At 67.6% G+C, this 54,824-nt stretch carries 57 protein-coding genes and 1 riboswitch; of the genes, 21 read left to right on the forward strand and 36 right to left on the reverse strand.

Going from position 1 to position 54,824, the window contains the following annotated elements:
* Window positions 1-195 precede the first annotated feature (195 nt).
* The 3 genes from JHL17_RS01535 to JHL17_RS01545 all read right to left on the reverse strand — a co-directional run bounded on the left by JHL17_RS01535 (window position 196) and on the right by JHL17_RS01545 (window position 3,378).
* On the reverse strand, window positions 196-678 hold the full coding sequence (locus JHL17_RS01535) for a peroxiredoxin (RefSeq protein WP_200190295.1): 483 nt from the start codon (window positions 676-678) through the stop codon (window positions 196-198).
* Between the two features lie 158 nt (window positions 679-836).
* Window positions 837-1,187 (reverse strand): zinc ribbon domain-containing protein YjdM, encoded by a 351-nt coding sequence (locus JHL17_RS01540; RefSeq protein WP_200190296.1) that lies wholly within the window; start codon window positions 1,185-1,187, stop codon window positions 837-839.
* Between the two features lie 100 nt (window positions 1,188-1,287).
* On the reverse strand, window positions 1,288-3,378 hold the full coding sequence (locus JHL17_RS01545) for a protein-disulfide reductase DsbD family protein (protein ID WP_200190297.1): 2,091 nt from the start codon (window positions 3,376-3,378) through the stop codon (window positions 1,288-1,290).
* Window positions 3,379-3,572: 194 nt separating this feature from the next.
* Between JHL17_RS01545 and JHL17_RS01550 the strand changes: the two genes are divergently transcribed.
* On the forward strand, window positions 3,573-4,163 hold the full coding sequence (locus tag JHL17_RS01550; RefSeq protein ID WP_200190298.1) for a YqgE/AlgH family protein: 591 nt from the start codon (window positions 3,573-3,575) through the stop codon (window positions 4,161-4,163).
* A gap of 61 nt (window positions 4,164-4,224) precedes the next feature.
* Here JHL17_RS01550 and moaE read toward each other — a convergent pair whose 3' ends face one another.
* From moaE to JHL17_RS01590, 8 genes are all read right to left on the reverse strand, one after another.
* Window positions 4,225-4,683 carry a molybdopterin synthase catalytic subunit MoaE gene (gene moaE, locus JHL17_RS01555; protein WP_200190299.1) on the reverse strand — a complete coding sequence of 153 codons (459 nt, stop codon included), beginning with the start codon at window positions 4,681-4,683 and terminating at the stop codon, window positions 4,225-4,227.
* A gap of 4 nt (window positions 4,684-4,687) precedes the next feature.
* Window positions 4,688-4,939, reverse strand: coding sequence for a molybdopterin converting factor subunit 1 (gene moaD / locus JHL17_RS01560; protein WP_200190300.1), 252 nt, complete (start codon window positions 4,937-4,939; stop codon window positions 4,688-4,690).
* A 10-nt stretch (window positions 4,940-4,949) separates the two neighbouring features.
* Window positions 4,950-6,227, reverse strand: a complete 1,278-nt coding sequence (locus JHL17_RS01565) for a molybdopterin molybdotransferase MoeA (protein ID WP_200190301.1) — start codon at window positions 6,225-6,227, stop codon at window positions 4,950-4,952.
* Window positions 6,228-6,297: 70 nt separating this feature from the next.
* Window positions 6,298-6,969 carry an HAD hydrolase-like protein gene (locus JHL17_RS01570; RefSeq protein ID WP_200190302.1) on the reverse strand — a complete coding sequence of 224 codons (672 nt, stop codon included), beginning with the start codon at window positions 6,967-6,969 and terminating at the stop codon, window positions 6,298-6,300.
* Window positions 6,970-7,009: 40 nt separating this feature from the next.
* Window positions 7,010-7,510 (reverse strand): molybdopterin-guanine dinucleotide biosynthesis protein B, encoded by a 501-nt coding sequence (gene mobB / locus JHL17_RS01575; RefSeq protein WP_200190303.1) that lies wholly within the window; start codon window positions 7,508-7,510, stop codon window positions 7,010-7,012.
* An 11-nt stretch (window positions 7,511-7,521) separates the two neighbouring features.
* On the reverse strand, window positions 7,522-8,124 hold the full coding sequence (gene pgsA, locus JHL17_RS01580; RefSeq protein WP_109049932.1) for a CDP-diacylglycerol--glycerol-3-phosphate 3-phosphatidyltransferase: 603 nt from the start codon (window positions 8,122-8,124) through the stop codon (window positions 7,522-7,524).
* Between the two features lie 78 nt (window positions 8,125-8,202).
* Entirely contained in the window at window positions 8,203-10,182 is a 1,980-nt protein-coding gene (gene uvrC / locus JHL17_RS01585; RefSeq protein WP_211113276.1) for an excinuclease ABC subunit UvrC, read from the reverse strand.
* 416 nt (window positions 10,183-10,598) lie between these two features.
* On the reverse strand, window positions 10,599-11,369 hold the full coding sequence (locus tag JHL17_RS01590) for an SDR family oxidoreductase (RefSeq protein WP_200190304.1): 771 nt from the start codon (window positions 11,367-11,369) through the stop codon (window positions 10,599-10,601).
* Between the two features lie 95 nt (window positions 11,370-11,464).
* Between JHL17_RS01590 and JHL17_RS01595 the strand changes: the two genes are divergently transcribed.
* The 3 genes from JHL17_RS01595 to JHL17_RS01605 all read left to right on the forward strand — a co-directional run bounded on the left by JHL17_RS01595 (window position 11,465) and on the right by JHL17_RS01605 (window position 13,104).
* Window positions 11,465-12,280 carry a hypothetical protein gene (locus JHL17_RS01595; protein WP_200190305.1) on the forward strand — a complete coding sequence of 272 codons (816 nt, stop codon included), beginning with the start codon at window positions 11,465-11,467 and terminating at the stop codon, window positions 12,278-12,280.
* 41 nt (window positions 12,281-12,321) lie between these two features.
* Complete coding sequence (locus JHL17_RS01600) at window positions 12,322-12,720, forward strand: hypothetical protein (RefSeq protein ID WP_200190306.1); 399 nt, start codon at window positions 12,322-12,324, stop codon at window positions 12,718-12,720.
* A 216-nt stretch (window positions 12,721-12,936) separates the two neighbouring features.
* On the forward strand, window positions 12,937-13,104 hold the full coding sequence (locus JHL17_RS01605) for an RSP_7527 family protein (RefSeq protein ID WP_200190307.1): 168 nt from the start codon (window positions 12,937-12,939) through the stop codon (window positions 13,102-13,104).
* A 103-nt stretch (window positions 13,105-13,207) separates the two neighbouring features.
* Here the strand turns inward: JHL17_RS01605 and JHL17_RS01610 are convergent, their stop codons facing one another.
* Window positions 13,208-13,588, reverse strand: a complete 381-nt coding sequence (locus tag JHL17_RS01610; RefSeq protein ID WP_200190308.1) for a DUF983 domain-containing protein — start codon at window positions 13,586-13,588, stop codon at window positions 13,208-13,210.
* A 172-nt stretch (window positions 13,589-13,760) separates the two neighbouring features.
* On the opposite strand from JHL17_RS01610, the gene JHL17_RS01615 reads away from it, so the two are divergent.
* Genes JHL17_RS01615 through JHL17_RS01625 form a run of 3 tightly spaced genes read left to right on the forward strand, consistent with a single transcriptional unit; the run spans window position 13,761 to window position 16,496 of the window.
* Window positions 13,761-14,741 (forward strand): ABC transporter substrate-binding protein, encoded by a 981-nt coding sequence (locus tag JHL17_RS01615; protein ID WP_200190309.1) that lies wholly within the window; start codon window positions 13,761-13,763, stop codon window positions 14,739-14,741.
* 52 nt (window positions 14,742-14,793) lie between these two features.
* Window positions 14,794-15,702, forward strand: coding sequence for an ABC transporter permease (locus tag JHL17_RS01620; protein ID WP_200190310.1), 909 nt, complete (start codon window positions 14,794-14,796; stop codon window positions 15,700-15,702).
* The gene (locus JHL17_RS01625; protein ID WP_200190311.1) at window positions 15,699-16,496 is read left to right on the forward strand and encodes an ABC transporter ATP-binding protein; all 798 of its coding nucleotides are present in this window, start codon (window positions 15,699-15,701) and stop codon (window positions 16,494-16,496) included. The genes JHL17_RS01620 and JHL17_RS01625 overlap by 4 nt, the downstream gene beginning before the upstream one ends.
* Here JHL17_RS01625 and JHL17_RS01630 read toward each other — a convergent pair.
* The 6 genes from JHL17_RS01630 to JHL17_RS01655 all read right to left on the reverse strand — a co-directional run bounded on the left by JHL17_RS01630 (window position 16,493) and on the right by JHL17_RS01655 (window position 20,904).
* Window positions 16,493-18,292, reverse strand: a complete 1,800-nt coding sequence (locus tag JHL17_RS01630) for a monovalent cation:proton antiporter-2 (CPA2) family protein (protein WP_345773739.1) — start codon at window positions 18,290-18,292, stop codon at window positions 16,493-16,495. The genes JHL17_RS01625 and JHL17_RS01630 overlap by 4 nt on opposite strands.
* 115 nt (window positions 18,293-18,407) lie before the next feature.
* Entirely contained in the window at window positions 18,408-19,253 is an 846-nt protein-coding gene (locus JHL17_RS01635; RefSeq protein WP_200190313.1) for an FTR1 family iron permease, read from the reverse strand.
* Window positions 19,254-19,292: 39 nt separating this feature from the next.
* On the reverse strand, window positions 19,293-19,640 hold the full coding sequence (locus JHL17_RS01640; protein ID WP_200190314.1) for a cupredoxin domain-containing protein: 348 nt from the start codon (window positions 19,638-19,640) through the stop codon (window positions 19,293-19,295).
* Between the two features lie 179 nt (window positions 19,641-19,819).
* Window positions 19,820-20,233 carry a GFA family protein gene (locus JHL17_RS01645; protein ID WP_200190315.1) on the reverse strand — a complete coding sequence of 138 codons (414 nt, stop codon included), beginning with the start codon at window positions 20,231-20,233 and terminating at the stop codon, window positions 19,820-19,822.
* Window positions 20,230-20,685 carry a GFA family protein gene (locus JHL17_RS01650; RefSeq protein ID WP_200190316.1) on the reverse strand — a complete coding sequence of 152 codons (456 nt, stop codon included), beginning with the start codon at window positions 20,683-20,685 and terminating at the stop codon, window positions 20,230-20,232. Before JHL17_RS01650 ends, JHL17_RS01645 begins: the two co-directional genes overlap by 4 nt.
* Window positions 20,686-20,688: 3 nt before the next feature.
* Complete coding sequence (locus JHL17_RS01655) at window positions 20,689-20,904, reverse strand: DUF1127 domain-containing protein (RefSeq protein WP_247893255.1); 216 nt, start codon at window positions 20,902-20,904, stop codon at window positions 20,689-20,691.
* Window positions 20,905-21,099: 195 nt separating this feature from the next.
* Here JHL17_RS01655 and JHL17_RS01660 point away from each other — a divergent pair, with 195 nt between their 5' ends.
* The 6 genes from JHL17_RS01660 (at window position 21,100) to JHL17_RS01685 (ending at window position 27,573) form a co-directional block, all read left to right on the forward strand.
* Complete coding sequence (locus tag JHL17_RS01660) at window positions 21,100-21,987, forward strand: transcriptional regulator GcvA (protein ID WP_200190318.1); 888 nt, start codon at window positions 21,100-21,102, stop codon at window positions 21,985-21,987.
* Between the two features lie 57 nt (window positions 21,988-22,044).
* On the forward strand, window positions 22,045-23,022 hold the full coding sequence (locus tag JHL17_RS01665; RefSeq protein WP_200190319.1) for an aspartate carbamoyltransferase catalytic subunit: 978 nt from the start codon (window positions 22,045-22,047) through the stop codon (window positions 23,020-23,022).
* Entirely contained in the window at window positions 23,019-24,326 is a 1,308-nt protein-coding gene (locus JHL17_RS01670; protein WP_200190320.1) for a dihydroorotase, read from the forward strand. Before JHL17_RS01665 ends, JHL17_RS01670 begins: the two co-directional genes overlap by 4 nt.
* A 4-nt stretch (window positions 24,327-24,330) precedes the next feature.
* Window positions 24,331-24,930: a glycerol-3-phosphate 1-O-acyltransferase PlsY gene (gene plsY / locus JHL17_RS01675; RefSeq protein WP_200190321.1), complete on the forward strand. Its 600-nt coding sequence runs from the start codon at window positions 24,331-24,333 to the stop codon at window positions 24,928-24,930.
* Between the two features lie 230 nt (window positions 24,931-25,160).
* Window positions 25,161-27,113 (forward strand): acetoacetate--CoA ligase, encoded by a 1,953-nt coding sequence (locus tag JHL17_RS01680; RefSeq protein WP_200190322.1) that lies wholly within the window; start codon window positions 25,161-25,163, stop codon window positions 27,111-27,113.
* A gap of 1 nt (window position 27,114) precedes the next feature.
* On the forward strand, window positions 27,115-27,573 hold the full coding sequence (locus JHL17_RS01685) for a hypothetical protein (RefSeq protein WP_200190323.1): 459 nt from the start codon (window positions 27,115-27,117) through the stop codon (window positions 27,571-27,573).
* A gap of 49 nt (window positions 27,574-27,622) precedes the next feature.
* Here JHL17_RS01685 and JHL17_RS01690 read toward each other — a convergent pair whose 3' ends face one another.
* Window positions 27,623-28,624 carry a TerC family protein gene (locus JHL17_RS01690; protein WP_200190510.1) on the reverse strand — a complete coding sequence of 334 codons (1,002 nt, stop codon included), beginning with the start codon at window positions 28,622-28,624 and terminating at the stop codon, window positions 27,623-27,625.
* 435 nt (window positions 28,625-29,059) lie between these two features.
* Here JHL17_RS01690 and JHL17_RS01695 point away from each other — a divergent pair, with 435 nt between their 5' ends.
* From JHL17_RS01695 to JHL17_RS01710, 4 genes are all read left to right on the forward strand, one after another.
* Window positions 29,060-29,335: an HU family DNA-binding protein gene (locus JHL17_RS01695; RefSeq protein ID WP_200190324.1), complete on the forward strand. Its 276-nt coding sequence runs from the start codon at window positions 29,060-29,062 to the stop codon at window positions 29,333-29,335.
* A gap of 34 nt (window positions 29,336-29,369) precedes the next feature.
* Window positions 29,370-29,780 (forward strand): Ros/MucR family transcriptional regulator, encoded by a 411-nt coding sequence (locus JHL17_RS01700; RefSeq protein ID WP_200190325.1) that lies wholly within the window; start codon window positions 29,370-29,372, stop codon window positions 29,778-29,780.
* Window positions 29,781-30,534: 754 nt separating this feature from the next.
* Window positions 30,535-31,425: an RNA polymerase sigma factor RpoH gene (gene rpoH, locus JHL17_RS01705; protein ID WP_200190326.1), complete on the forward strand. Its 891-nt coding sequence runs from the start codon at window positions 30,535-30,537 to the stop codon at window positions 31,423-31,425.
* 368 nt (window positions 31,426-31,793) lie between these two features.
* Window positions 31,794-32,432, forward strand: coding sequence for a GNAT family N-acetyltransferase (locus JHL17_RS01710; RefSeq protein ID WP_200190327.1), 639 nt, complete (start codon window positions 31,794-31,796; stop codon window positions 32,430-32,432).
* A gap of 63 nt (window positions 32,433-32,495) precedes the next feature.
* On the opposite strand, the gene JHL17_RS01715 is transcribed toward JHL17_RS01710, so the two are convergent.
* Window positions 32,496-32,984 carry a hypothetical protein gene (locus JHL17_RS01715; RefSeq protein WP_200190328.1) on the reverse strand — a complete coding sequence of 163 codons (489 nt, stop codon included), beginning with the start codon at window positions 32,982-32,984 and terminating at the stop codon, window positions 32,496-32,498.
* A 262-nt stretch (window positions 32,985-33,246) separates the two neighbouring features.
* On the opposite strand from JHL17_RS01715, the gene JHL17_RS01720 reads away from it, so the two are divergent.
* Window positions 33,247-34,344 carry an alpha/beta hydrolase gene (locus tag JHL17_RS01720; protein ID WP_345773735.1) on the forward strand — a complete coding sequence of 366 codons (1,098 nt, stop codon included), beginning with the start codon at window positions 33,247-33,249 and terminating at the stop codon, window positions 34,342-34,344.
* 21 nt (window positions 34,345-34,365) lie between these two features.
* On the opposite strand, the gene JHL17_RS01725 is transcribed toward JHL17_RS01720, so the two are convergent.
* From JHL17_RS01725 to JHL17_RS01750, 6 genes are all read right to left on the reverse strand, one after another.
* Entirely contained in the window at window positions 34,366-35,229 is an 864-nt protein-coding gene (locus JHL17_RS01725; RefSeq protein WP_200190330.1) for an alpha/beta fold hydrolase, read from the reverse strand.
* Window positions 35,230-35,261: 32 nt separating this feature from the next.
* Window positions 35,262-36,149 (reverse strand): lytic transglycosylase domain-containing protein, encoded by an 888-nt coding sequence (locus JHL17_RS01730; protein WP_247893256.1) that lies wholly within the window; start codon window positions 36,147-36,149, stop codon window positions 35,262-35,264.
* A gap of 87 nt (window positions 36,150-36,236) precedes the next feature.
* The gene (gene uvrB / locus JHL17_RS01735; protein WP_200190331.1) at window positions 36,237-38,378 is read right to left on the reverse strand and encodes an excinuclease ABC subunit UvrB; all 2,142 of its coding nucleotides are present in this window, start codon (window positions 38,376-38,378) and stop codon (window positions 36,237-36,239) included.
* A gap of 135 nt (window positions 38,379-38,513) precedes the next feature.
* Window positions 38,514-38,906 carry a DUF6285 domain-containing protein gene (locus tag JHL17_RS01740; protein WP_200190332.1) on the reverse strand — a complete coding sequence of 131 codons (393 nt, stop codon included), beginning with the start codon at window positions 38,904-38,906 and terminating at the stop codon, window positions 38,514-38,516.
* Entirely contained in the window at window positions 38,906-40,003 is a 1,098-nt protein-coding gene (locus tag JHL17_RS01745; RefSeq protein WP_200190333.1) for a phosphotransferase family protein, read from the reverse strand. The genes JHL17_RS01740 and JHL17_RS01745 overlap by 1 nt, the downstream gene beginning before the upstream one ends.
* Window positions 40,004-40,201: 198 nt before the next feature.
* Entirely contained in the window at window positions 40,202-42,847 is a 2,646-nt protein-coding gene (locus JHL17_RS01750) for a glycosyltransferase (protein ID WP_200190334.1), read from the reverse strand.
* Between the two features lie 188 nt (window positions 42,848-43,035).
* Between JHL17_RS01750 and JHL17_RS01755 the strand changes: the two genes are divergently transcribed.
* Window positions 43,036-43,251, forward strand: coding sequence for a hypothetical protein (locus JHL17_RS01755; protein ID WP_200190335.1), 216 nt, complete (start codon window positions 43,036-43,038; stop codon window positions 43,249-43,251).
* A gap of 240 nt (window positions 43,252-43,491) precedes the next feature.
* On the opposite strand, the gene gcvPB is transcribed toward JHL17_RS01755, so the two are convergent.
* The 5 genes from gcvPB to JHL17_RS01780 form a co-directional block, all read right to left on the reverse strand.
* Window positions 43,492-45,063 carry an aminomethyl-transferring glycine dehydrogenase subunit GcvPB gene (gene gcvPB, locus JHL17_RS01760; protein ID WP_200190336.1) on the reverse strand — a complete coding sequence of 524 codons (1,572 nt, stop codon included), beginning with the start codon at window positions 45,061-45,063 and terminating at the stop codon, window positions 43,492-43,494.
* Complete coding sequence (gene gcvPA, locus JHL17_RS01765; protein WP_200190337.1) at window positions 45,060-46,418, reverse strand: aminomethyl-transferring glycine dehydrogenase subunit GcvPA; 1,359 nt, start codon at window positions 46,416-46,418, stop codon at window positions 45,060-45,062. Before gcvPA ends, gcvPB begins: the two co-directional genes overlap by 4 nt.
* 1 nt (window position 46,419) lies before the next feature.
* Window positions 46,420-46,794, reverse strand: coding sequence for a glycine cleavage system protein GcvH (gene gcvH, locus JHL17_RS01770; protein ID WP_200190338.1), 375 nt, complete (start codon window positions 46,792-46,794; stop codon window positions 46,420-46,422).
* 109 nt (window positions 46,795-46,903) lie between these two features.
* Complete coding sequence (gene gcvT, locus JHL17_RS01775; RefSeq protein WP_200190339.1) at window positions 46,904-48,016, reverse strand: glycine cleavage system aminomethyltransferase GcvT; 1,113 nt, start codon at window positions 48,014-48,016, stop codon at window positions 46,904-46,906.
* A gap of 169 nt (window positions 48,017-48,185) precedes the next feature.
* Window positions 48,186-48,301: riboswitch (glycine riboswitch) on the reverse strand.
* Between the two features lie 205 nt (window positions 48,302-48,506).
* Complete coding sequence (locus tag JHL17_RS01780; RefSeq protein WP_200190340.1) at window positions 48,507-49,037, reverse strand: lipoprotein; 531 nt, start codon at window positions 49,035-49,037, stop codon at window positions 48,507-48,509.
* A 220-nt stretch (window positions 49,038-49,257) separates the two neighbouring features.
* Here JHL17_RS01780 and ispH point away from each other — a divergent pair, with 220 nt between their 5' ends.
* Window positions 49,258-50,235 carry a 4-hydroxy-3-methylbut-2-enyl diphosphate reductase gene (ispH, locus tag JHL17_RS01785; RefSeq protein WP_200190341.1) on the forward strand — a complete coding sequence of 326 codons (978 nt, stop codon included), beginning with the start codon at window positions 49,258-49,260 and terminating at the stop codon, window positions 50,233-50,235.
* 159 nt (window positions 50,236-50,394) lie between these two features.
* Here the strand turns inward: ispH and JHL17_RS01790 are convergent, their stop codons facing one another.
* The 4 genes from JHL17_RS01790 to JHL17_RS01805 are packed head-to-tail and all read right to left on the reverse strand — an operon-like array spanning window position 50,395 to window position 53,498.
* Window positions 50,395-51,840, reverse strand: coding sequence for a cobyric acid synthase (locus JHL17_RS01790; RefSeq protein ID WP_247893257.1), 1,446 nt, complete (start codon window positions 51,838-51,840; stop codon window positions 50,395-50,397).
* Between the two features lie 37 nt (window positions 51,841-51,877).
* Complete coding sequence (gene cobO, locus JHL17_RS01795; RefSeq protein ID WP_200190343.1) at window positions 51,878-52,489, reverse strand: cob(I)yrinic acid a,c-diamide adenosyltransferase; 612 nt, start codon at window positions 52,487-52,489, stop codon at window positions 51,878-51,880.
* Window positions 52,486-53,025, reverse strand: coding sequence for a bifunctional adenosylcobinamide kinase/adenosylcobinamide-phosphate guanylyltransferase (gene cobU, locus JHL17_RS01800; protein WP_200190344.1), 540 nt, complete (start codon window positions 53,023-53,025; stop codon window positions 52,486-52,488). Before cobU ends, cobO begins: the two co-directional genes overlap by 4 nt.
* On the reverse strand, window positions 53,022-53,498 hold the full coding sequence (locus JHL17_RS01805; RefSeq protein WP_200190345.1) for a cupin domain-containing protein: 477 nt from the start codon (window positions 53,496-53,498) through the stop codon (window positions 53,022-53,024). Before JHL17_RS01805 ends, cobU begins: the two co-directional genes overlap by 4 nt.
* Window positions 53,499-53,677: 179 nt before the next feature.
* Here JHL17_RS01805 and JHL17_RS01810 point away from each other — a divergent pair, with 179 nt between their 5' ends.
* A complete protein-coding gene (locus tag JHL17_RS01810; protein WP_200190346.1) occupies window positions 53,678-54,499 on the forward strand; it encodes an alpha/beta hydrolase in 822 nt (273 codons plus the stop codon).
* A 16-nt stretch (window positions 54,500-54,515) separates the two neighbouring features.
* Here JHL17_RS01810 and JHL17_RS01815 read toward each other — a convergent pair whose 3' ends face one another.
* Window positions 54,516-54,752: an FmdB family zinc ribbon protein gene (locus tag JHL17_RS01815; protein WP_200190347.1), complete on the reverse strand. Its 237-nt coding sequence runs from the start codon at window positions 54,750-54,752 to the stop codon at window positions 54,516-54,518.
* Window positions 54,753-54,824: the final 72 nt, after the last annotated feature.

Raw genomic sequence — 54,824 nt, forward strand, 5'->3', positions numbered from 1 at the left:
GGATATTCGCTAGAGAAAGTTGCATCTCGTTCGCAGAAGCGAGATCTGTGCATGCCGTAGCCCGCCCCGGGAGAGGGAGGGGACCCACGAAGTGGGGAGGGTGAGGGGCAAAGCAAGGATCCCGAACTGCATGGTTCCTTGCACCACCCCTTACCCCTCCCTCTACTGGGGCGGGAGAGGGAGTTGCTTCCTACCTCAGATCTTCTCCAGCACCGCTTCGGCCGACGACACCTCGAACTTGCCGGGGGCCTCGACGGCGACGTGGGTGACCTTGCCGTCCTCCGCCACCAGGGCGAAGCGCTGGCCGCGGGTGCCCAGGCCATAGCCCGAGCCATCCATCGTCAGGCCGAGAGCGGTCGTGAAGGTGGCGTTGCCGTCCGGCAGCATCGCGACCTTGTCGCCGACCGCGCCCTTGTCACCCCAGGCGCGCATCACGAACGGGTCGTTGACCGCCAGGCAGATAATGCTGTCGACGCCCTTGGCCTTCAGCGCGTCGGCCTGCTGGACAAAGCCCGGCAGGTGCTTGGCGGAGCAGGTCGGGGTGAAGGCGCCGGGGACGGAGAACAGGACGACCTTCTTGCCCTTGAACAGCTCGTCCGTCGTCACTTCCTGCATGCCGTTGTCGGTCAGCCACTTCAGCGTGACGGACGGAATGGTATCGCCAACCTGGATGCTCATCGTCTCTAACCCTTCCCGTTTTTGGGCCCGTCCCGTATTTGGGTTTGACCCGTTTTCTGGGTTCGACCGGACCGTCGTTGCGGGTCCCGGCCCCGCATCCCTTCTATCCCCCGCGGCGAAGGGCCGCAAGGCGTGGTTGGCCCGGCAAAGCCGCGGGATCAAGCCTTCTTCACGAATTCCGACTTCAGGTTCATGGCGCCGATGCCGTCGATCTTGCAGGCGATGTCGTGTCCGTCGACCCCGTCCACCAAGCGGATGTTCTTCACCTTGGTCCCGCCCTTGACCACCAGCGACGATCCCTTGACCTTCAGGTCCTTGATCACCGTGACGCTGTCGCCGTCGCTCAAGGGATTGCCGTTGGCGTCGCGCACGCCCTGCCCGCCCCCGGCATCCGCGGCGGCAGCCGTATCCGGGTTCCATTCATGCCCGCAGTCGGGGCAGTTCCACAGGCTCCCGTCATGATAGGCATTCTCTGAATTGCACTGCGGGCAGTTGATCTGATCGTCCATCTTCGTCCTCTTGGCACGGGAGCCTCCTCCCGGAGGCGCCCTGTTACCGCAGAATAGCCGCAACAGCCATAGGCCTTTTCTGACTTGGCCGGACAGCCAATCAGGACGCGCGGCCGGCCGCCTTGCTCAGCGCTTCCAGCACCGCACCGTCACTCAGCAGTTCCGGAAGGGCGATGCCGTCCGGCGCGCCGGGTCCATAGACGATGTTGAAGGGGATGCCGTACCGGCCATGGTCGGCCAGGAACTTCGCGATCGCCGCATCCGGACGGGTCCAGTCGGCCCGCATCGCCACCACGCCCGACTCCTCCAGCCGCTGGGCGACCTCGCCGCGATTGAGAACCAGCTTCTTGTTGGCTTGGCAAGTGATGCACCAGTCGGCGGTGACATCGACGAAGACCGTGCGGCCGGCGGCGACATGCTCGCGGATCGTCGGTTCGGCGAAGGGCACCCAGCGCGCCTTGGAGTCGCCGGCCACCGGTGCCGCCCCTGCCGACGGGCCGACCACCGCCGGCATGGCGAAGGCGACGATCGCCAGCACGCCTGCCAGCATCGGCCCGGCGGCCCGGGCGGCGCCGCGCGCACTCCGCCCCACCCACAGCGCCAGCACCAGCGCCGCCATCAGCAGCCCGACCGTGGCGGCGGCGACCTCGCCGATCTGCGCGGTCAGCACCGACAGAAGCCAGAGCGCCGTCAGCATCAGCGCGAAGCCCAGCACGATCTTCAGCGTCGCCATCCAGCGCCCCGGCCGCGGCAGCCAGCCGGCCACCCGCGGCCAAGCGGCCACCGCCAGATAGGGCAGCGCCAGCCCGACGCCCAACGTGGCGAAGATCGCATAGATCTCGACCGGCCCCTTGGACAGCGCGAATCCGACCGCCGTGCCCAGGAAGGGCGCCGAACAGGGGGTCGCCAGCAGAGTCGCGAACATGCCGGTGGCGAAAGGGCCGGCCAGCCCGTCGCCGCCCAGCCGGTCAGCCAGGACGCGCGGCAGCGGCACCTCGAACAGCCCCCACAGATTGGCGGAGAACAGCGTGACCAGCACGACCATGAACACCAGGAACAATGGCTGCTGGAACTGGATGCCCCAGCCGACCGCCCCGCCCGCCGCCTTCACCCCCACCAGCACCGACGCCATCAGCAGGAACGAGGCCAGGATGCCGGCCGCACTCGCCAGGAAGCCGGCACACACCGCCGCAGGGGCGCGGCCGCCATGCTTGACCACCGACATCAGCTTCAGCGACAGCACCGGCAGGACGCAGGGCATCAGGTTCAGGACCAGCCCGCCCAGCAGCGCCACCCCCAGCATCGCCGCCAGCCCGGCCCCGCCGCCGCCGGAGGCGCCGCTGCCGGCCGATGCCGTCACCGGCGCCTCCACCGCCTTGTCGCCGTCGACCAGGGTCAGCGTCATCGCCCGACCGGACAGGTCGAGGCCCGGCGACGGATCGGTCACCGCCAGCGTCAGGCGGACATGGCGGTCATTGTCGGAAAAGACCGCCTTGGGAGCGGAGAAGGTCAGCGGCGGATCGGTTTCGACGAACAGGTCGGGTGTGACGAATCCGTCGATGGCGGTCGCTTCGACCTCCAGCGCGCCACCCTTGCCCTGCACCGACTCGATGCGCAGCAGCCCGTTCGGCCCCTTCGGCACCAGCGCCTGGGCGCGCGCGACGTCGTTGGCGACCTCGCTCGGCCCGGCCGGTCCTGCCGGCAGCGCCAATGCGAGGTCCAGGGTCTGCGGCACGCAGATTTCCGAACAGACCAGGAGCTCCGCGCTCAGCGCCAGATCGACGGGCTTGCCGGGCGTGGTCGGCGTGCCCTGGATCGGAAACAGGACCGCGGTGTCGTAACCCGCCGTCTCGAATCCCAGGACGGAGAAGCGGTGCGGCGCCGGATAGGACAGCGTCGCCCCACCCAGGTTGTTCGACCGGCTCCAATCCAGGCGCGGGGCGAATCCGGCGTCGCCGGGAGTGCGCCAATAGGTCTTCCAGCCCGGCTCCAGCCGCAGTTCGAGCCCGAGCGGCAGCGCCGTCAGGTCGCCGGTGGCGCGCACCGCCGACACGAGACGCGCCTCGACCTGTCCGGCCTTGACCCAGGCGCCAACCCCCTCTCGACCATCCACATCCTGCGCGAAGCCGGATACGCCGCCGCCGGCCAGCATGGCCGGGAGCAGCAGGAGGGCGAGGACATGTCTTTTCATCGCGCGCACTGTTCTCTTCCCTGGAAGGGGCGCATCCGCGTCCCCGACACCCTATATGATAGCCCATATAATGGTGACAAAGCTCGGCCGGTGCTGTCACACTCCGGTGAAAGCGTCGCCAGAGCGCCAACCACAACCGACCGTACGGACGGAGGCGGGCTTCCGCACCGGACCGACGACAAGGATTATCGCCCATGCCGCGCCTGACCAAGTCTCCGGACTCCAGGACCACGGAATCGCTGACCGGCCAGCTGCTGATCGCCATGCCCGGAATGGAGGACCCTCGTTTCCAGCGTACGGTCATCTATGTCTGCGCCCACAATGAAGACGGCGCAATGGGTCTGGTGGTGAACCGGCTGTTCGGGTCGATCACCTTCGAGGATTTGCTGGAACAGCTCGACATGGATATTTCGCAGCCGGTCAACAATCTGCCGGTGCATTACGGCGGTCCCGTCGAGTCGGGCCGCGGCTTCGTCCTGCACTCCACCGACTACGTCCGCGACGGCACGCTGGTGGTGAACGACGAGGTGGCGCTGACCGCCACCATCGACATCCTGCGCGCCATCTCCGAAGACCGCGGTCCGCGCCGCAACCTGCTGCTGCTCGGCTACGCCGGCTGGGGACCGGGTCAACTCGACGCGGAATTCCAGGCCAACGGCTGGCTGAACGTGCCCTGCGACGAAAAGCTGCTGTTCGAAACCGATCTGGATGCCAAGTGGGAACGCGCCATCGGCAAGCTGGGCGTCAGCGTCTCGATGCTGTCGGGCGAAGCCGGCCACGCGTGAGTGGCCGGTCCCCAGGTTGGTTGAGAATCGAAGCGCCGCCCTCTCCAGGATAGGCGGAGGCTCAGGTCTTCTCAGCCCACCGCGCTGCCGCGGCATCATCGCTGTCCTTCGCCTCGACCCAGCGCTCCCCTTCCGGCGTGGCTTCCAGCTTCCAGAAGGGGGCCTTGGTCTTCAGCCAGTCCATCAGGAAGCGGCAGGACTCGAAGGCCGCGTCGCGGTGAGCCGACGCGGTGGCGACCATCACGATGCGGTCGCCCGGCTCCAGCCGGCCATGGCGGTGGATCACCAGCACGTCGTCCAGCGGCCAGCGGCGGCGCGCTTCCTCCTCGATGGCTTCCAGCTGCTTCTCGGTCATGCCGGGGTAATGTTCCAGCGTCATGGCGCTGACCGCGGCCCCCCCGGCGATGTCGCGCACCAGCCCGACGAACATGACGACCCCGCCGATGCCGGTGCGGCCTGCCGTGAAGGCGGCATATTCGGCACCGACGTCGAAATCCCCGGCCTGGACGCGAATCGCCATGGCGTCAGCCCCCCGTCACCGGCGGGAACAAAGCGACCTCGTCGGTCGCGGATATCGGGTGGTCGTAGGGCACATGCTCCTGGTTCACCGCCACCTTGACCACCTTGCTGTTGGCCAGCGCCTCGGCGTGGCGGGGGCTGCGGGTCTTCAGCCAATCGACCAGCGCACCGGCGGTGCTGACCTCCGGCGGCAGCTCCACGATCTCGGTCGGCACGCCGATCTTGCTGCGCAGCCAGGCGAAATAGAGAATCTTCATCACGCGACCCCTACAGGAATTCTTTGAAAGGCAGGAAATCGACGGTCATGCCGGGTTCGACCCGGGCGAGGTCCTCCGGCAGTTCGATCAATCCCTCGGATTCGACGAGGGACGACAGGACGCCGGCGCCGTCGCGCGGGTATTTCGTCGCCTCCAGCGCGCCATCGTCGGCGCGGGTCAGCGATCCGCGCAGGAACTCGCGCCGGCCCGGCTTCTTCTTGTGGGCGAAGGTGGCACGAACCGGGATCGGCCGTGGCGTCTCGTCCATCGCCCCCATCAGCCGCAGCAGGATCGGACGGGCGATGCGCAGGAAGGTCACCACCACCGCCACCGGGTTGCCGGGCAGCCCGACGAAGACGGCGTCGCGCACGCGGCCCAGCGCCACCGGCCGGCCGGGCTTGATCGCCAGCCGCCAGAAATCCAGCCGGCCGTTGGCCTCGACCGCCGGCTTGACGTGATCCTCCTCCCCGGTGGACATGCCGCCGGACGTGATCAGCGCATCATGGCCCATGGCCGCCGCCGCCAGAGCGTCGCGAATGGTCTCGAACCGGTCGGGCAGGATTCCGAGGTCGGTGACGGCACAGCCCAGCCTGCTCAGCAACGCGATCAAGGCAAAGCGGTTGGCGTCATAGACGGCACCGGGCTCCAGCGCCTGCCCGGGCTGGCGCAATTCGTCGCCAGTGGAGAAGACCGCCACCCGCAGGCGGCAGCGCACCGCCAGCGCCGCGTGGCCGAGCGAGGCGGCGAGCGCGATGTCTTCCGGCCGCAGGCGGCGCCCGGCGGCCAGCACGACCGAGCCCTCGCGCACATCCTCCCCCGCCAGCCGCCGATTGACGCCGCGACGGATGCCCGCCGGCAAGGTGACGGTGGCGCCGTCGCTGCGGCAATCCTCCTGCATGAAGACGGTGTCCATGCCGGCCGGCATCGGTGCGCCGGTGAAGATGCGCACCGCCTCCCCCCGCATCGCCGGCCGGCCCAGCCACTGACCGGCGGCGACCCGCCCCGTGACCGGCAGCACGGTCGGCGCATCGGCGGCCCCAGCGGCGACCCCGGCAGCGACAAGATCGTCGAAGAACACCGCGTATCCGTCCACCGCGGCGTTGTCATGCGGCGGCACGTTGAAGGGGGCCACCAGATCGGCGGCAAGCACCCGGCCCAGCGCATCGGTCAGCGTTACGGTTTCGGTCGCCGTCACCGGCCCGATCCGTCCGGTCAGCAGCGCCAGCGCCGGATCCACCGCCATCATCGGCCCGCCGAAGGCGAAGCAATCATTGTCGAGTTGCACCATGGCCGCCACTCTAGTCCGCTGCGGCGCCGGGTGCGAAGAGGGAAAAGGCGTGGTTTCCGGGACGTGGCATTCAGCCGCCGAACAGGCCGGGGATTTCCTCCACACGGGTCAGCAGCCTGTCCGGCCGCCGTGCCGCCAGCGCATCGCCGCGCGCATACCCCCAGGTCACCGCGGCACAGCCGATTCCAACTTTTCGCGCCGCGTCGATGTCGCGAACCTCGTCGCCGATGGCGACGGCCTGGTCGGCCGGAACTCCGGTCATCCGCAGCATCTTGCGGAATTTTGCCGCCTTGCCGAACAGCGAGGCGCCGCAGCCGAAATGGGCGACCCGACCGGCCGCCTCCGCCCCCAGGATGCCGCGGATGTTCTCCACCGAGTTCGAACTGACGATGGCGACGGTCACGCCACGGCCATTCAGCACCCGCAACATCTCGGGCACACCGTCGAACAGCCCGATGCCGTCGATGTCGCGCGCCATCAACTCGCGCATATGGTTGGCGATGAAGGGAAGCTTCCAGTTCGATACGCCCAGGTGCCGCATGATCTGCCGCGCATCGTAGCCGCGCAGACGCTCGACCTCGCCGGCCTGCACACGGTTGAAGCCATAGCGGTCGGCGACTCCGTTCAGGACGCCGACGAACCAGGGGAACGAGTCGGCCAGCGTGCCGTCGAAGTCGAAGATCGCCAGCCGGTAGTCACGGCGTTCGAGCCCCTGCGGCCCGTGGGAAGGTATGGTGTCCATGCCGTGTCTCTTGCCGCGTCGAACGGGCGACGGCGCAGCCTCACCTCAGGCCGCAACGCTCCACCACGAAGGCAGCGACCGCCTCCGCGTCGTTGAGATCGAGCACCGGCACGGTGCAACCGGGGACCGGGCTGTCGCTGGCCACCGCGACGATGGTCGGATCCTCCGGCGCGATCAGCGGCTTGTCCACATCCGCCCGCCAGACTTCGATCTTCTCATGGCGGTCGCGCTTGAAGCCCTCGATCAGCAGCAGGTCGACAGGAGCCACCTTGGCAATCAGCTGATCGAGCGTCAGTTCCGGCTCGCCATCGCGCAGCTCGTGCATCAGCGCCCAGCGGCGGGGCGAACTGACCAGAACCTCGGTGGCACCGGCCAGGCGATGATTGTGGCTGTCCTTGCCGGGATGGTCGATGTCGAAGCCCTTGTGGGCATGCTTGACCGTCGAGACCCGCAAGCCCCGGCCCGTCAGCGCCGGGATCAGCCGCACCATCAGCGAGGTCTTGCCGCTGCCGCTCCAGCCGGTCAGCCCGAAGATTTTCATGTCGGAAACTCTCAGCCGGCGCTGCGGGCGGAACGGGCGGCCCCGGGCTTCGCCGGCTGCTCGGCCATCATGTGGGTCAGTCCGGCGCGCATGTAATCCCATCCGGTGTAGAAGGTCAGGGCGGCGGCGATCCACAACCCGACCGTACCGATGAAGGTCACCGGCAATTCCGCCGGACCATAATCGCCGACGATCAGGAATCCCAGCGCGATCATCTGGATGGTCGTCTTCCATTTCGCCAGCCAGGTCACCGGCACGCCGACATGCAGGCCGGCCAGATACTCGCGCAGGCCCGACACCAGCACCTCGCGCAGCAGGATCACCACTGCCGGCAGGATCGACAAGCCGGTCAGCCGATGGAAGCCCGCCAGCATGATCAGCGTCGCCGCCACCAGCAGCTTGTCGGCGATGGGGTCCAGGAACTTGCCGATCACGCTTTCCTGCGCCCAGGCCCGCGCCAGATAGCCGTCGAACCAGTCGGTGATGCAGGCCGCGGCATAGAGCGAGCAGGCGGTGTAGGCGGCCCAAGCCTCCGGCACGTAGAACAGCCCGACCACCACCGGGATCACCGCGATGCGCGACAGGGTCAGCAGGTTGGGCAGGCTGGTCAGCATGACGGAAAACTCGAACCGCTGGAGGATGTCGCCGCACGGCGCCCGTGGGAGAGCCGGCTGTTTGCAGATGCCCGCATTCTAACCATCGGGATGGAAGTGATCGTATATCTTTTTCGCAACGGTCCGATTGATCCCCTCCACCGCCTCCAAATCGGCAAGCCCGGCGCGCGCCACCGCCGCGCCGCTGCCGAAATGGTGCAGCAGGGCTTTCTTGCGGGCGGGTCCGATGCCGGCGACCTCGTCGATCGGCGACTTGCCGATGGCCTTGGTCCGCTTGGCCCGATGGGTGCCGATGGCGAAGCGATGGGCTTCGTCGCGCAGCCGCTGCAGGAAATACAGCACGGGATCGCGCTGCTCCATCTGGAAGGGCGGGCGATTCTCCATGAAGAAATGTTCGCGCCCCGCATCGCGGTCCGGTCCCTTGGCGATGCCGACCAGCGTGACGTCGTCGATGCCCAGTTCCGCGAACACCTCCAGCGCGACGTTCAACTGCCCGAGGCCGCCGTCGATCAGCACCAGATCGGGCCAGCTTCCCAGGCTACGCTCCGGGTCCTCCTTCATCGCCCGGCCGAATCGGCGGGTCAGCACCTCGCGCATCATGGCGAAATCGTCGCCGGCCGCCCCTTCGTTCCGGATGTTGAACTTGCGGTAGGCGTTCTTGATGAAGCCCTCCGGCCCGGCGACGATCATGCCGCCGATGGCGTGAGCCCCCTGGATGTGGGAGTTGTCGTAGACCTCGACCCGCTCGGGCGGTCCGTCCATGCCGAAGGCGGCGGCCACCCCCTCCAGCAGGCGTGCCTGGCTGGAGCTTTCGGCCAGCCGCCGCCCATGCGCCTCGCGCGCGTTGGTCAGGGCATGCTCGACGATCCGCCGCTTCTCCCCGCGCTTGGGCTCCGCCAGCTCGACCTTGTGCCCGGCGCGCACGGCCAGGGCCTCGGTCAGCAGGTCCAGCTCCGGCAGCGCGTGGCTGACCAGAACCAGCGGCGGGGCGGCCTTGTTCTCATAGAATTGGGCGATGAAGGCGGCCAGCACCTCGTCGGTTTCCGCCGCCTTGTCATGGCTGGGGAAATAGGCCCGGTTGCCGTAGTTGCGCCCGCCGCGGAAGAAGAAGACCTGGATGCAGGTCACCCCGCCCTCGGCATAGGCGGCGATGACGTCGGCATCCTCCACCACCCCTTCGACATTGATGTCCTGGTGGGCCTGGATGGCGGTCAGCGCGCGGATACGGTCGCGGTAGCGCGCCGCCGTCTCGAAATCCATCGCCTCGGAGGCCGCCATCATGCGGTCCGCGAATTCCGTCTGGATGTCGCGGCTCTTGCCCGACAGGAAGGCGCGCGCCTGGTCCACCTGCGCCTGGTACTCCGCCGGGCTGACGCGGCCGACGCAGGGCGCGGTGCAGCGCTTGATCTGGTACTGCAGGCAGGGGCGGGTGCGGGCGGCGAACACCGTGTCGGCGCAGTTGCGCAGAAGGAAGGCGCGCTGCAGCGCCGTGATCGTCCGGTTCACAGCGCCGGCCGAGGCGAATGGACCGAAATAGTCGGCGTCGCGCCCGCGCGCGCCGCGATGCTTGGTCAGCTGCGGATAATCATGGTCCTTGGTAATCATGATGTGCGGAAAGGTCTTGTCGTCCCGCAACAAAACGTTGTAGCGGGGCATCAGCTTCTTGATCAGGTTCGATTCGAGAAGCAGCGCCTCCACCTCGGTGTGGGTGTTGACGAACTCCATCGTCTCGGTCTCCGCGACCATGCGCTGGAGCCTGACCGGCAGCTTTCCGACCTGGGTGTAGTTGGTCACCCTGCGCTTCAGGTTGCGCGCCTTGCCGACATACAGGACCGCCCCGTCACCCGCCAGCATGCGGTAGACGCCCGGAGTCTGCGGCAGGGTCTTCAGATGCTCCCGGATGATCTCGACGCCCCGGTCGATGTCGGCCGGGCGCCGCTTCGGACGCGCGGCCACACCGGCGTCAGCCGGTGCCTCGGCGGCAGGAGCGCTCGCATCGCCTCCGGCGGCATCGGCCGAAGGGGAATCCAGGGGAGCGGAGGAATGCGTTTCGGACATGACCAGAATGTCGTCGACCGGCCGTCCCGGGTCAACCGTTGGGCACATGCCTTGCGCATGCGGAGCGACTCACCCCTCCTGAAGAATATCCACGAAACCTGTGGATAAGTTTGTCGATAACGGAGTGAGTAGCCCGTTCGGAGCCAAGCGCCGCAAGGGATCGCATGCCTCCGCCTATTTTTTGGGCATTTTACCTAACTCCTTGATTTCCTTAGGTCAGCTTCAAGTCAAGCAGGGCATTCGACGCGTAGCTACAAAATTGTCGCAGGGCTGCAGGCGCCTCTTGCGCGGGGTGGGGCACCTGTGTAAAACGCGCGGTCGCTTTCGCCGCACCGCACCAACGGGGTCTTGCCCCGCTCCCCGTCCCCGCACTCGGCGGGGTCGCCCTCTCCATGTTCAAATCGTGTAACCGGCGGCTATTCGTTGGGGACGAAGCCATGCAGCGGCTGCGCCCATCCCAGATGCTCCCCGCCGTCCAGCGCGATCATCTGGCCGGTCATCGCCGGTGCGGCGATCAGGAAACGGATGGCGGCGCAAATCTCTTCCGGCGTGGTGCCGCGCTGCAGGGGGGTCGCATCCCACTGGGCGGCGAACTCCTCCTCCGTCTGGCGATCGTTGCGCAGGGTGGGACCGGGACCGATGCCGTTGACGCGGATGCGCGGCGCAAGCGCCAATGCCATCGTGCGGGTCAGCGCCCATAGCCCCATCTTCGACAGCGTGTAGGAAACGAAATGCGGCGTCGGATTCCAGACGCGCTGGTCGATCACGTTGACGATCAGCCCGCCTTCGTCCTCCGGCAACCGTGACGCGAAATCCTGCGACAGCACGAAGGGTGCCCGCAGATTCGCTTCCATATGGGCGTCCCAGGATTCGCGGGTCACGTCGGCGACCTCGTCGCGTTCGAAGCGGGAGGCATTGTTGACGAGCAGGGTCAGCGGGCCCAGCCGCTCGGTTGCCGCCGGCACCAGCGTCTTGACCTCCGCCTCGCGGTCCAGGTCTGCGGCGAAGGCCATGGCGCGGCCCCCTGCCCGCTCGATCTCCGCGACGACGGCATCGGCCTCGGCGCGCGAGCTTCGGTAGTGGACGGCGACGTCCCAGCCCTGTTTCGCCAGATCGAGCGCGATGGCCCGCCCGATGCGTTTGCCGGCCCCGGTCACCAGGGCCGCTTTCCTCTTGATCTCGACCATGGCGCCATAGGTACCTTGCCGTCGCCGCCGGTCAAGGGGCGAGAAGGCCGAAGGGCGAGACCGGAGGAGAGGTTGTAGGGAGGGGAAAGCCGGCGATGTTGCGCGAAGCCTTCGAATATCTGACCACGCCCTGCCCACCGCTGGCCCGCCGTTTCGGTTACCTGTCGGAGATGGTTGCGCTCGGCGCCCGCTATCGCCGTCAGAGCCGGGCCTGGGCTCCGCATGTCGCCGCTTGCCACCGCTTCGTCGATCAGGCGATGCAGCGGACGGATCCGGGCGGGCGGGCGCTGGTCGCCGGATCGGGGCTGCTGATCGAAATCCCGCTCGACGCGCTGGCCGCCCGGTTCGACGAGGTGGTCCTGGTGGATATCCTGCACAGCCGTGCCGTGCGCCGGCGCGCGGCGAGCCTGGCCAACGTCCGCCTGGTGGAGACGGACGTCAGCGGCGCGCTGGCCCCGCTTGCGGTGGCGCTGGACCGCGGCGCCCCGCTGCCCACCGGATTCGAACCGCCGACGCCGCAGGACGGCCCGTTCAGGTTCGCGGTGTCGTGCAACCTGCTGTCCCAGTTGCCGCTGCTGCCGCTGGAGGCGGTGGAACGGCACGCTCCGGGCATCGGAGAGACGGAGCGGCTCGCCTTCGCCCTGCGCATGGTCCACGGCCATCTGCGCTGGCTGGCCGCCGTCGCCGAGCGCGCGGCCCTGTTCACCGACATCGATGCCTCGTGGCTCCACGGCGGCAGCGTGACGGAGGTCGAGGATTCGACCTGGGGCCTCGCCTTGCCCGCCCCGGACATGTCCTGGCTGTGGGACATCGCGCCGGCACCCGAGCAGGACCGCAGGCAGGACCTGCGCCACAGCGTCGGCGGCTGGTTCGATGTGCGGACTGTGACGAGTGTCCTCCCGTCCTGTTGAGGGAAGCTGAAACCTCAGACCTGACAGACGGGAGAGCGCCCATGTCCACCAGCGATCGCAACCGCGCCGGAGACGACCGTTCCATCGATGATCGGCGCAGGGACGACCGGAACATCGGCAACGCGACCGGCCCCAGCGACAGTGGCGGCATCGACGAACGCGAAATCCCCCTGGACATCCGCGAGACGCGCGACCACCCGGATGTGGACGAGGAAATCCAGGGCTTCCAGCGCATCATCGGGCCCGGCGCCGGTGGCCCCATCGACCAGCCGGACGAGGATTTCGGCATTCCCGGCAGCGAGGAGGCCGGCGGCCTCGGCACCGGTCCGCTGCCGCCGCGCCAGCCCGACCATCCGCCGGGACGGACGGGCGGTGACGGCGACGACCGGATCGTCTCGGATCGCAATGTCGCGGTGGACGGTGCGCGGGACCGCAAGTGATCGGGACGGCGAACTGTTGTCCGACAGGCCGCGCACAGTGTCCTGCGGCAATAGTTCGCACCTCCGTTGATTGAGTCAGCTGATACGGAAATCGTCTGGCGGCTTTGCGTGGGCTGCGCTTCTTGGGGCAGTGGCTCTGCCCTATCTTAGGATTCACAAAGCAAACGAACCCAAGGGAGTGGACGTCTCTCACCTCACGTGGAGATTCCCAAAGCCATGAACACGTTCACCAACGACCCGCGCGACCTCCGCACCCACGACGAAATCATGCTGGCCGCCCGCCAGATGCGCGCCGATTACCTGCGCGAGCTGTTCGGCAAGCTGCGCGCCAGCCTGTCCGGCGCCCGTGCCGGCCACGGCACGGCGCTGCCGAGCGCGCGCTGAGACCGGCGGCTCCGTCGGACAGCGGGGCTCATGCCAGGCAAGGAAACGGCACCGTGCACAGCTGCGCGGTGCCGTTTTCGTATCCAGCCCCGATCGAACCGCCCTACCCGCGTTCCGACCCCGGTGCCCCCGTGCTCCACAGCAGCCCGAGCACCAGTCCCTTGCAGCGCGGCAGAAGGAGCAGCGACAGCAGCACGGTCAGCAAGGGCCAGACCGCCAGGTGAACCCAGGTCGGCGGCTCGTAGGTCTGCTCGACCGACAGCAGGGATGGGATGACGATGTGCCCGACGATCAGGATCGTCATCCAGGGCGGCGCGTCATCGGCACGCAGGTGGCCGTAGGCCTCACCGCAAGCCGAACAGTGATCGACCGGCTTCAGAAAATTCCGCAGCAGCCTGCCACGGCCGCAGTTGGGGCAGTTGCCGATCAGGCCGCGGACCGAGGCGAGAAACTTCGATGGAGCCGTTCCGGTTCCTGCGATCATGACCACTCCTTCCGTGTTGCCCGCAATATAGGCTCTTTGCGGACAGACCACATCCCCGATTGCGGACAGGGCGGTCATGCCTGCGTCCTCGGTCTCCACACTTCCGCTGCCGAGTTGACGGCGGCGTCCGCGCGGTCTAGGGGAAGATCTTCGCGTTCCGGAGACTTGAGCCATGTCCTTCACCCGCCTGTTGTGCACCGCGGCGGCCCTCGCCGCTTTCGTCGGCCCGATCGCCGCGCCGGTTTCGGCGATGGCGCAGAGCAAGACCGTAACGATCACCGCCATCGTCCAGCATCCGGCGCTCGACGCGACCCGCGACGGCGTGGTCGAGGCACTGAAGGACGCCGGCTACGTCCAGGGCCAGAACCTGAAGGTCGAATACCAGAGCGCGCAGGGCAACCCGGCCACCGCCGCCCAGATCGCCCGCCAGTTCGCCGGCTCCCGCCCCGACGTGATCGTCCCGATCTCCACCCCCTCGGCCCAGGCGGTGGCGGCGGCGACCCGCGACATCCCGGTGGTCTTCACCGCGGTGACCGATCCGGTGTCGGCGCAGATGGTGAAGTCGATGGACAAGCCCGGCGCCAACATCACCGGCCTGTCCGATATGGCGCCGGTGGGGGCGCATGTGGCGCTGATCCGCGAGATCCTGCCGCGGGCCAAGCGCATCGGCGTCCTCTACAACCCCGGCGAGCCGAACTCCGTCGTGCTGGTCAAGGCGCTGAAGGACGAGGCGGCGAAGGCCGGCCTGAGCGTCGTCGAGGCCTCCGTGCCGAAATCGTCCGACGCCCAGCAGGCGGTGCGCAGCCTCGTCGGCAAGGCCGATGCCGTCTACATCCCGCTCGACAACACCGTCGTCTCGGCGCTGGAGAGCGTCATCGCCGTCGGGCAGCAGGCCAAGCTGCCGATCTTCTCCGCCGACACCGACAGCGTCGCCCGCGGCACGGTCGCCTCGATCGGCTTCGATTATTTCCAGGTCGGCAAGCAGACCGGCGCCATCGTCGCCCGGGTCCTGAAGGGCGAGAAGCCGGGCGATATCCCGGTGACGCTCGCCAAGGGCACCGATCTGTTCGTCAACCCGAAATCCGCCGCCGCCATGGGCGTCACCCTGCCCGACGCGGTGGTGAAGCGCGCGACCAAGGTGGTCGGACAGTAAGGCTCCCGCCTCCGACCATCCCTGCCGGCAAGACTTCTTCAAAAGCACCGCAATGTCAGAAATCGCCCTCTTCGGCGCCATCGAGATCGGCCTCGTCTATGCGCTGGTCGCCATCGGCGTCTATCTGTCCTTCCGCATCCTCGACTTCCCCGACCTGACGGTGGACGGAAGCTTTCCGCTGGGGGCGGCCGTCTGCGCGGTGCTGCTGATCGCCGGAGTCAACCCGTGGCTCGCCAGCCTCGCCGCGGCGCTGGCCGGGGCGGCGGCCGGGCTGGTCACGGCGACTCTGAACGTGCGCTTCAAGATCCTGCATCTGCTCGCCAGCATCCTGACGATGATCGCGCTGTTCTCCGTCAACCTGCGGGTCATGGGGCGGCCGAACGTGGCGCTGCTGATGCAGGATACGGTGCTGACGCCCTTCTACGGGCTGGGGGTGCCCGACCACATCGTCCGCCCCCTGGTGGTCGGCGCCATCGTGGCGGCGGTCGTGCTGCTGCTGGCCCGCTTCCTCTCCAGCGAATTCGGGCTGGCGATGCGTGCGACCGGGGTGAACGCGCGGATGGCTCGGGCACAGGGCGTCGATACCGACGCCCATGTCTATGCCGGCATCGCCCTGTCCAACGCCCTGACCGGTCTGGCCGGCGCCCTGTTCGCCCAGACCAACGGCTTCGCCGACGTCACCACCGGCATCGGCACCATCGTCGTCGGGCTCGCCGCCGTGATCGTCGGCGAGACGGTGCTGCCCGCCCGCGCCCTGGCCCTGGCCCTGGTCGGCTGCGTCGTCGGTTCGATCCTCTACCGCCTTGCGGTCCAGCTGGCGCTGTCGGCGGACTCCATCGGCCTGCAGGCTTCCGACCTCAATCTGGTGACCGCGGTGCTGGTCGCCGTCGCCTTGATCCTGCCGCGCCTGAAAGCCAAGGCATCCCGTAGCACCGCCCGCAATCCGGGAGCCGCCAGATGATCGCCGTCGAGGACATCCACGTCACCTTCGGGCGCGGCACGCCGCTGGAGAAGCATGCGCTGCGCGGCGTCGACCTGAGCATCCCGGAAGGCCAGTTCGTCACCGTCATCGGCTCCAACGGCGCCGGAAAATCGACCTTCCTCGGCTCGCTGGCCGGCGACGTCCTGGCGGAGCAGGGGCGCATTTCCATCGACGGCGCCGACGTCACCCGGTGGGACACGCCGCGCCGCGCCGGTCTGGTCGCCCGCGTCTTCCAGGATCCGATGGCGGGAAGCTGCGCCGCCCTGACCATCGAGGAGAACATGGCGCTGGCCGCCGCCCGCGGACGCCGCCGCGGCCTGGGGCTGGCGCTGGGCAGCGACCGCCGCAAGGGCTTCCGCGACCGCATCGCCGCGCTGGGGCTGGGGCTGGAGAACCGGCTGCACGACCGCATGGGCCTGCTGTCCGGCGGCCAGCGCCAAGCCGTCAGCCTGCTGATGGCGACGCTCGCCGGCTCCAAGATCCTGCTGCTCGACGAGCATACCGCGGCGCTCGACCCCGCCACCGCCGACTTCGTCCTCGACCTGACCCGCCGCATCGTCCGCGACAACCGCCTGACGACGCTGATGGTCACCCATTCGATGCGGCAGGCCCTGGATTACGGCGACCGTACGCTGATGCTGCACGAGGGCCGCGTCGTCCTCGACGTGGCGGGCGAGGAGCGCGCCGGACTGGACGTGCCGCACCTGCTGGCCCTGTTCGCCAAGCAGCGCGGCGGGGCGGAGATCAGCGACGACAGCCTGCTGATCGGCTAGGCCCTCACCGTCCTCGCCTCGGCCTGTCCTTCGCCCGCGTCCTCCCGGTCGGCCTCGAACAGCGACTGAAGCTCGGCGGCGGCATCGCGGGAGGTCTGGATCAGCTTGGTCTCGTCATTGTGGACGGCATGCTGGCGGATCAGCGTGCGCTCGTCATGGGCACGGAAGGTCTCGAGGGTCCGCGTCACCTCGCCTTCCGCCATGCCCATCTGCCGCAGCACGTCGCCGGTCAGGCGGATGCTGGAATCGAAGGTCTCGCGCACGATGTGGGTGACGCCGCGGTCCATCAGATGATGGACGTGCCGACGGTTTCGCGCCCGGGCGAAGATGGTCAGGTTGGGGAAATGGCGCTTCGCCATCTCCACCACGCGCAGCGACTGCTCCATGTCGTCCAACGCCACCACCAGGACTTGCGCCTTCTCCGCCCCGGCGGCGCGCAGCAGTTCCACGCGCGTGGGGTCGCCGTAATAGGCCTGGCTGCCGAACCTGCGGACGAAATCGACCTGGGCCGCGCTGCTTTCCAGCGCGGTGAAAGGGATGCCGCGCATCCGCAGCACGCGACCGACGACCTGCCCCACCCGGCCGAAACCGCAGATGATGACCGGCGGGTTTTCATCGGGCGGGGTGTCGTAGGGACGTTTGGGCTTGCCCGTCAGCAGACGCGGCGCCAGCCAGCGCTCCTCCGCCGCGAACAGGAAGGGCGTCGCCAGCATCGACAGCGTGACGACCAGCATGGCCGCCGACGCCTGCTCCCCGGCCATGGCGCCGCCGCCGACCGCCAACCCGAACAGCACGAAGCCGAATTCGCCGCCCTGGCTCAGCACCGTCGCCATCCGCATGGCTCCCGCCCACGGCACGCCGGAGAGGCGGGCCAGAACCATCATCACCACCGCCTTCACCGCCAGCAGCGCCAGCGCGAGGCCGAGGAAACGGATCGGATGCGCCAGCAGGGTCGGCACGTCGGCCGCCATCCCGACCGAGACGAAGAACAGGCCGAGCAGCAAGCCCTCGAAGGGTTCGATATCGGCCTGCACCTCGTGCCGGTATTCCGAATCCGACAGCAGGACGCCGGCCATGAAGGCGCCCAGCGACATCGACAGCCCGGCCTCCTCGATCAGCACGGCGGTGCCGATGACGATCAGCAGGGCGGTGGCGGTGAAGATCTCCGGCGCGCCGGCCCGGTCGACGGCATGGAAGATCGGGCGCAGCAGATAGCGTCCGCCGATCAGCACCAGGGCGACCGCGACCACCGCTCTGGCCACCGCCAGCCACGCGCCGTCGGCCTGGGGAACGCTGCCGGTGCCCAGCAACGGCAGCAGCGCCACCGCGGGGATGATGGCGAGATCCTGGAACAGCAGGATGGAGAAGGCGCTGCGCCCCGACTGGTTGGCCAGCAGCCCGCGCTCCGCCATCATCGGCAGCGCCATGGCGGTGGAGGACAGGGCGAAGCCGAAGCCCAGCACCACGGCCGTCGGCCAAGGGAGCCCAAGCCCAACCGCGCACAATCCTGCGATCGCGGCACCGGTCACCGCGACCTGCGCCCCACCCAGACCCAGCACTGATTTCCGCATGACCCACAGGCGGGCCGGCCTCAACTCCAGCCCGATCAGGAACAGCAGCATGACGACGCCGAGTTCCGAGGCATGGGCGATCGCGCCCACGTTGGTCACCAAACCCAATCCGGCCGGTCCGACCGCCAGCCCGGCGGCAAGATAGCCGAGCGGCGCACCGAACCCCAACCGCTTCGCCACCGGCACGGCGACCACCATCGCCGCTAGCAGCACAACCAACGTCACCAGCTCCGCCATAGTCCCCGCCACCCGCCTGTCGAGGGGGGCACTATGGCGCGATTTCAGCAGCCGATACCAGACACTTGACCATCAGTCTGGCCATACATCTTCATGCAATTGATTATTCGGCCGCCGACGCTACGCGCGAACGGTTGGACGGCGGGTTGCCGCTGGCCGCCCAGCGGGTCAGCAGGAGGATGGCGACCACGACGCCGACATAGGCGATCAGCTGGGCTTCCGTCGGACGGTCGGTGTAGCCGACCAGGACATGCAGGGCCTGCCCGACGAGGCTGTTGTCGCGCAGGATGCCGGACGTGTCCCACAGCACGGTTCCACCCGACATCAGGATGCCGCCCTGCGCCAGGAAATTGACCGCCGTCGCCGCCATGCCGGCGGCCAGCAGGGTCAGCAGCCAGGTGGTGGTGGCGAACAGGTGACGCGTCGGGATCTGTACCAGCCCGGCATAGAGCAGGACCGAGACCAGCCCACCGAGCGCCACGCCGCCCAGCCCACCGGCCGCCACGGTAGCGATGCCTCCCTCCTCGGAAGCCAGGATGCCGGTCAGGAACAGCACGATCTCCGAGCCCTCGCGCAGCACGGCGACGCCGATCACAATCGCCAGCGCCGCCAGCGATTTCTCGCCGCTCTGCACCGCATGTCCGACCGCTTTCATGTCGCGCGCCAGTTCACGGCCATGCTGCGCCATCCAGGCGTTGTGCCAGGCCAGCATGACCACCGCGATCAGCAGGACGGTCGCGTTGAACAGTTCCTGCCCGGTATCCGCGAACATCGAGCTGATCGCGTCCGCGAAGGCGGCGACGATGCAGGATCCGACGATGCCGCCGACGATGCCGAGCGCGATCCAGCGTCCGCGCCCGGGCACTCCCTGGGTCGCGGCCAGCACGATGCCGACGATGAGGCCCGCTTCGAGGACCTCGCGAAAGACGATGATCAGACTGGCGAGCATGGTCGTCTCCGGTACGGGGCGGTCTGCCTCAAGGCTGCGTCACTCGGCGATCACGGCGCCCTGCGCCGTCGCCTCGTGGAATTCACCGAAGAAGGGATAGCGCCCCGGCTTCAGCGGACCGACCATGACCTTGATCTGCTTGCGGCCGCCGACGATCTTCTCGACCTTCATCTCGCCGCTTTCGAACTCTTCCGACGTGGCGTCCTGGTTGTCGACCAGCAGGGTCACCCGCTTGTTGGCGGGGATCTTGACCTCGGCCGGCTCGAACTTGTGGTCCTTGATGACGATGGTCACCGCATCGTCGGCCCGCGCCGGGGCGGAATGGATCAGGGCGGCGCCGGACAGGGCGACGGCGCAGGCGGCGGAGAGCAGGGAGACACGGCGCATTCGCGGAAAACCTCGGGGGCTGATAGGCCTTTGCAGCTGAAAATCATTCTCACCCTAGTCTTCCAGGGTCAAATGAAAAGGCCCCTTCGGCGTCCGCAACGCACCTGCGACGGAAACGCGCACCCTCCCGGGATGCGGCCGTCTTCAACCGTCGCCTCGTGACTTGAGCCCCTGCCCGCCTACTCGGCTTCCGATGATCCGGGGAACTGTTCCAGTCCATCGGTGATGTCGTAGTAATCGGCCTTCCCGGCCACATAGCCGTGCCGCAGCGTCGTCAGTCCGGTCGGCTGATCCAGGCTGCCGGCGGCGATCTCGATCTCGGTCTTGCCGTCGCCCTTCCAGAACAGGGAGGAACCGCAACGGCCGCAGAATCCGCGTTCCGCGATGTCGGAGGAGCGGAACCAAGCCAGCGTGCCGTCTGCATCGAAGGTGACGGTGTCGCGCGGCACGGTGACGTAGGCGCCGATATGCCCGTGGAAACGGCGGCACTGTCCGCAATGGCAGGTCACCACCCCATCCGGCCGTTCGGCCAGCAGGAAGCGCACGCCGCCGCACAGGCAGCCTCCGGACAGCGCGTTACCCCGTTCCGTCATTCCACGACCTCCCCCGTGCTGGTCCGGCGTTCGACGCCGTCGTCGCCGATGTCGTAATAGGCACCCTTTTGGTCGACGAAGATGTGGCGCTCCACCCACAGTCCGGACGCATCGTCGAGGCTGCCGGCGGTCACGGTGATGCGCGGCCCGCCCTCTCCTTCGGGCTGGCCAACCGCCTCCCAGAACAGTCCGGCGCCGCAATGCGCGCAGAAGCCGCGCCGCGCCCGGTCGGAAGAGGCATACCACGTCAGCGTCGCGTCGTTCAGCAGACGCAACGCCGCACGCGGCAGGCCGGTGTAGGCGCCGACATGGCTGTGCTGGCGCCGGCATTGCGGGCAGTGGCAGAAGGAGATCGGCTCCGGATGGATGTCGATGGCATAGCGCACGCCGCCGCACAGGCAACCGCCGGTCCAGACCCGCTCCCCCTCCCCGCCCTTCGTCGCTTCGCCCACCCCTCAGCCCCGCCAGAACGGCTTTTCGGCTTCATGGTCGGCGTCGGCGCGGGAGATGCCGATGTCCGACAGCAGGTGGTCGGGCAAAGCCTCCAGCGCCCGGCGCTGCCGGCGGCGCTCGTTCCAGGTCGCGAGGCGGTCGAACAGGGCGACGACCTGCTGGCCCAAACCGGTGCCCGCCGGAAGCGGCTTGCGGACGAACAGCTCCGCGCCGGACATAGAAGAGTGCGTTCCCTTTGCCATGATCCGTTTCCCTTGGCTGGATGGGGAGCGGGGCTTCGGCCTCGCCGCTCCGGTTGTCAGATCGCTTGTGGACTTGAGAATGGTGCAGAGGCGGCTTGCCGACAAACGACCCTTTCTCATAGAATCGATTAGCTCTTCTAATCCGAAACCACCCCCCGGTCCGGTTCTCTCATGTCCCGCCGCCTGCCTCCGCTGAACGCGCTCCGCGCCTTCGAAGCCGCTGCCCGCCATCTTTCCTTCACAAAAGCCGCCGACGAGCTGCATGTGACCCAGGCCGCCGTCAGCCACCAGATCAAGGCGCTGGAGGAGTGGCTCGGATTACCGCTGTTTCGCCGAATGAACCGGGCGCTGGCGCTGACCGAAGCCGGGCAGAGCTATCTGCCGCCGGTGCGCGAAGCGATGGACACGCTGTCCCAGGCGACCGACCGGCTGATCCGCGCCGACAGCAGCGGCACGCTGACCATTTCCACCATGCCCAGCTTCGCCTCGAAATGGCTGGTGCCGCGGCTGATGCGTTTCCAGAAGCGCCATCCGGAGATGGACGTGCGGGTCCACAGCACGGCGCAGGTGGTGGATTTCGCCCGCCACGACGTCGATCTGGCGATCCGCTTCGGCAACGGCCTGTGGCCGGATCTGCGGGTCGAGCGGCTGCTGACCGAGGATATCTTCCCGGTCGGCCATCCGTCGCTGCTGTCCGGCAGCCGGCCGCTGGTGAATCCGGACGATCTGCGGCACCACACGCTGCTGCATGACGACTACAACATCTCCTGGGCGGTGTGGTGCCGCTCGGCGGGGATCGAGGGGGTGGACACCGAACGCGGCCTGCGGTTCGACGATTCGTCCTTCACGCTGCAGGCCGCGATCAACGGCCATGGGATCGCGCTGGCCCGCGGCGTGCTGGTGGCCGACGACATCGCGGCCGGGCGGCTGGTCCGCCTGTTCGAGGTGCGGCTGCCGGGAAGCCTCGCCTACTACGTGGTCGCGCCGCAGCATTATTTTTCCCGGCCCAAGGTGAAGGCCTTCCGCGACTGGCTGTTCGAAGAGGCGGAGGCGGTCTGAAAAGCGCCGCCTTGAACGGCTTGCGGGCGTAACGGACCGCTCCTATAGTCCGCGCCCATGAGCGCGACCCCGCCCCCCGACACGGTCTTCCCGCACCGCCACCTCCTCGGAATCGAGGGGCTGCGGGCCGGCGAGATCACCCGCATCCTCGACCTCGCCGATGGCTATGTCGAGCAGAACCGCCGCCCGGTGAAGAAGTCCAACCTGTTGGACGGCCGCACGCAGGTGAACCTGTTCTTCGAGAACTCCACCCGCACCCGCACCAGCTTCGAGCTGGCCGGCAAGCGGCTGGGGGCCGACGTCATCAACATGTCGACCGACAGCAGCTCGGTGAAGAAGGGGGAGACCCTGATCGACACGGCGATGACGCTGAACGCCATGCACCTGGACGCGCTGGTGGTGCGCCACGCCGATTCGGGCGCGGTCAAGCTGCTGGCCGACAAGGTCAACTGCTCGGTGATCAATGCCGGCGACGGCCACCACGAGCACCCGACCCAGGCCCTGCTCGACGCGCTGGCGATCCGCCGCCGCCTCGGCCGGCTGGACGGGCTGATCGTGGCGATCTGCGGCGACATCCTGCACAGCCGCGTCGCACGCTCTAACATCCACCTGCTGAACGCCATGGGGGCGCGGGTGCGCTGCGTGGCGCCGCCGACGCTGCTGCCCTCGCAGATCGAGAGGCTGGGCGTCGAGGTCCACCACTCGATGAAGGCCGGGCTGCGCGATGCCGACGTGGTGATGATGCTGCGCCTGCAGACCGAGCGGATGAGCGGACAGTATGTCCCCTCCACCCGCGAATACTTCTACTTCTATGGCCTCGATTACGAGAAGCTGGAGGTCGCGAAGCCCGACGCGGTCATCATGCATCCCGGTCCGATGAACCGCGGCGTGGAGATCGATTCGGAGGTCGCCGACGACCTCAAGCGCTCGATGATCCTCGATCAGGTGGAGCTGGGCGTCGCCGTGCGCATGGCCGTGCTCGACCTGCTGACCCGCGAACGCCGACAATCCGACCTTGCGGGAGCCGCCCGATGAATGCGCCGACGCCTCCCCGCATCGTCTACCGCAACGCCCGCCTGCTCGACCCGGCAACGGGACTCGACCAGCACGGCGACCTGCTGATCGACGGCGAGACCATCGCCGATTTCGGCCCCGGCCTGTTCGGCGACTCCATGCCCGAGGGCGCGGAGGTGATCGACCTCGGCGGCCAGTGCCTCGCCCCCGGCCTCGTCGACATGCGCGTGCTGATCGGCGAACCCGGCGAGGAAGAGAAGGACACGATCAAGAGCGCCTCGCGTGCCGCGGCGGCCGGCGGCATCACCGCCATGGCGCTGCTGCCCAACACCGATCCGGTGCTGGACGAGGTCGCCGGGCTGGAGTTCATCGCGCGCCGCGCCCGCGAGGTGAAGCTGGTCAAGGTCTTCGCCTACGGCTCCGCCACCCGCGGCACCGAAGGCAACGAGATCACCGAGATGGGCCTGCTGGGCCAAGCCGGCGCGGTGGCCTTCACCGACGGCACCAAGGCCATCGTCAGTGCCAAGACGATGCGCCGGGCACTCAGCTATGCCAAGACCTTCGGCAAGCTGATCGTCCAGCATCCGGAAGAGCCGTCGCTGGCGTCGGGCGGCATGATGAATTCCGGCGAGATCGCCACCCGCCTCGGCCTCGTCGGCATCCCGCGCGAGGCCGAGATCATTATGATCGAACGCGACCTGCGGCTGGCCGAACTGACCGGCGGGCGCCTGCACTTCGCCCATGTCTCAACGGGTGAATCCGTCGACCTGATCCGCCGCGCCAAGGCGCGCGGGCTGACGGTGACCTGCGACACCGCCCCGCATTACTTCGCCCTGACCGAGACCGACGTCGGCGACTACCGCACCTATGCCAAGGTTTCCCCGCCGTTGCGCGGCGAGATGGACCGCCGCGCCATCGTCGAGGGTCTGGCCGACGGCACCATCGATGCCATCGCATCCGACCATGTGCCGCAGGACCAGGACCAGAAGCGCTTGCCCTTCGCCCAGGCCGCTCCCGGCGTCATCGGGCTGGAAACCCTGTTCCCGCTGACGCTGGAACTGGTCCACAAGGGCAGGATGCCGCTGTTGAAGGCTCTGGCTTGCGTCACCGCCAACCCGGCGGCGATCCTCGACCTGGCCGTCGGTCGCATCGTCAAGGGCGCGCCGGCCGATCTCGTGGTCTTCGACCTCGATGTGCCATGGCGGATCGACGTCAGCCGCTTCCAGTCGAAATCGAAGAACTCGCCCTTCGAGGACCGCCCGGTCCAGGGCCGGCCGCTGCGCACCATCGTCGACGGCCGCACCGTCTGGCAGGCGGAGGGCTGATCCGGTGCCGACACTCGTGCTTGCCGCCCTGCTGGGCTACCTGCTGGGCTCGATCCCCTTCGGGCTGGTGCTGACCCGGATGGCTGGCCTCGGCGATATCCGCCAGATCGGTTCCGGCAACATCGGCGCCACCAACGTGCTGCGCACCGGCAACAAGCCGCTGGCGCTGGCCACCCTGCTGCTCGACAGCGGCAAGGGCGCCATCGCAGCATTGCTCGCCCTGTGGTGGGCCGGGCCGGAAGCGGCAGTGCTGGCCGCCGGCGGCGCCATGCTGGGCCACAGCTTCCCGGTCTGGCTCGGCTTCAAGGGCGGCAAGGGCGTGGCGACGGCACTGGGCGTGCTGCTGGCGGTGTGCTGGCCGGTCGGACTGCTGGCCTGCCTGACCTGGATCGTCATGGCGGCGCTGTTCCGCATCTCGTCCCTGTCGGCGCTGACCGCGCTGGGCATCAGCCCGCTGACCGGCTGGTATTTCGGCGGACCGCTGGTCGCCGGCCTCTGCCTGTTCATCGCGGTTCTGGTCTTCATCCGGCACGAGGCGAACATCCGCCGCCTGGTGAAAGGCGAGGAGCCGAGGATCGGCGCCGGCAAGAAAAAGGCGGCCTGAACGGGCGGCACCGGAAGGCGGCGGGGAGGAAACTTCCCGCCGCTTCTGTTTTCAGCTCCTTGATTCCGTTGCCTTTGCCCCTGCCTCCCTATCCCTTTTCGTCCAGCCGGGGAAAGACAACCGGCGTGGCCATGCGCTATGCTGCACGGCAATCCGGGGCACGAACAAGCAACCCGGCAGGAGAGCCGGCGGCTGGCGCCGGCGAAGACGAGACGCTGAGGGAATCGAGAATGGACACTCCGCTGTGGAGCCCGAGTGAGGAGCGCATCGCGCAGGCCAACCTGACCGCTTTCCGCGAGGCGGCGAATGCGCGATTCGGACTGCGGCTGGACGATTACGACGCGCTCTACAACTGGTCGATCGCGGAGAAGGAGCGATTCTGGCGCTTCCTGTGGGAATGGGCCGGGCTGACCGGCGACCTCGGCGCCGTCGATCTGCTGGACGGCGACAGGATGCCCGGCGCCCGCTGGTTCCCGGAAGCCAGCCTCAGTTATGCCGAGAACCTGCTGGCCGGTGCGCCCGACGAAAACGCCGTCGTCTTCTGGGGCGAAGACAAGGTGAAATATCGCTGGAGCGGAGCGGAGCTGAAGGCCACCGTCTCCCGCCTGCAGCAGGCGCTGAAGGCCAAGGGCGTCGGCAAGGGCGACCGCGTCGCCGCGATCATGCCGAACATGCCGGAAACCTTGGCGGCGATGATCGCCACGGCCAGCCTGGGTGCCGTCTGGTCCTCCTGCTCGCCCGATTTCGGCATCCAGGGCATCACCGACCGCTTCGGCCAGATCGAACCGAAGGTGGTCTTCGCCCCCGACGCCTACTGGTACAACGGCAAGAGCCACGATGTCCGCGCCAAGCTGGCCGAAGTCCTGAAGGACCTGCCGACCGTCGTCGCCACCGTCATCATCCCCTATGTCGACAAGGCGCCGGACTTGTCGATGATCCCGGCCGCGGTCGGATTCCAGGAATTCATGGCGCCCCACGCGGCGAACGAGCCCAGCTTCGAACGGGTCGCTTTCGACCACCCGCTGTTCATCCTCTATTCCTCCGGCACCACCGGAAAGCCGAAATGCATCGTCCACGGTACCGGCGGCGCCCTGCTGCAGCATGTAAAGGAGCATCGGCTCCACTGCGATCTCAAGAGCGGCGACCGGCTGTTCTACTTCACCACCTGCGGCTGGATGATGTGGAACTGGCTGGTCACCGGTCTGGCCAGCGGCACGACCCTGGTCCTCTATGACGGATCGCCCTTCGCTCCCAGCGGCAACATCCTGTTCGACTATGCCGATGCGGAGCGGGTGACCCTGTTCGGCACGTCCGCCAAATTCATCCAGTCGCTGGAGAAATCGGGGCTGGAGCCGATCAGGACCCATTCTTTGGTAAGCGTACGGACGCTGACCTCCACCGGATCGCCGCTGATGCCGGAGAATTTCGAATTCGTCTATCGCTCCATCAAGCAGGACATCCACCTCGCGTCGATCAGCGGCGGCACCGACATCATGTCCTGCTTCGTTCTGGGCAATCCCATCTCCCCGGTGTGGACGGGCGAGATCCAGACGCGAGGCCTGGGCATGGCGGTGGAGGCGTTCGATGACAGCGGCGTCGCTGTCCGCGGCGAAAAGGGCGAACTGGTCTGCACCCGCCCCTTCCCCAGCATGCCCATCGGCTTCTGGGCCGATCCGGACGGATCGAAATACCGGTCCGCCTATTTCGACCGCTTCGCCAATGTCTGGGTCCACGGCGACTTCATCGAACAGACCGTGCATGGCGGCTGGGTGATCTACGGGCGGTCGGACGCCGTGCTGAATCCGGGCGGCGTGCGCATCGGCACGGCGGAGATCTACCGGCAGGTCGAACAGCTGCCGGAGATCATGGAGGCGGTCTGCATCGGCCAGGAATGGGACGGCGATGTCCGCGTCGTGCTGTTCGTCGTCCTGCGCGAGGGCATGACGCTGGACGAGGCTCTCGCCGCCACCATCCGGAAACGGATCAAGGACAATTGCTCCCCCCGCCATGTGCCGGCCAAGATCGTGCAGGTCACCGACATCCCGCGCACGCGCTCCGGCAAGATCACCGAACTGGCGGTACGCGATGCCGTCCACGGCCGTCCGATCAAGAATACGGAGGCTCTGTCGAATCCGCAGGCGCTCGATGAGTTCCGCGAACGGACGGAACTGAGCGGGGCATGAGGTGACTGCGGCCCTGTTCCTCGACCTGGATGGCGTGCTCGCCGACTTCGACCGCGGCGTCGTCGCGGCCACCGGCAAGCGGCCGGAACAGCTGGCGATGAAGGAGATGTGGCGGGCTCTGTCCCGCCACACCGACTTCTTCGGCACGCTGGAGTTCATCCATGACGCGCAGGAGCTTTGGCAGTTCTGCGCCCCGCACCAGCCGACCATCCTGACCGGCCTGCCGCTGGGCAGCTGGGCGCCCGAGCAGAAGAAGCGCTGGGTCGCCCGCATGCTGGGGACCGATGTTCCCGTCATCACCTGCATGGCCCGCGACAAGGCCCGTCATGCCAGTCCAGGCGCCATTCTGGTCGACGACCGCGAGAAGGCGCGTGACCCGTGGGAGGCGGCCGGTGGCCGCTTCATCCTCCACCGCAACGCAGCGGAAAGCATCGCCGAACTGGTGAAGCTGGGGTTCTGACGGGGAGAGGAGGCGCGGGAACCGCGTCCTCCGCCCGCCTGCCGTGGCGTTACTCCGCCGCAGCGGTCCTGGTTTCCCGGCTGGTCTTCCACAACGACACCACCACGCCGCCGCCGATCAGGGCGAAGGTGACGCCCAGCGCGATCAGCGGATCGGGTTTGCCGAAGAATTGCGTGTAGAAAATCTTGCCGCCGATGAAAACCAGCACCAACGCCAGCGCATATTTCAGATAACGGAAGCGATGGACCATCGCGGCGAGCGCGAAATACAGCGCACGCAGGCCGAGGATGGCGAAGATGTTGCTGGTATAGACCAGATAGGGATCGGTGGTGATGGAGAAGATCGCCGGCACGCTGTCCACCGCGAAGACCAGATCGGCCAATTCCACCATGATCAGCGCCAACAGGAGCGGCGTGGCCGCCCAACGCACGGCACTGCCGCCATCCGCCGTCGCCACGGGCTCCTTGACGACGAAATGATGACCGTGGAAGCGGTCCGTGACGCGCATATGACGCTTCAAGAACCGCAGCACGGCATTTTCGCCGAAGTTGGTTTCCTCGTCTTTCGCGAACAGCATCTTGATGCCGGTCAGCAGCAGGAAGCCTCCGAAGACATAGAGGATCCAGTGGAATTCCGATACCAGGGCGGCGCCGGCACCGATCATCAGGCCGCGCAGGACGATGACACCCAGGATACCCCAGAACAGCACCCTGTGCTGCAACTCGCGGGGAACCGCGAAATAACTGAAGATCAGTGATATGACGAAGACGTTGTCCAGAGACAGGCTTTTTTCGACGAAGAAGCCTGTATAATACTGCAAACCGGCCTCGCCGCCCATCGACCACCAGACCCAGCCGCCGAACAGCATGGCGACTGCGATGTAGAAGGCGGAGAGCTTCAGGCTTTCGCCGACCCCGATCACGTGGTCGCGCCGGTTGAGAACACCCAAGTCCAACACCAGAAGCGACAGAACGATACCAACGAAGATAAGCCAAACCCATACCGGTTTTCCCAGAAACTCCAGGAGAACCGGCGCAATAACGCTGTCCATTGCAAAACCCACTTGATGACGCTGCGTGAGCGGTGAGATCAAGCGGTTCCGACATCACGACCGACGCCTCGATCGCCAGAGGGGCCCGGATCCGAACTTCCTCGCAGATGGTGTCGCCGAGCCGGTCGTCAAGATGGTCCAAACAGCGCAAGTGTCGGCAAAAGCAAAACAACCGCACCGCGACTTCCCCTCGCCTTCGCGAGTCGCGCGCCCGGTATCGGTCGAGGGGGTATGAGGTTACGGAAAACTGCGGCCGATACGGTCCGACCGCCGTCGGGACTCGGCTCTTGATGCAATGCCGCCACAGATGGCAAACGAATGACGGTCAAGAAAAACACCAGCGGTTGCCCAATCCCTGTTCGCTCTTGTGCGGATGGTGCCGTTCTGCCAATAACTCCGAAAAACCGAAACCAAACCGAACAAATGGAGTTTTGCATGAACCAGGCCGAGCTGATCGAAACCGTTGCCACCAACGCCGGCATCAAGAAGGCCGACGCGGCCAAGGTCGTTCAGACTGTGTTCGAGGGCATCTCCGGCGCGCTGGGTCGCGGGGAAGATGTGCGCCTGGCCGGGTTCGGCATCTTCGAGGTGGCTGAGCGCGCCGCCCGTGAAGGCCGCAACCCGCGGACGGGCGAAGTCGTGGCGATCGCCGCCTCCAAGGCTCCGAAGTTCAAGCCGGCCAAGCAGCTGCGCGATCTGGTCAACGGCTGATACGCCTGCAACCACGCCCCAGGGGAGCGCAGCCATGACCATCGATCAAACAGAACTGCAATCGCTGACCGCGAAGGTCGTCGCCGCCTATGTCGGCAACAACTCGGTGCCGGTCCACGATCTGCCTGCGCTGATCAACAGCGTTCAGGTGGCATTCCGCAATCTGGGCGACGACAAGCAGGTTCCGGCCAAGGCCGAACTGGTTCCGGCGGTCGCGATCAAGAAGTCGGTCACGCCGGAATACATCGTCTGCCTGGAAGACGGGAAGAAGCTGAAGATGCTGAAGCGGCATCTGAAGACCGTCTATGACATGACGCCGGACGATTATCGTGCCAAGTGGGGGCTTCCGCCGGAATATCCGATGGTCGCCCCGAACTACGCCAAGGCGCGTTCCGAGATGGCCACCAAGCTCGGACTTGGCCGCAAGCGCGCGGCTGCCGAATAATCGGCCGCCACATATCGTCGAAGAAAAAGGCACGCCCCAGGCGTGCCTTTTTCTTTTGCCCTGTCGATGGACGGGCCAAGGCCATGGACGGGCGGGAGGCAACGGAGATGTCGGCTGCCGAAGCGCCGGACTTACAGCCGGACTACCCCGTTGCGATCGACATCCTATGACCAATGTTCGGGTGGCGAAGCGGGTCGGCCTTCCCATCTAGGGTTCCGGTATGGTTGATGGGTCCCGGGCGGTCCTATCCCCCTCCTCACCGCAGAGGCATAGCCGCCTCACGCTATCCCAACCGGCCGGTGGCCTATGTGCCGCCGATCCATTCCGGGAGTGCGGTGTATCGGCGGTGACCCGCAAGGGCCTCACCCAGCCGATCGGAGAGGCCGCCCTCGCCCGGACGTTACCTGGCCGGAAGTCATAGGTCATAGGATTGCCTCCTCTCCCAGACTGCCGGTGCGGGTGGAAGAAGAGCCTGGGTATACGCCGAAAAACACCCGGAACACGCCCTTTACAGGGTTGATCGGTCGCATTTTCGCGGCCACATTAACAGTGTCAAAAGGACGCAGTTCCTTACGACACCGGGCAAAATACAAAATCCTTACAAACCAAAACCAGCCAAAGCCGAAGCGACGGACGATATTCCTGCGTCCGCCGATGGAGCATCGCCTCTAAGGCGACCCCCGCCATGGGCCCCGACATGGGCCGGCCTTCGAAAAGAGGCTGCCCCAGGAAGCGTTGGAGAGGAGGCATTCGCGTGCTGAAGAAACTGCTGACCGGTGAAAACGCCAGCTTGACCCGCTACATCGAGGAGTCCAAGCGCTTTCCCATTCTCGCGCCGGACGTCGAGCGTGACCTCGCCGTCGCTTGGCGGGAGCGCGGAAGTCCGCAGGCCCTGGAACAGCTCGTGGGCAGCCATCTCCGCCTCGTCATCAAGATCGCCCGCGGCTTCGGTGGCTACGGCCTGCCGCTCGTCGATCTGGTCGCCGAAGGCAATGTCGGCCTGATGCAGGCCGCCCAGAAATTCGATCCGCAACGGGGCTTCCGTTTCGCCACCTACGCCACATGGTGGATCCGCGCCGCCATCCAGGAATACATTCTGCATAGCTGGTCGCTGGTGAAGATGGGCACCACCGCCGCCCAGAAGAAGCTGTTCTTCAACCTGCGTCGCCTGAAGAGCCAGATGGCCGAATTGGAGCAGGGTGACCTGTCGCCGGAGACCGTGGCTACCATCGCTGCCGAACTGGACGTCCCGGAGACCGAAGTGGTGGAGATGAATCGCCGCTTGGCCGCCAATGACAGCTCGCTCGATGCCACACTGTCGACCGACGGCGAAACCAACTGGCTGGAACTGCTGGCCGACGATCGCCCGACCCAGGACACGATGCTGGCCGATGCCGATGAGCTGGCGTTGCGCCGCCGGCTGGTCGGACAGGCGCTGGACCGGTTGGATGCCCGTGAACGCCGCATCCTGTTCGAGCGCCGCCTGAAGGACGATCCCTCCACGCTCGAGGCGCTGAGCCAGCAATTCTCGGTTTCCCGCGAACGGGTCCGCCAGATCGAGGTTCGGGCGTTCGAAAAGCTCCAGAAGGCCGTTCTGAGTGCTGCCCAGGCCCTGCGCCGCCCGGCCACGCCGATGGTGGCCTGACCGGCCCCGTAACCCCATTCCCCTATCCGGGGCCGCGGCTTCGGCTGGGGTCTAATGTGAGGCCGCCCCCCGGTCGACCTCACATCGTTCCCGCGGGCCCTCGGGCTCGCCTGTTGCCTCCAGACCTGTCACCTCGATGCCGGCGGCGCCCTTGGCTCCGCCGGCATTTTCTTATCTGGATGCAGTTCCGTTCTGTCCCGACTCTCCGGTTGCCTGGCCCCTGATGCCGGGCGGCGGGTGCCGCTTGGCCGAAAGCCTTATCCCGACCGCGCAGCATGGGAACGACCGCCTGCCGTGTAGGGTTGTCTGCGAAGCCGCCGTCCCATCGGCGGCGGGGTGCGGGGAAGAACCTGCGAGGCATCGGCATCATGGCAACAGCACACCGCCGCGTCGGCATCTGCGGCACGGCCAGCAATGACTGCGCCGGAACGGAAGCGGGAGACGGCAACCGCTCGGTCCTTGCACTGCCCGTGACGATCCGTCCAGCGGTGCAGGACGATTTGCCGGACCTGGAATGGTACGGTCTGCACACTCCCCATCGGGAAATCATCACCGGGGCCTTCCGGCTGCAGGAACGCGGCGACGGCGCCATGCTGCTGGCCGACGTCAACGGCTTCCCGGTCGGGCAGATCTGCATCGACTTCCTGCGCAAGCGGCCGAGCGGCCGCGCTACCCTATGGGCCCTGCGGGTGTTCCAGCCTTTCCGTGGTCTCGGGATCGGCGTCCGGCTGCTGCAGGCTGCCGAGCGTGTGGTGATCCAACGCGGGGTACCTTTCGCCGAACTGGGCGTCGACCGCGACAATGCCGGGGTCCTGCCCTTCTACGAGCGTCTGGGATATGAGCATTGCGGCCGTGAGCGCGGACAGTTCCTTTATCACACGCCGGCGGGACGGCTGGTCCGCGTCGCCATCGATCAGTGGCTTCTGCACAAGCGCCTGCCGGACGATAAGGCCGCTGCCGGCGTGGGCTCCGACGGCAGCCGCAGCTTGAGGCTGGCCAAAGAATAGATCGGATTGCGCAGAATCGGCCTCGATTTCACAGCTGTGTCCGACCGCCGAACCCGCCGGCCGCTATTCCGCGGCCAGCGGCATGCCGCTTCGAACCGGTACCAGCCGCGCCGGCCTGCGGCGCGGCAGAAAGATGCGGGCGCCGTCCAGTATGCCTGCCAGTTCGCCCATCGCGTCGGTCGCCATGCACGACGCCACCGGAGGAAGCCAGCGGTCGAGCAGCTGCGCCGCCACTTCGGAGTCGCCGCCTTGAACGGCAGCTAGTGAATCCAGCAGGGCCGCCTCGTCGACGCTGATCCGGCTGCAGGCGGGGCAACGGATCTCCGGCTTGCGGGCACCGGCCACCGCGAAGGTGCCGAGCAGAGCGAACAGGGGCAACAGCGCCGTGTTCGGCACGCCTGCGACATTCAGCCCGATGCGCATCGACGCCATGGCCCCGGCGGTGCCCGCGCGGAACCACTGGCGGACGCCGGTCAGAAGAGCCCGTTCGGCCGTCGTCAAATCCATCACCGTCCAGGGCGACGACCGCCCCACTTCCTCGGTCCCGCACATGCCGATGCTCCTCATTCCGGTTGCAGGACCATACTACCACCGCTCGTCATTTATTGCGAGTCATTCTTAATTGCGTTTTTCCCTGTGACAAAATTGGCCCGGCCGTGACGGCGGGAGTGCTGGAAAGGTCGCGTTAACGAACCACGGCAATCCTGAACCGACTCGCAGTACAGGGGGATCGCTGGGCATGAGGCGGAGGATTCGGGGGGCTGTTCTCGGACTGGTCGCGGCAATCGGACTTGCTGTTGCGGGAGGCCTGACGGTGGCCCATCCGGCAGCGGCGCAGATCGTCCTGAAATCCGCTTATGGAGAGGCATCGCTGGCCGGACCGGCCAAAGCGCGTGGTGCCATTGTATGGAGCCATGGTCGTTCGGTGGATTCCGAGGATTCGGAGGCCCCTACCCCACTCTACATGAAAGCGTTGCGCGACGCCGGCTGGGATGTCTACCGGCTGGACCGCATGCGCGTCAGCGACACGCTGCCCAACAGCTCCCGCGCGCTGGCCGGCTACTCGGAGGCGCTGAAGGCCAAGGGCTACCGCCGGGTCGCCCTGACCGGCCAGTCCTTTGGTGCCTTCATCTCCTTGATCGCCGCCGGGCAGACCAACGCCATCGACGCCGTCGTCGCCACCGCGCCAGCCGCCTTCGGCAACTTCACCGAGGCCTTCGACAGCTATCGCGAGAACGCGGCCCAACTCTGGCCGATCCTGCGCGAAGTCCGCCGGGCGCGGGTGATGATGTTCTTCTTCCACGGCGACGACTTCGATCCCGGCGGGCGGGCCGATCCCGCCCGCAACATCCTGTCCCAGCGCGGCTTGGGCAGCCTGATCGTCGACCAGCCTGCATTGCTGACCGGCCACGGCGCCGCCAACACCGGCCTGTTCGTCCGCCGCTTCGGCTCCTGCATCGTCCGCTTCGCCGAGGAGCCGCCGACCCCGGCCGACCCGCCCTGCGACGAGTCCTGGGGCCGCAGCCCCAGCGCGGAGATGCTGCAGGCGGCGGCCCTGCCCGCCAATGCCTCCGGCTCCGCCAAGGGCAACGACGCCACGACCGCGCTGCGCCCCTACATGGGCATGTGGTACGGCAGCTACATCAATGGCCGCGAAGTCGCTCTGTCGGTGGAGAAGGCGGAAGGCGACGCCGTTTATGCCGACTATGTGCTCGGCGCCGGCATGGAAGCCGACCAGCCTTCCGAGCGGGTACGCCGCAGGGGCCGGGTCGAAAACGGCGAACTGGTCTTCGACGAAAAGGGCCGCAACATCCTGCGCTACCGCATGCGCCCGGATGGCCGCATTGCAGCCAGTTGGCTGGACAAGGACGGCCACGGCCGGCTCGACACCGTGCTTCGTCGGGTGAACTGACGTTTCCGTAGCGGCGGGCGCTCAGCCCTCCGCCAGGAAATTGCGGACGATGGCGATCTGCTCGTCCGTCATCAGGGACGGGGCATGGCCGGTGTTGGGAAATTCCACCACGCGCACGAGACCCGCCGCCCCGGGTCCGCGTTCCGCCATCCGCTCCGCCGTTTCAGCACTCAGCAGGTCGGAGTCGGCGCCGCGCAGCACCAGCACCGGGCAGCGCACACGGTCCCACAGAGCCCACAGGTCGACATCGCCGATGGGCGCCGTTTTGAACGCCTCGCCGATGGTCGGATCATAGGCCAGGCGGAAACGGCCGTCGGGCAGCGGCCGGGCGCTGTGCTCGGCCATATGGCGCCAGCATTCGTCGCCGATCGTGCCGAACCCCATCAGGACGAAGCGCAGGTAGGATTCCAGCGCCGGCAGATCCTCGAACACCGGGTCCTTGCCGACGTAATCGGCGATCCGCTGCAACCCTGCCTGGGCGATGAAGGGACCGACATCATTGATCACCATGCGGCGGATCGGACTGTTGGACTGCGCCGCCAGTGTCATGCCGATCAGCCCGCCCATCGAGGTGCCGACCCAGTCGACCGTCTCCGCCCCCATGCGGGCGATCAGCGCGACCATGTCGGTGCAATATTGCGGATAGCCGTAGAGCGCGGGCACCGGCAACCAATCGCTGCGCCCACGCCCGACGACGTCCGGGCAGGCGACGCGCCAGCCATCGGCCAGCGCCAGAGCCAGCCTGTCGAAATCGCGGCCGTTACGCGTCAGCCCGTGGACGCAGACCGCCGTCCGCGCGGCATCGTCACGCCCCCACTGGGTGTAGGCGATCTTGTGGAACCCGGCGGCGCTGAGGCCGAGGACGTGGCGTTCGGACATCGGCACGGGCGGGGACTCCTGTTCAGGTTCGACGAGACTTATCCCTTTTTCGGCGATTTGGCGGCGCGTGGCAACTCCGCCTCCGCGGCGGCGCGGATCGCCGACAGGGCCGACGACGGCTCCGCCACCGAACGGTCGAAAGGATGGTTGAGCGCGTCGTAATTCCGGCGGATGACGCGGACATAGTTGCGGGTCTCGTCGTAGGGGGGAACGCCCTTGTAGCGGTCCACCGCCCCCTCGCCGGCATTGTAGCCGGCCAGCGCCAGCGTCACGTCGCCCTGGAAATAGGCCAGCAGCCAGCGCAGGTACTTCACGCCGCCGGTGATGTTCTCCTTCGGGTCGAAGACGTTGCCGACTCCGAAGCGGTCGGCGGTGTCCGGGATCAGCTGCATGAGCCCGGCAGCGTCCTTCGGCGACACCGCATCGGTGCGGAAGGCGCTTTCCGCCTGGATCACCGCCAGGACCAGCGCCGGGTCGATCCCGTATTTCGGAGCGATGGTGTTGACCAGCGCCACCACTTCGGCCGGAGGCGGTCCGACTTCGCGCACCGGACCGGCACCGGGGCGGCACCAGGGCCGGATACGCCCCATCCGGCCGGGAACATAGTTCACCAGCCGCCGGGCCTCCGGGTTCCCGCGCGACGCGGCGGCGCGCAGCCATGCGGTGCCGAGCCGCCGGTCCTTGCGCACCCCCTTGCCGAACAGGTAACGGCGGGCCAGGCGGAAGGCGGCACTGGCGTCGCCCTGCTCCGCCAGTTCGCAGTCGGTGGATTTGGTCTTCAATGACGGCGGCGACAGCTCGGCCACCGCCTTCGGCTTGGCCGCGGATTGGGCATCCGCCGCCGCGGCGATGGGGGCGGACGCGGCACCGGCACCCCACAGCGCCAGTGCAATCAGCGGCACCATCGCGACACGACGAACCAGCAAACCTCGACCCTCCTGCGAACCCGCTTCATCCTAACGGGAAGCGCAAGTATGGTGATGCAACTTATTGCGGACAAGGGGCGCCGGGGGTCACGGTCCCCGACGACGGCGACCCTGCTTCTTCGGGGCGCCTTCTGGAATGCCCCGGCCCTGGCGGGCGCTGCTGATGCCGATGCTGCCGGGAGTCTCCAACCCCAGATCCATCGCCTCGAGCCGGCGCAGTTCGTCGCGCAGGCGGGCAGCCTCTTCGAACTCCAGGTCGGCGGCGGCCGCACGCATACGCTTTTCCAGATCGGCGATGACGGTCTTCAGGTTGTGCCCGACCAGCTCGGTGGAGTTCATGCCGGTCTTCACCGTCACATGGTCGCCGCGCTCGAACACGCTTTCCAGAATGTCGCCGATGGCCTTCTTCACCGATTCCGGCGTGATGCCGTGTTCGAGGTTGTAGGCCATCTGCTTCTCGCGGCGGCGCGCCGTCTCGTCGATGGCGTATTTCATGCTCTCGGTGATCTTGTCGGCATAGAGGATCGCCCGCCCATCGATGTTGCGCGCCGCACGGCCGATGGTCTGGATCAGCGAGGTCTTCGACCGCAGATAGCCCTCCTTGTCGGCGTCCAGAATCGCCACCAGCGCGCATTCCGGAATGTCCAGCCCCTCGCGCAGCAGGTTGATGCCGACCAGCACGTCATAGGCGCCGAGCCGCAGGTCGCGGATGATCTCGATGCGCTCCAGCGTCTCCACGTCGGAGTGGATGTAGCGCACCCGCAGGCCCGCCTCGTGCATATATTCGGTCAGCGCCTCCGCCATCTTCTTGGTGAGCGTGGTGACCAGGATGCGATAGCCCTTGGCGACGACCTCCTTGCACTCGCCGATCAGGTCGTCGACCTGGGTCTCGGTCGGGCGGATGATCACCGGCGGGTCGATCAGCCCGGTCGGGCGGACGAGCTGCTCGGTGAAGACGCCGCCGGTTCGCTCAAGTTCCCACGGACCGGGAGTCGCGGAGACGAAGACCGTCTGCGGTCGCATGCCCTCCCATTCCTCGAACTTCAGCGGGCGGTTGTCCTTGCAGCTCGGCAGGCGGAACCCGTAGTCGGACAGGATCGTCTTGCGCGCCAGGTCGCCCCGGTACATGCCGCCGATCTGCGGCACCATGACGTGGCTTTCGTCGACGATCAGCAGGGCGTCATTCGGCAGGTATTCGAACAGCGTCGGCGGCGGCTCGCCGGGTGCCCGGCCGGTCAGGTAGCGCGAGTAGTTCTCGATGCCGGCGCAGGCGCCGGTCGCCGCCATCATCTCCAGGTCGAAGGTCACGCGCTGTTCCAGCCGCTGGGCCTCCAGCAGCTTGCCCTCGGCGCTGAACTCCTCCAGCCGGATCTTCAGGTCCTTTTTGATCTGGCCCAGCGCCTGGTTGAGCGTCGGCTTGGGAATGACGTGGTGGCTGTTGGGGTAGACGCGCACGGCCTCCAGCGATGCCAGCTTCTCGCCGGTCAGCGGATCGACCTCGTGGATCGCCTCGATCTCATCGCCGAACAGGGAGATGCGCCACGCGCGGTCCTCCATGTGGGCGGGGAACAGCTCCACCGTGTCGCCGCGCACCCGGAACAGGCCGCGCCCGAAGGAGGCGTCGTTGCGCTTGTATTGCAGTTCGGTCAGCTTGCGCAGCAGCTCGGGCTGGGAAATGATCTCGCCCTTGCGCAGGTCGACGGTCATCTCCGAATAGGTCTCGACCGAGCCGATGCCATAGATGCAGGACACCGAGGCGACGATGATGACATCGTCGCGCTCCAGCAGTGACCGCGTCGCCGCGTGGCGCATACGGTCGATCTGCTCGTTGATCGAGGATTCCTTCTCGATGTAGGTGTCGGTCCGCGCGACGTAGGCTTCCGGCTGGTAATAGTCGTAGTAGGAGACGAAGTACTCCACCGCGTTGTTCGGGAAGAACGACTTCATCTCGCCGTAGAGCTGTGCCGCCAGCGTCTTGTTCGGCGCCAGCACCAGCGTCGGCCGCTGCATCGCCTGGATGACATGCGCAATGGTGAAGGTCTTGCCCGATCCGGTGACACCCAGCAGCACCTGATCCTTCTCGCCCTGCTGGAGGCCGCCGGTCAGTTCCTCGATTGCGGTCGGCTGGTCGCCGGCAGGCTTGAATTCCGACGAGATGACGAACTGCTTTCCTGCCTCCAGCTTCGCGAGCGGCTTGGCGGGAATGGCGGACAGGACGGGACTTGCCATGGGGCGGCGATCCGATCAGAAGAAGGGTACGGAACGGGAACCGATTATATGGCCGTAACGCCCCCGTCTGTCGAGCGCAGGCTGGGCGGCACTGCGCCCCACGCATGCGGGATGCAGTGTCGACCCGAACCCAGCCTACTGCTGTCCCAGCGCCTTCGGGTTCGAGATCCCCAGCCGCGCCTCTACGATGGCTTCGAGCGAATCCATCAATACGTCCTGGCCGTCCTGGTCGAAGTCGCCGGCGGCGATCTCGATGCAGAGCCTGTGCTGCAGCGCCTCCACCCGCCGGCGCAGCTCGTCGCCGGACAGCGCGTCGTCGGCGTCCTCGCCGTAGAGCAGGGCGAGGGCGTCCAGCATGGAATGGCCGGCGGCGTCCAGCCCCTTGAACTCCCGCTCGGCGATGTCGAGCGCATTGGCGACCATCAGCGCGGCGAAACGCGCCTCTGGCGCCACATGGGGAAGAACGTCGCTGCGGAAGGTGGAGGCGGCGATCTGCAGCAGCCCGCGGGCGTCGGGATTGGCGCGCATCAGGCCACCTTCTCCACGGCGCCAGGCGCCATGCCGGCCGCTGCCATGCCGCCGATGGCGCGGAGATGGCGCAGCATGTCCATCTCGATCTCCGGCAGCATCCGTCCGGTCAGCGCCAGTTCCAGCGAAGGCTCGGCGTCGGAGCTGTGGCGCAGCCCCTGCTCCACCGCGATGGCCGCCCAGCGCAGATAGGCTGCCGTCTCCCAATAGGCGACGCGCGCCGGATCGACGCGGCGGCCCGAAGTCTCCTCATAGCCGGCATAGAAGTCCGCCCGGTCGGCGATGCCGCCCGCCTCGCGGTCGAGCCGGCGGAAGCGCCAGGAGCGGGCACAGAACCAGCCGAGATCCTCCATCGGATCGCTGAAGCCGGCGAACTCCCAATCCAGGATCGCGGCCAGCGCCCCGTCCTTGACCAGATAATTGCCGGTGCGGAAGTCGCGATGGCACAGCACCACCGCCCCCGGCAGCGGCGCGTTGACCTCCATCCAGCGCAGCCCCCAGGCGATCACCGGATCGCGGCGCGCCAGGTCGCCGAACCAGCGGCGGTACTGCGCCAGCGTTTCCTGCGCCGGGCAGTCCGGCGCGTCGCCCAGCCGGTCGAGCCCCTCGGTCTCCGGCGTGATCCGATGCAGCAGGCCGAGCTGCCGGCCAAGCTCGCGCGCCAGCTCCGGCTGGGCCGCTTCCGAGCGGGTCACCGCATGGCCGGCACCCAGCCCTTCAACCCGGCGCATGATGTAGAAGTCATGACCCAGCACCGCCGGGTCGTCGCAGGCGATCAGCGGCTCCGGCGCCATCACCCCGGCGGCGAAGGCGGCGCGCAGCACCACGAATTCCCGCAGCTTGCCGATGCTGGCGGAGATCCGCCCGCCGCCCTCGGCCCGCAGCACGCAGGCATGGCGGCCGGCCAGCGGTCCGCCGACGATGTCCAGCGTCACCGCAAGGTTCAGGGAGATCGCACCGCCGCCGAGCCGGCCATCCTCCGTCACCGTGACACGGGATGCGCCGGCCTGCGTGGCCAGCCAGCTCTCCAGTCGGACCCGGTTGTCGCCCGACAGCAGCGAAGGCGGGAATTGGTCGGACGCTTTGACGACGTGCATGGCGTTCTCCCTCGAAGGATGGCTGGCGCGTTGGCTCGCGCGTCTTTGTCCGTTTGAGCCGCCGATGGTAGGCACGAACCGCTGTTGCCGACAAGTTTCACCTTGGTGGGAAAAGCGATACCACCCCCAAAAAAGTCGGCCCCTCCCCCGCCGGGCAGGCGGGAAAGGGGCCGGTGTCGCAGATGGGGAAATGAGACCTTACGCGGCGACCGGACGGTTCGCCCCCTGCTCCTGACCGGCTTGGTTGGCCTGCTGAGCGGCGGGAGCCGGCGCCGGCTTGGCCTCGCGGACCGGCAGCATGTCACCGATGCCGAAGGCGACGGCCATCAGGTTCGGCACCGCCATGGCGGCGAGCAGCACCGACCACAGCTCCAGCGACAGGGTGCCCAGCGGATTGACCAGGGCGGCGGTGGCGGCCGAGGCGACCAGGGCGGCGGAGAGCCAGGCTTCCGGCTTGGCGCAGAAGCGGCCGGCGGTGCGTTTGCCGCCCTTGGCGGTCACCCGGAAGGCATCTTGGCTGCGGAACAGGCCGCGGACGACGGCCAGGGCGACCGTGGTGGACAGCGCCATGCCGACGGCGCAGGCGCCCAGGCTCTCCTTCCAGCTGTTGCCGGAGGCGTAGCGCGAGGCCAGCAGGCTGGAACCGGCACGCAGGACCAGGGCGCCCAGCACGGCGGCGGTGGCGGCCACCGGCGGCAGGTGCAGCGGCAGAACCAGCGAGGCGAAGGTCCAGACCACGGCGGCGGCGGCGGCGAACAGGCCGACGGCGTCGGACCACCAGCGGATCCAGTTGGTGACGTAGCCCAGCTTCTGCCGCGCGCTCAGTTCGGCCGCACCCGGCAGGAACTTCTTCCAATGGGCGCGGACGATCTGGGTCGAACCGAACACCCAGCGGTCGCGCTGCTTGCGGAACTGCATGAAGTTGTCCGGGGCCAGGCCGGCGCCGAGACGCTCGTCGGTGTAGGCGGCGCGGTAGCCGGCCGACAGGATGCGCAGGCCAAGCTCGGTGTCCTCGCAGATGCCGGCTTCCGACCAGCCGCCGACCTGATCCATCGCCGACCGGCGCAGCATGATCATCGTGCCGTGGCAAATGAAGGCTTGGCTCGACACGCCCTCCTGCATGCCGACGTCGAAGAAGGGACGGTATTCGGCGGTCATGGCGGATTTCAGCGCCGTCTCGTGGCCGTCGCGGTGTTCCTGCGGAGCCTGGACGATGCCGACCGACGGATCGGCGAAGGTCGGGGCCAGCTTCGACAGCCAGTCGGGCGACACGGTGTAGTCGGCGTCCAGCACGGCGACGATCTCGGCGGCCGGATCGGTATGGCGCAGCGCGGCGTTCAGGGCGCCGGCCTTGAAGCCGGAGATCTTCTTGTACCAGTGGAACTTGAACTTCGGCCCCAGCGCCCGGCACATCTCCTCCACCGGGCGAACCAGATGCTCCTCCTCGGTGTTGTTGATCAGGACGACGACCTCGTAGTTCGGGTAGTCGAGCCGCGACAGCGAGGCCAGCGTGGCGTTCAGCACGTCCGGCTGCTCGCGGCAGGCGGCGACGTGGATGGAGACCATCGGCTTGTGGTCGACGCTGGGCACGGCATGCGGCAGCAGCGCCGGGGCGCGGCCGGTCAGCAGCCGGCGGGCGACATCCACCAGATCGGCGAAGGCGACGCTCATCATCAGGGTGCCCAGCGCGAAGGCGGAGCCCCAGGTGGTGACGGCACCGAAGGTCAGATATTCGGAATAGGCGCCGGCGACGGCCGAACCGATGGCAAAGCCGATGATGTTGGCGCCGAGCGAAGCGGCGAGCGCGAAGCCGGCGTTGGTCCGGCGGCGGAAGACGGCGAAGGCCGACAGGGCGAGGCCGACGGCCACGGCGATGCCGGCAGCGACACGCTCGCCGTAGGGGGCGGCGACGGCACCGGTCATCGACCATTTCGGCTGGCGGTCGGCATCCAGCACGCCCCAGGTCGGGCCGGGCGAGCCTTCGATGGTCGACTTCCAGATGCCGTCGAAGGCCTCGACGACGTTGTAATGGATGCCGAGGGCGTTGGCTTCCGCCGCGAAGCCGCGGACGACGGCGGCCTGGGCCTCCGGCGTCGGATAGGCGTCGTGGAAGTTCTCGCCGCCCGACGGCCAGCCGACCTCGCCGACGAACAGCGGCTTGCCCGGATGGGACTTGCGCACGGTGTCGAGCCGGTCGCGGATCCAGGTCAGCGCGTCGGAAACCGGAACGCCTTCCCAATAAGGCAGGACGTGGACGCCCATGAAGTCCGATGCCTTCACCGTGGCGTCGGCCTTGACCATCTCCGACCAGACATCGGCGGTGCCGACCTTGATGTTGGCCGGAACGGCGGCGCGCACCCGCTTGATGTAGGAGGCCAGTTCGGCATCGGTCAGTTCGGCGCGCAGCAGCGTCTCGTTGCCGACGACGATGCGCTTGATGCCGCGGAATTCCTTGGCGAGCGCGATGCCGTGCAGCACCTCCCGCTCGTTGCGGGCCTTGTCCTTGCTCAGCCAGATGCCGAGCGTGACGTCCAGCCCCTTGGACACCGCGATCTCCGGCACCTCGCCCTGCGAGCCCAGCGTCGAGTAGGTGCGGACGCCGTCGGCGAAGCCGACGATGGCGGCCATGTCCTTCTCGATGTCCTTGCGCGGCACCACCGGCTGGTGGTTGGGGTCGTAGTTGCGGCCGGACGGCGAGTAGGACACCGATTCGATGCGGCCGGGCTCCGCCTCCACCGGCGTCGGCGCATTGCGCCATGACCAGAAGGACGCGTGGCCGGCGGTCACGGCCAGCAGTGCGGCGGCGATGGCTGCGCGCCGGATCGAGTTCTTCGGGTTGCTCATGGGGAGTTCGCGTGCCCTGTTGCTGGGTGGCCGTTCGCCACCGGACAGCCACACAAACGGGCGGACCGACTTCCCTATTCCCTCGCTTCCAAAAATTTTTTGTGCAGTGCGGAGAGCGGAACCCCTGCCGGCGGCTCCTGTTGGACAACGTCCGGTTTCTCAATGCCCAAGCCACAGGAGAACGCCCCATGGCCACCCGCCACGAAGACAGCCCCGAACACAAGAAGGCCCATGACCTGGCCGAGCAGGCCCTGGACAAGGCCGCCGGCGGCGACCCCCGCAAGGCGCGCGACCTGATCGAGGAAGCCAAAAGCATCGATCCCAAGATCGGCGAGGAAATGGCCCGCGAGGCCGCCGAGGATCAGAAGAAGGCCGACAAATACGTGGGCAAGACCGACAAGTAAGCGATGAGATCTCCCTCTCCCGCCCCGGGAGAGGGTGGCCGCGAAGCGGCCGGGTGAGGGGTGGTTCAAGAATCGAAGCGCTCTATTCTTGAACCACCCCTCACCCTTCCCAAGCTGCGCTTGGGCTCCGAAGTCGCTCGCAAGCCTCGCGACTGCATTCCGCCTACGATCGCCTTTCGGCGCTCGTCCGGCCTGCGGCCGTCGGCTCCACGCCCTCTCCCGGGACGGGAGAGGGCGCTTCTACTCCGCCGCCAGAGCCTCCGCCGGCACCGGCGGGGTCCAGCGCAGGACAGGCTTGCGGGCCGCGGCCGTCTCGTCGAGACGCCGCCGCGGCGTCAGGCGCGGAGCCGCCTGGAAGTAGGCGACGTCACCCGACTTCGCCCGCTCGGCCAGCGCACGCAGCGCGTCGACGAACTGGTCGAGGCTGGCCTTGCTTTCCGTCTCGGTCGGCTCGATCAGCAGGGCACCGTGGACGACCAGCGGGAAATACATGGTCATCGGGTGGAAACCCTCGTCGATCAGCGCCTTCGCCATGTCGAGCGTGGTGACCCCCGTCCCCTTCAGGAACCGGTCGTCGAACAGGCACTCGTGCATGCACGGCCCCTCGAAGGAGGCCGTCATCACGTCCTCCAGCCGCGCCATGACATAGTTGGCGTTCAGCACCGCATCGCCCGACGCCTGCCACAGCCCGTCGGCGCCGTGGCTCAGCATGTAGGACAGCGCGCGGACGAACATGCCCATCTGGCCGTGGAAGGCCTTCATGCGGCCGAAGGCTTGGCCGTCGCCGACGGTCTCGACCAGCGCGAAGCCGTTCGCTCCGTGGGTGACGTAGGGCACCGGGATGTAGGGCGCCAGCGACTCCGCGAACACCACCGGCCCCGACCCCGGACCGCCGCCGCCATGCGGGGTGGAGAAGGTCTTGTGCAGGTTGATGTGCATGACGTCGATGCCGAGGTCGGCCGGACGCACCCGCCCGACGATGGCGTTGAAGTTGGCGCCGTCGCAGTAGAAATAGCCGCCGGCCGCATGGACCGCCTCGGCGATCGCGATGATGTCGCGTTCGAACAGGCCGCAGGTGTTGGGATTGGTCAGCATCAGCCCGGCCACGTCGGGACCGAGCTTGGCCTTCAGCGCGTCCAGATCGACGCGGCCATCGGCGGTCGCCGGGATGGCGTCGACGCTGTAGCCGCAGGCGGCGGCGGTCGCCGGGTTGGTGCCGTGGGCACTTTCCGGCACCAGGATCTTGGTGCGGCCGCTATCGCCCTTCGCCTCATGCGCGGCGCGGATCGCCATGATGCCGCACATCTCGCCATGGGCACCGGCGGCGGGCGCCAGCGTCACGGCGGCCATGCCGGTCAGCGTCTTCAGCCAATAGGCCAGCTGGTCCATCAGCTCCAAGGCACCCTGCACGGTGCTGACCGGCTGCATCGGATGCACGTCGGAGAAGCCCGGAAGCCGCGCCATCTTCTCGTTCAGGCGCGGGTTGTGCTTCATCGTGCAGGAGCCCAGCGGATAGAATCCGCTGTCGATAGCGTAGTTCTTCTGCGACAGGCGGGTGTAGTGGCGGACCACCTGCGGCTCGGCGAGGCCGGGCAGACCGACCTTGGCGCGCGGCTTCACCGCACCCAGGCGGGACGCCACCTTCGGCGCCTCCGGCAGGTCGACGCCGGTGCGGCCGGCGCTGTCCTGTTCGAAGATCAGCGGCTCTTCGATCTGCAGGCCGCGGTTGCCGGTGACGGTGCCGGTCACGCCGTCGAACGAGGCGGCACCGGCCGGAATGGCCGACGGACGGCCCTGGTTGTTCATGCTCATGCCAGAGCCCCGGATTCAAGAATTTCAGTGAGCGCGGCGGCGAAGGCGTCCATGTCGGCATCGGTGTTGGTCTCGGTGACGGCGACCAGCAGCAGATCTTCCATTTCGCCCGGATAGAGGCGCGACACCGGCACGCCGCCGAGGATGCGGCGCTTGGCGAGCTCCTCGACCACCGCGGCGGCCGGCTTCGGCAGCTTGACGGTGAACTCGTTGAAGAAACCGTCGTTCAGCACCTCGACACCCGGAACCGCCGCCAGCTTGTCGGCCATCTGGACCGCCTTGGCATGGTTCAGCTGGGCCAGCTGCGTGATCCCCGCCTCGCCCAGCAGGCTGACATGGATCGAGAAGGCCAGCGCGCACAGGCCGGAGTTGGTGCAGATGTTTGACGTCGCCTTCTCGCGGCGGATGTGCTGCTCGCGGGTGGAGAGCGTCAGCACGAAGCCGCGGCGACCGTCGGCATCCACCGTCTCGCCACACAGGCGGCCCGGCATCTGGCGGACATATTTGTCCTTCACCGCGAACAGCCCGACATAGGGGCCGCCGAAGTTCAGGGCGTTGCCGAAGGACTGGCCTTCCGCCGCGACGATGTCGGCGCCCATGTCGCCCGGCGGCGTCAGCAGCCCCAGCGACAGCGCTTCCGTCACCACGACGATCAGCAGCGCGCCCTTGGCCTGGCAGGCGGCGGCGAGATCGGTGTAGTCGCGGACATGGCCGAACACGTCCGGATTCTGCACGACGACGCAGGCGGTCTTGTCGTCGACCAGCGCCAGCAAATCCTCGCCGCCGGTCGGGGCGGCCGGGAGAGCGACAGCCTCGAAGCCGATGAAGCGGGCATCGGTGGTGGTCACGTCGCGGTAATGCGGGTGCAGGCCGCCGGACAGGATCGCCTTCTTCCGCCGGGTGATGCGGTTGGCCATCATCACCGCCTCGGCACAGGAGGTGGCGCCGTCATACATCGAGGCGTTCGCCACATCCATGCCGGTCAGCAGCGCGACCTGGGTCTGGAATTCGAACAGGACCTGCAGCGTGCCCTGGCTCACCTCCGGCTGATACGGCGTGTAGGCGGTCAGGAACTCGCCGCGCTGGACCAGATGGTCGACGGTGGCCGGAACATGGTGGCGGTAGGCGCCGGCGCCGAGGAAGCTCGGCACCGACCCCGCCGGCACGTTCTTCGCCGCCATGGAGCCGAGCAGCCGTTCGACCTCGAGCTCACCCATATGGTTGGGCAAGCCCCCGATCGGGCCGGCCAGCCGGGCCGCCTCTGGAACATCGCGGAACAGGTCTTCGACCGATGTTGCGCGGACGGCCTCCAGCATGGACTGCCGGTCGGCCTCGGTCAGGGGCAGGTAACGCATGTCAGTGGGCTTCCTCAACGAAGGCCTTGTAGGCCGCTTCGTCCATCAGGCCATCCAGTTCCGAGGTGTCCTTCAACTGGATCTTGAAGAACCAGCCTTCGGTCTCGGCCGCGCTGTTGACCATCGAAGGGTCGTCCACCAGGGACTGGTTGGCTTCGACCACCGTGCCGGAAACCGGGGCGTAGACATCGCTGGCGGCCTTCACCGACTCCACGACGGCGGCTTCCTTGCCCTGCTCCAGCACGCGGCCGGCCTCGGGCAGCTCGACGAACACCACATCGCCCAGCTGGCTCTGGGCGAAATCGGTGACGCCGACGGTGGCGACGTCGCCGTCGACCTGAACCCACTCGTGGTCCTTGGTGAATTTCTTGGTCATCTGAAGGGTTCCCTGTTCCTGAAGATGTTCGTTGGCAGGTAGTTCAAGACTTCTTGGAACCGTCATCCCCGCCTTCGCGGGGATGACGGCCGAGAGAGGTGCAGCTTCGTCAACCCCGGTAATAGCGTTGCGGCACGAAGGGCGTGGCGGCGACGCGGGCGGGCAGCGGCTTGCCGCGCACCACCAGCGTCAGCGGCGTGCCGACCGCCGAGTTCGCGATGTCGACATAGCCCATGGCGACCGGCGCGCCGGCGGTGGGGCCGAAGCCGCCGCTGGTGATCTCGCCGATCACGGTGCCGTTGGCATCCTGGATCTCGGTGTGCTCGCGGGCCGGCTGGCGGCCATCCGGCTGGATGCCGACGCGGCGGCGCGCGGCGCCCTCGGTCAACTGGTGGTGGATGATGTCGTAACCGGGGAAACCGCCCTCGGCGCGGCGGCGCTTCGGCAGGGTCCATTCCAAGGCACCGTCCACCGGCGTGGTGGTGGTGTCGATGTCGTGGCCGTAGAGGCAGAGCCCGGCCTCCAGCCGCAGCGAGTCGCGGGCGCCCAGCCCGATCGCCTCGACCTCCGATTCGCCCAGCAGGGCGCGCGCGATCATCTCGGCGTCGGACTTGTCGCAGGAGATCTCGTAACCGTCCTCGCCGGTGTAGCCGGAACGGGTCAGGATCACCGGTACGCCCTTGAAGGTGGCGGACAGGTAGCTCATGAACTTCATGGTGGCGGCTTCCGGCACGAAGCGGGCCATCACCTCGGCCGCCATCGGACCCTGGAGCGCCATCAGCGCCAGATCGTCCAGCAGTTCCACCTCGGCCTTGCCGGCCAGCTTCTCGCGCAGATGGGCGACGTCCTGGTCCTTGCAGGCGGCATTCACCACCAGGAACAGGTGGTCGCCGGCATTGGTCACCATCAGGTCGTCGAGGATGCCGCCCTGCTCGTTCAGGAACAGCGTGTAGCGCATGCGGCCCTGCGCCAGCCCCTTGATGTCGCCGGGAACCAGCGTTTCCAGGGCGCCAGCCGGATCGGCGCCGGTCAGGCGGACCTGCCCCATGTGGGACACGTCGAACAGCCCGGCCTTCTCGCGGGTGTGCTGGTGCTCCTTCAGGATGCCCAGCGGATACTGCACCGGCATGTCATAGCCGGCGAAGGGGACCATGCGGGCGCCGAGCTCGACATGGAGCGCGTGCAGCGGGGTGGTCTTGAGAGCGGTTGCGGCCTCAGTCACGCGGGTCCTCCGACAGGGTTTCAGCGCCCGCGCCGGGATCGGTGCGGGATGCTGCCCCCTCTGTCTTGGACCTGAGAGATTCACCGCCGTCCGGTCGAGCCGGGCACCCGGTTTACTCCTTCGGTGAGTCGCGGCGGATGAGCGCCGAGGCTGCTTTCCAGAGTTGCCTTATCCCCTTGCGGTCCTTTTGCCTGAGAGTTTCCGGGGGCGGTTGCTCCTTCGGCGCCGCCCGCGGATCCGGCCGTTTCCGTCGGTTCCACGGGCGATCTCTCCCGCGAGGGATCATCGGCGTGTATGCGACGCACCTTGTCGCGAACAGGCAAGTTTGTCAATTGGCGGATCCGGCGCTGACCCGCCCCGTCTTCAACCATCATCCCCGCGAAGGCGGGGATCCAGGCATCCAGATCAAGCGGTTGATGCGGCTGGATTCCCGCCTTTGCGGGAATGACGGTCGAGAAGGGAACATTCCGGCACCGATAAACAGCCGCGTTTACTTCTTCACCTGCGTACGATTGAAGGTCAGCTGCTCCGGTGTCAGCTGGAACCCCAGATAGATCTTCCAGTCCTTGGCGTTGGCATCCTTGGGCAGCGGGATCTTCGGCGTCAGTTCCTCGCGGGTGCCGGCCCGCGGCTGGCCGGGGACGAAGGTCACGTCGGTGTCGAAATAGGCCTTCGACACCAGCGTGTCGTCCGGCTGGGCCAGGGCGACGAAATACTGGTACTTGGCCGTGCTGCCCTGAAGCGCCGGACCGCGTTCCGCCACCAGATAGACGTTCACGTTCACGGTAACGCCGCTGCTGGTGTAATCGCAGCTGCCGGTGAAATCGGTCAGGGCGGCGCGCGACTCCAGATCGGTCAGATCCTTGCCGCCGGGACGGAACACCGTCACTTCCTGCAGGTCGCGGACGATGTTGACCTTCGGGCAGGCCAGCGCCGCTTCCGACGGGCTGGTCGGCCCCATGCCGGAACAGCCGGAAAGCACCAGAACGGCCCCGGCCGCGAGCAGCGCAGGGCGGCCCATCCCGAAGCGGGACGCCAGCGGGCTTTTCCGGGCGGGGGTTCCTATATTACGGTCGCGGCGGTCCATCGGTTCGGCCTGATCGGTTAACGGGCTGTTGGACCACGACTTTAGTGTCCCAGCTTGACCGGCACAAGACCGCGCGGCGGTTCTATCCCTTGTGACCGTCCGGCGCAGGACCACCTAAGGGCGACGTCTTCTACGCAAGGGCGGAACAGCGCATATGACCACGACCTCTTTCCCGGCCATCCGGCCCTTGACGATCCTCCTGGCGGCACCGCGCGGCTTCTGCGCCGGGGTGGACCGGGCGATCCAGATCGTCGAGACGGCGCTCGACCGCTTCGGGGCGCCGGTCTATGTCCGCCACGAGATCGTCCATAACCGTTTCGTGGTCGAAAGCCTCGAAGCCAAGGGCGCCATCTTCGTCGACGAACTGACCGAGGTTCCGGACGGCCGCCCGGTGGTCTTCTCCGCCCATGGCGTGCCGAAGTCGGTTCCCCAGGCAGCGGAGGCCCGCGGCCTGTTCTACCTCGACGCCACCTGCCCGCTGGTCAGCAAGGTCCACCGCGAGGCCGAGCGGCATTTCGAGGACGGCCGCCAGATCGTCCTGATCGGCCATGCCGGGCATCCCGAGGTGATCGGCACCATGGGACAGCTCCCCGAGGGCGCCGTGGTGCTGGTGGAGACGGTGGCCGACGTCGCGACGCTGGAGGTGAGCGACCCCGACAATCTCGCCTTCGCCACTCAGACCACCCTGTCGGTCGACGAGACGACGGAGATCCTCGCCGCCCTCCAGTCCCGCTTCCCCGCCATCGCCGGGCCGAAGAAGGAAGACATCTGCTACGCCACCACCAACCGCCAGGCGGCGGTGAAGGCCATCGCGCCGAAGGTGGACGCGCTGCTGGTGCTGGGCGCGCCGAACTCCTCCAACTCCAAGCGGCTGGTCGAGGTGGCGAAGACCCATGGCTGCCCGGCCGCCCAACTGGTCCAGCGCGCCGCCGACATCGACTGGACCCTCCTGGACGGCGTTGCCCGCCTCGGCATCACCGCCGGTGCCTCGGCACCGGAAGTTCTGGTGGAGGAGGTGATCGAGGCTGCCCGCGCCCGCTTCGACGTGACGGTGGAGGAACTGCGCACGGCGACCGAGAACATCGTCTTCAAGCTGCCGCGCGCGTTATCGGTGGAGCGGGAGGTGGTTTGAGGGGAACTGCGATTGCGCAGTTAGCCCCCCACCTATCCTCCCCCGCTGGGCGGGGGAGGAACTGTCGCCCGCTCTCCCGCCTCACCACTTGTCTCCTCCCCCGCCCAGCGGGGGAGGATCAAGGTGGGGGTCTAACTTTTGTAGAACTCCGACCCACACTCATCCCTCCGCAATCGCAAGCAAGCCGTCCACGTCCACCACGTTCTCCAGCCGGTCCGCGACCCCATCCAGCGCCCGTTCCACGGCCACCCCATAACTCAGCTCGGAGCCGCCGGCCCCCAGCCCACGCAGATACGCCGCGCGGAAGCCGTCTGCCGTGAACAGGCCGTGCAGGTAGCAGCCGGCCACCCGCCCGTCGGCCGATTCCGCCCCATCGGCCCCGCCGACGGCAAGCTCCAGCATTGGCCGCGCCCGGTCCGCCCCGTCGGTGCGGCCCATATGCATCTCGTAGCCCGCCACCGCCGCGCCGGTGCGGCGCTCCGTACCACGAGCTTCCTCCAGCACCTTCGGCCCCTTCAGCACCGTCTCGACATCCAGGAGCCCGAGCCCGGCGGCCTCGCCGGGCGGGCCCTCGATGCCGTCGGGATCGGCGATGCGCCGGCCCAGCATCTGGTAGCCGCCACAGATGCCCAACACCCGGCCGCCGCGCCGCCAATGGGCCAGCAGGTCGACGTCCCAGCCCTGCGCCCGCAGAAAGGCGAGGTCGGCGATCGTCGCCTTGGTTCCGGGCAGGATCACCAGATCGCAATCGCCCGGCAGCGGCTGCCCCGGACTCACCATGGTCAGGGCGACGCCCGGCTCCTGCGCCAGCGGATCGAAATCGTCGAAGTTGGCGATCCGCGACAGCATCGGCACCGCGACGCGCAGCGCTCCGTCGCCGGCATCCCGCGGCCGGTCGAGCGCCACCGCATCCTCCGCCGGCAGGGTCGCCGCCTCGTGCAGCCAGGGCACGACCCCGAATCCACGCCAGCCGGTGTGGCTTTCGATGATCCGCAGCCCTTCATCGAACAGGCGAACATCGCCACGGAACTTGTTGATGAGAAATCCCTTGATCCGCTCCTGTTCAGATTTTGGTAGAAGTGCGTGGGTGCCCACCAGACTGGCGATCACGCCGCCGCGGTCGATGTCGCCGACCAGCAGGACCGGGACATCCGCCGCGGTGGCGAAGCCCATATTGGCGATGTCGCCGGCCCGCAGATTGACCTCCGCCGGGCTGCCGGCCCCCTCCACCACCACGATGTCGGCCTCGGCCCGCAGCCGCTCGAAGCTGTCCAGCACGGTGCCCAGCAGCTCGCGCTTGCGGGCCTGATAGTCGGCGGCCCGCGCGGTACCGACCACGACGCCGCGCACCACCACCTGGCTTCCGATATCCGACTGCGGTTTCAGCAGCACCGGGTTCATGTGGACGCTGGGCGCCACGCCGCAGGCCCGCGCCTGCAAGGCCTGGGCGCGGCCGATCTCGCCGCCGTCGCCGGTCACCGCGGCATTGTTGGACATGTTCTGCGGCTTGAATGGCCGGACGGTCAGGCCGCGCCGCACCAAAGCCCGGCACAGCCCGGCCACCAGCAGCGACTTGCCGACGTCGGAGCCGGTGCCCTGCAGCATGATCGCCGCAGATCGCCTTGCCTGTCCCGGCATGGCGTTAGAACTCGATGCCGGCCTGGGCCTTCACCCCGGCCTCGAACGGATGCTTGACCAGCGTCATCTCGGTGACGAGGTCGGCGGCGGCGATCAGTTCCGGCTTGGCGTTGCGGCCGGTGATGCAGACATGCAGGTCGGGCCGCCGGGCGGTCAGCGTCGCCAGCACCTCGTCCAGGGCCAAGTAATCCATGCGCAGCACGATGTTCAGCTCGTCCAGCACGATCAGGCGATAGCGCGGGTCGGCCATCAGTTCCTTGGCCTTGGCCCAGGCGGCTTCAGCTGCGGCGATATCGCGGGCGCGGTCCTGGATAGCCCAGGTGAAGCCTTCGCCCATCGTGTGGAAATCGACCAGATCGTCGAAGCGCTCCAACGCCACCGTCTCGCCGGTGGACCAGGCGCCCTTGACGAACTGCACCATGCCGACGCGCATGCCATGGCCGACCGCGCGCATCATCAGGCCGAAGGCCGCGGTCGACTTGCCCTTGCCCTTGCCGGTGTGGACCATCAGCAGGCCCTTCTCCACCGTCTTGGAGGCCAGCGCCCGTTCCTGCAACGCCTTGCGCCGTTTCATCTTCTCGGCATGGCGAAGATTCAGGTCATCGGCGTCGGTCATGTGGAGGTTCCTTTCACGAACATCGGCAGACCGGCGACGGTCAGCACGACGCGCGGCGCCACGGCCGCGATGGATTGATGCAGGCGGCCGGCATGGTCGCGGAAGCGGCGCGCCAGCGCATTGTCGGGGACGATGCCAAGCCCGACCTCGTTGGAGACCAGGACCACCCGACCCGGCAGAGCCGGCAGAAGCTCCACCAGCGCCGCGGTCTCCGCCGCGATGTCGGCCTCCGCCATCATCAGGTTGGTCAGCCACAGCGTCAGGCAATCGACCAGGACCCCGGTGCCCCCGGCGGCATGACGGCGCAGGACGCCGGTCAGATCGCGCGGCTCCTCCACCGTCGTCCAGTCCGGGCCGCGGTCGTCGCGGTGCTTCGCCACCCGCTCCGCCATCTCGGCATCCCAGATCCGGGAGGTTGCGATGTAGACCCGCGGTCCGCCGAGCGCCGTCACCACCCCTTCGGCGTAGCGGCTCTTGCCGGAGCGGGCGCCGCCCAGCACCAGCGTCAGATCGGCGGTGATTCCCTCTACCGTCATTCCCAGGGCGTTCCGTCGCGATGGTGATAGGCGCCGTCGCGCCACACCATGTCCTCGTCGGAATAATCGATCTCGTCGCCGGCACTGCGGTCGCCGACCTCCAGATAGCTGGCCGGGCGGTCGCTGCGGTTGATCAGCCGGTGCCCGTCGGCCACGCCCTGCGGGAAGCCGGCGCACATCCCGGCGGTCAGCAGCGTCTCGCCGGCGTCGGTCACCAGGGTCAGCTCGCCCTCCACCACATAGACGAACTCGTCCTGACGGCTGTGCCAGTGGCGCAGGGCCGACGAGGCGCCGGGCGCCAGCCGGGTCAGGTTGACGCCGAAATTGCTCAAACCCAGCGGATCGCCCAGCACCACCCGGTGTCGCCCGGCGACCTGCGCCCGGAAGGGCTGCGGATAGTCGGTGGCTCCGGTTTCGGCGGTCAGGGCCGACGGATCAAGGACTGGCGGATCAAGGACCGGCGGGTTCGGCACAGGCGATCTCCGGTTTGGCGTTGCGGGTCCGGACTGTCGCAAACCGTACCGGCGGCGTCAAACGGCGCAATCCTCCTTCGGATGCGGAGGTGCGGATCAGGGTTGCCGGGACAGCAACTGGACAGGGGCCCCCTCGCCCACCATGCTCATCGCAAAGCAAAACCACAACCTGCGATCCGATGCCGACCCTGGAAATCATCAGCCGCCACCCGACCGGCACGCCGAAGGCGCCGCCGCTTCTGTTCGTTCATGGTGCCTTCAGCGGTGCCTGGATCTGGGATGCCAAGTTCCTGCCCTGGTTCGCCCAGCGCGGGTGGGAGGCCCATGCCGTCTCGCTGCGCGGCCATGGCAACAGCGATGGGCGCGACCGGCTGCATGATTTCGGCATCGCCGATTACGTGGACGACGTGCTGGAAGCGGCAAGCCGCCTGTCGGCGCCGCCGGTGCTGATCGGCCATTCGATGGGCGGCATGGTGGTTCAGCGCGCGCTGGCGAAGCGCCGTTTCCCAGGCGGCGTGCTGATGGCCTCGGCTCCGCCCCATGGGCTGCTGTCCTCCACCATGGGGCTGGCCTGGCGGTCGCCCTATGTGTTCCAGCAGATGTCGATGCTGATGACCTTCGGCGAAAAGGCGATCAACCCGGACGCCATCCGTCGCGCCATGTTCTCCGACAAGATGCCGGTCGCCGAGGCCGCGCAATACGAGAGCTTCCTGCAGGAGGAATCGCGCCGCGTCATGCTGGACATCGGCGGCTGGATTCCTTTCCCCGTGCTGCCGCCGCGCGACATGCCGGTGCTGGTGATGGGGGCCGAGGAGGATCTGCTGTTCCCGCGCGCCGAGGTGGCCGCCACCGCGATGGCGCTGGGCACCAAGCCGGTGTTCATGCCGGGCATGGGCCACGCGATGATGCTCGAACAGGATTGGCAGACGGCCGCCGAGCGCGTCGAAAGCTGGATCGCGGCAACCCTCGGGGCGGAGGTCGGGGCGGCGGAGATGGCCTGAGGCCGCACCCCACCCCTTACCCGTGCCCCTTCGGCCGCTCCGACCGCGAATAGTTGCTGAAATGGCCCTCCTTCGCCGCCTGCCGGCGGGCCGACTGGACGATGGCGCCGGACTTGCCCTCCGGCGCCACGTTCGACAGTTGGCGGGTCAGATCGGCGCTGCCGCAGGAAGGGCAGACCGCTGTTTCGCCGGAACGGACCAGGGTCTCGAACCCTTGGCCGCAAGCCTTGCAGCGGTAGGTGTAGAGCGGCATCGGAGCCTCACGGAACGGATCGCATCGTCCCGAGTATCCCGCAATATCCATATCGATGAAATGGTTTTATTG

Origin of the sequence: Azospirillum endophyticum (assembly GCF_016595245.1) — a bacterium.
Classification (GTDB): Bacteria; Pseudomonadota; Alphaproteobacteria; order Azospirillales; family Azospirillaceae; genus Azospirillum; species Azospirillum endophyticum.

Coding starts and splice junctions, on each gene's coding strand:
- JHL17_RS01670 (WP_200190320.1), top strand. CDS start 23,019: ATGAATGCGCCGACGCCTCCCCGCATCGTCTACCGCAACGCCCGCCTG.
- JHL17_RS01535 (WP_200190295.1), bottom strand. CDS start 678: ATGAGCATCCAGGTTGGCGATACCATTCCGTCCGTCACGCTGAAGTGG.
- uvrC (WP_211113276.1), bottom strand. CDS start 10,182: ATGTCCGAAACGCATTCCTCCGCTCCCCTGGATTCCCCTTCGGCCGAT.
- JHL17_RS01600 (WP_200190306.1), top strand. CDS start 12,322: ATGTCCACCAGCGATCGCAACCGCGCCGGAGACGACCGTTCCATCGAT.
- JHL17_RS01715 (WP_200190328.1), bottom strand. CDS start 32,984: ATGTGCGGGACCGAGGAAGTGGGGCGGTCGTCGCCCTGGACGGTGATG.
- JHL17_RS01595 (WP_200190305.1), top strand. CDS start 11,465: ATGTTGCGCGAAGCCTTCGAATATCTGACCACGCCCTGCCCACCGCTG.
- JHL17_RS01810 (WP_200190346.1), top strand. CDS start 53,678: ATGCCGACCCTGGAAATCATCAGCCGCCACCCGACCGGCACGCCGAAG.
- JHL17_RS01615 (WP_200190309.1), top strand. CDS start 13,761: ATGTCCTTCACCCGCCTGTTGTGCACCGCGGCGGCCCTCGCCGCTTTC.
- JHL17_RS01665 (WP_200190319.1), top strand. CDS start 22,045: ATGAGCGCGACCCCGCCCCCCGACACGGTCTTCCCGCACCGCCACCTC.
- JHL17_RS01755 (WP_200190335.1), top strand. CDS start 43,036: ATGGCCACCCGCCACGAAGACAGCCCCGAACACAAGAAGGCCCATGAC.
- JHL17_RS01655 (WP_247893255.1), bottom strand. CDS start 20,904: ATGTCCGGCGCGGAGCTGTTCGTCCGCAAGCCGCTTCCGGCGGGCACC.
- JHL17_RS01660 (WP_200190318.1), top strand. CDS start 21,100: ATGTCCCGCCGCCTGCCTCCGCTGAACGCGCTCCGCGCCTTCGAAGCC.
- JHL17_RS01565 (WP_200190301.1), bottom strand. CDS start 6,227: ATGGTGCAACTCGACAATGATTGCTTCGCCTTCGGCGGGCCGATGATG.
- JHL17_RS01540 (WP_200190296.1), bottom strand. CDS start 1,187: ATGGACGATCAGATCAACTGCCCGCAGTGCAATTCAGAGAATGCCTAT.
- JHL17_RS01815 (WP_200190347.1), bottom strand. CDS start 54,752: ATGCCGCTCTACACCTACCGCTGCAAGGCTTGCGGCCAAGGGTTCGAG.
- JHL17_RS01690 (WP_200190510.1), bottom strand. CDS start 28,624: ATGGACAGCGTTATTGCGCCGGTTCTCCTGGAGTTTCTGGGAAAACCG.
- JHL17_RS01625 (WP_200190311.1), top strand. CDS start 15,699: ATGATCGCCGTCGAGGACATCCACGTCACCTTCGGGCGCGGCACGCCG.
- cobO (WP_200190343.1), bottom strand. CDS start 52,489: ATGACCGACGCCGATGACCTGAATCTTCGCCATGCCGAGAAGATGAAA.
- JHL17_RS01745 (WP_200190333.1), bottom strand. CDS start 40,003: ATGCACGTCGTCAAAGCGTCCGACCAATTCCCGCCTTCGCTGCTGTCG.
- gcvPA (WP_200190337.1), bottom strand. CDS start 46,418: ATGCGTTACCTGCCCCTGACCGAGGCCGACCGGCAGTCCATGCTGGAG.
- uvrB (WP_200190331.1), bottom strand. CDS start 38,378: ATGGCAAGTCCCGTCCTGTCCGCCATTCCCGCCAAGCCGCTCGCGAAG.
- JHL17_RS01620 (WP_200190310.1), top strand. CDS start 14,794: ATGTCAGAAATCGCCCTCTTCGGCGCCATCGAGATCGGCCTCGTCTAT.
- JHL17_RS01695 (WP_200190324.1), top strand. CDS start 29,060: ATGAACCAGGCCGAGCTGATCGAAACCGTTGCCACCAACGCCGGCATC.
- JHL17_RS01610 (WP_200190308.1), bottom strand. CDS start 13,588: ATGATCGCAGGAACCGGAACGGCTCCATCGAAGTTTCTCGCCTCGGTC.
- moaE (WP_200190299.1), bottom strand. CDS start 4,683: ATGGCGATTCGCGTCCAGGCCGGGGATTTCGACGTCGGTGCCGAATAT.
- cobU (WP_200190344.1), bottom strand. CDS start 53,025: ATGACGGTAGAGGGAATCACCGCCGATCTGACGCTGGTGCTGGGCGGC.
- JHL17_RS01680 (WP_200190322.1), top strand. CDS start 25,161: ATGGACACTCCGCTGTGGAGCCCGAGTGAGGAGCGCATCGCGCAGGCC.
- JHL17_RS01545 (WP_200190297.1), bottom strand. CDS start 3,378: ATGAAAAGACATGTCCTCGCCCTCCTGCTGCTCCCGGCCATGCTGGCC.
- JHL17_RS01645 (WP_200190315.1), bottom strand. CDS start 20,233: ATGACGGAACGGGGTAACGCGCTGTCCGGAGGCTGCCTGTGCGGCGGC.
- pgsA (WP_109049932.1), bottom strand. CDS start 8,124: ATGCTGACCAGCCTGCCCAACCTGCTGACCCTGTCGCGCATCGCGGTG.
- JHL17_RS01570 (WP_200190302.1), bottom strand. CDS start 6,969: ATGGACACCATACCTTCCCACGGGCCGCAGGGGCTCGAACGCCGTGAC.
- moaD (WP_200190300.1), bottom strand. CDS start 4,939: ATGAAGATTCTCTATTTCGCCTGGCTGCGCAGCAAGATCGGCGTGCCG.
- JHL17_RS01635 (WP_200190313.1), bottom strand. CDS start 19,253: ATGCTCGCCAGTCTGATCATCGTCTTTCGCGAGGTCCTCGAAGCGGGC.
- JHL17_RS01780 (WP_200190340.1), bottom strand. CDS start 49,037: ATGGGCCGCCCTGCGCTGCTCGCGGCCGGGGCCGTTCTGGTGCTTTCC.
- JHL17_RS01605 (WP_200190307.1), top strand. CDS start 12,937: ATGAACACGTTCACCAACGACCCGCGCGACCTCCGCACCCACGACGAA.
- JHL17_RS01590 (WP_200190304.1), bottom strand. CDS start 11,369: ATGGTCGAGATCAAGAGGAAAGCGGCCCTGGTGACCGGGGCCGGCAAA.
- mobB (WP_200190303.1), bottom strand. CDS start 7,510: ATGAAAATCTTCGGGCTGACCGGCTGGAGCGGCAGCGGCAAGACCTCG.
- JHL17_RS01790 (WP_247893257.1), bottom strand. CDS start 51,840: ATGCTGCAGGGCACCGGCTCCGACGTCGGCAAGTCGCTGCTGGTGGCC.
- JHL17_RS01640 (WP_200190314.1), bottom strand. CDS start 19,640: ATGCGCCGTGTCTCCCTGCTCTCCGCCGCCTGCGCCGTCGCCCTGTCC.
- JHL17_RS01740 (WP_200190332.1), bottom strand. CDS start 38,906: ATGCGCGCCAATCCCGACGCCCGCGGGCTGCTGCAGATCGCCGCCTCC.
- JHL17_RS01710 (WP_200190327.1), top strand. CDS start 31,794: ATGGCAACAGCACACCGCCGCGTCGGCATCTGCGGCACGGCCAGCAAT.
- gcvH (WP_200190338.1), bottom strand. CDS start 46,794: ATGACCAAGAAATTCACCAAGGACCACGAGTGGGTTCAGGTCGACGGC.
- JHL17_RS01750 (WP_200190334.1), bottom strand. CDS start 42,847: ATGAGCAACCCGAAGAACTCGATCCGGCGCGCAGCCATCGCCGCCGCA.
- JHL17_RS01700 (WP_200190325.1), top strand. CDS start 29,370: ATGACCATCGATCAAACAGAACTGCAATCGCTGACCGCGAAGGTCGTC.
- gcvPB (WP_200190336.1), bottom strand. CDS start 45,063: ATGAGCATGAACAACCAGGGCCGTCCGTCGGCCATTCCGGCCGGTGCC.
- ispH (WP_200190341.1), top strand. CDS start 49,258: ATGACCACGACCTCTTTCCCGGCCATCCGGCCCTTGACGATCCTCCTG.
- JHL17_RS01550 (WP_200190298.1), top strand. CDS start 3,573: ATGCCGCGCCTGACCAAGTCTCCGGACTCCAGGACCACGGAATCGCTG.